Origin of the sequence: Pacificoceanicola onchidii, from assembly GCF_004804335.1 — a bacterium.
GTDB lineage: Bacteria > Pseudomonadota > Alphaproteobacteria > Rhodobacterales > Rhodobacteraceae > Pacificoceanicola > Pacificoceanicola onchidii.
On sequence record NZ_SRXY01000002.1, the window covers coordinates 584,272 to 626,665 of the forward strand.

46 protein-coding genes (1 of these 46 cut by a window edge) are annotated in these 42,394 nt (G+C 63.5%); 20 read left to right on the forward strand and 26 right to left on the reverse strand.

The features are described from left to right. On the reverse strand, window positions 1-176 hold the beginning of the coding sequence (locus E4662_RS07945) for a hypothetical protein (protein ID WP_136440991.1). The gene continues 760 nt to the left of window position 1, outside the view; the window shows 176 of its 936 coding nt (coding positions 1-176); the start codon lies at window positions 174-176; the stop codon falls past the left edge of the window. 34 nt (window positions 177-210) lie between these two features. On the opposite strand from E4662_RS07945, the gene E4662_RS07950 reads away from it, so the two are divergent. After that, window positions 211-819 (forward strand): DUF4174 domain-containing protein, encoded by a 609-nt coding sequence (locus E4662_RS07950; RefSeq protein ID WP_420819259.1) that lies wholly within the window; start codon window positions 211-213, stop codon window positions 817-819. A 1-nt stretch (window position 820) separates the two neighbouring features. On the opposite strand, the gene E4662_RS07955 is transcribed toward E4662_RS07950, so the two are convergent. From E4662_RS07955 to E4662_RS07985, 8 genes are all read right to left on the reverse strand, one after another. Next, on the reverse strand, window positions 821-1,342 hold the full coding sequence (locus E4662_RS07955; protein ID WP_136440992.1) for a hypothetical protein: 522 nt from the start codon (window positions 1,340-1,342) through the stop codon (window positions 821-823). 147 nt (window positions 1,343-1,489) lie between these two features. Continuing rightward, entirely contained in the window at window positions 1,490-3,490 is a 2,001-nt protein-coding gene (locus E4662_RS07960; RefSeq protein WP_136440993.1) for an acetyl-CoA carboxylase biotin carboxylase subunit, read from the reverse strand. Window positions 3,491-3,830: 340 nt separating this feature from the next. Further along, window positions 3,831-4,196 (reverse strand): hypothetical protein, encoded by a 366-nt coding sequence (locus E4662_RS07965; protein ID WP_136440994.1) that lies wholly within the window; start codon window positions 4,194-4,196, stop codon window positions 3,831-3,833. A 93-nt stretch (window positions 4,197-4,289) separates the two neighbouring features. After that, window positions 4,290-4,430, reverse strand: coding sequence for a hypothetical protein (locus E4662_RS24035; protein WP_168797928.1), 141 nt, complete (start codon window positions 4,428-4,430; stop codon window positions 4,290-4,292). A gap of 214 nt (window positions 4,431-4,644) precedes the next feature. Beyond that, window positions 4,645-5,121, reverse strand: coding sequence for a DUF6497 family protein (locus E4662_RS24415; RefSeq protein ID WP_276606302.1), 477 nt, complete (start codon window positions 5,119-5,121; stop codon window positions 4,645-4,647). Then, window positions 5,118-5,483 (reverse strand): hypothetical protein, encoded by a 366-nt coding sequence (locus E4662_RS07975; protein WP_136440995.1) that lies wholly within the window; start codon window positions 5,481-5,483, stop codon window positions 5,118-5,120. The genes E4662_RS24415 and E4662_RS07975 overlap by 4 nt, the downstream gene beginning before the upstream one ends. Beyond that, window positions 5,483-5,956 (reverse strand): methyltransferase family protein, encoded by a 474-nt coding sequence (locus E4662_RS07980; protein ID WP_136440996.1) that lies wholly within the window; start codon window positions 5,954-5,956, stop codon window positions 5,483-5,485. The genes E4662_RS07975 and E4662_RS07980 overlap by 1 nt, the downstream gene beginning before the upstream one ends. Window positions 5,957-5,971: 15 nt before the next feature. Further along, window positions 5,972-7,504 (reverse strand): acyl-CoA carboxylase subunit beta, encoded by a 1,533-nt coding sequence (locus tag E4662_RS07985; RefSeq protein WP_136440997.1) that lies wholly within the window; start codon window positions 7,502-7,504, stop codon window positions 5,972-5,974. 175 nt (window positions 7,505-7,679) lie between these two features. Between E4662_RS07985 and E4662_RS07990 the strand changes: the two genes are divergently transcribed. Beyond that, window positions 7,680-8,906, forward strand: a complete 1,227-nt coding sequence (locus E4662_RS07990; RefSeq protein WP_136440998.1) for a multidrug effflux MFS transporter — start codon at window positions 7,680-7,682, stop codon at window positions 8,904-8,906. Between the two features lie 52 nt (window positions 8,907-8,958). Continuing rightward, window positions 8,959-10,359, forward strand: a complete 1,401-nt coding sequence (locus tag E4662_RS07995; protein WP_136440999.1) for a helix-turn-helix domain-containing protein — start codon at window positions 8,959-8,961, stop codon at window positions 10,357-10,359. Between the two features lie 99 nt (window positions 10,360-10,458). Here the strand turns inward: E4662_RS07995 and E4662_RS08000 are convergent, their stop codons facing one another. The 4 genes from E4662_RS08000 to gatC are packed head-to-tail and all read right to left on the reverse strand — an operon-like array spanning window position 10,459 to window position 13,610. Continuing rightward, complete coding sequence (locus E4662_RS08000) at window positions 10,459-11,133, reverse strand: N-acetylmuramoyl-L-alanine amidase (protein ID WP_240705148.1); 675 nt, start codon at window positions 11,131-11,133, stop codon at window positions 10,459-10,461. Window position 11,134: 1 nt separating this feature from the next. After that, window positions 11,135-11,803 (reverse strand): hypothetical protein, encoded by a 669-nt coding sequence (locus tag E4662_RS08005; RefSeq protein WP_136441001.1) that lies wholly within the window; start codon window positions 11,801-11,803, stop codon window positions 11,135-11,137. Window positions 11,804-11,835: 32 nt separating this feature from the next. Continuing rightward, a complete protein-coding gene (gatA, locus tag E4662_RS08010) occupies window positions 11,836-13,323 on the reverse strand; it encodes an Asp-tRNA(Asn)/Glu-tRNA(Gln) amidotransferase subunit GatA (RefSeq protein WP_136441002.1) in 1,488 nt (495 codons plus the stop codon). Further along, a complete protein-coding gene (gene gatC / locus E4662_RS08015; protein ID WP_136441003.1) occupies window positions 13,323-13,610 on the reverse strand; it encodes an Asp-tRNA(Asn)/Glu-tRNA(Gln) amidotransferase subunit GatC in 288 nt (95 codons plus the stop codon). Before gatC ends, gatA begins: the two co-directional genes overlap by 1 nt. Window positions 13,611-13,804: 194 nt before the next feature. Between gatC and E4662_RS08020 the strand changes: the two genes are divergently transcribed. Further along, window positions 13,805-15,217 (forward strand): pyridoxal phosphate-dependent decarboxylase family protein, encoded by a 1,413-nt coding sequence (locus E4662_RS08020; RefSeq protein ID WP_136441061.1) that lies wholly within the window; start codon window positions 13,805-13,807, stop codon window positions 15,215-15,217. Between the two features lie 62 nt (window positions 15,218-15,279). Then, window positions 15,280-15,972, forward strand: a complete 693-nt coding sequence (locus E4662_RS08025) for a metal-dependent hydrolase (protein WP_136441004.1) — start codon at window positions 15,280-15,282, stop codon at window positions 15,970-15,972. Between the two features lie 170 nt (window positions 15,973-16,142). On the opposite strand, the gene E4662_RS08030 is transcribed toward E4662_RS08025, so the two are convergent. Continuing rightward, window positions 16,143-17,435 carry an O-acetylhomoserine aminocarboxypropyltransferase/cysteine synthase family protein gene (locus tag E4662_RS08030; protein WP_136441005.1) on the reverse strand — a complete coding sequence of 431 codons (1,293 nt, stop codon included), beginning with the start codon at window positions 17,433-17,435 and terminating at the stop codon, window positions 16,143-16,145. Between the two features lie 179 nt (window positions 17,436-17,614). On the opposite strand from E4662_RS08030, the gene E4662_RS08035 reads away from it, so the two are divergent. Together E4662_RS08035 and dddP are read left to right on the forward strand one after the other, a co-directional pair. After that, window positions 17,615-18,472 (forward strand): hypothetical protein, encoded by an 858-nt coding sequence (locus tag E4662_RS08035; RefSeq protein WP_136441006.1) that lies wholly within the window; start codon window positions 17,615-17,617, stop codon window positions 18,470-18,472. A gap of 200 nt (window positions 18,473-18,672) precedes the next feature. Further along, entirely contained in the window at window positions 18,673-20,013 is a 1,341-nt protein-coding gene (gene dddP / locus E4662_RS08040) for a dimethylsulfonioproprionate lyase DddP (protein WP_136441007.1), read from the forward strand. A 10-nt stretch (window positions 20,014-20,023) separates the two neighbouring features. On the opposite strand, the gene E4662_RS08045 is transcribed toward dddP, so the two are convergent. The 3 genes from E4662_RS08045 to E4662_RS08055 form a co-directional block, all read right to left on the reverse strand. Further along, window positions 20,024-20,926 carry a hypothetical protein gene (locus E4662_RS08045; protein WP_136441008.1) on the reverse strand — a complete coding sequence of 301 codons (903 nt, stop codon included), beginning with the start codon at window positions 20,924-20,926 and terminating at the stop codon, window positions 20,024-20,026. Between the two features lie 99 nt (window positions 20,927-21,025). Beyond that, window positions 21,026-22,186: a WD40/YVTN/BNR-like repeat-containing protein gene (locus E4662_RS08050; protein WP_136441009.1), complete on the reverse strand. Its 1,161-nt coding sequence runs from the start codon at window positions 22,184-22,186 to the stop codon at window positions 21,026-21,028. A 69-nt stretch (window positions 22,187-22,255) separates the two neighbouring features. Continuing rightward, window positions 22,256-23,260, reverse strand: coding sequence for a hypothetical protein (locus E4662_RS08055; RefSeq protein WP_136441010.1), 1,005 nt, complete (start codon window positions 23,258-23,260; stop codon window positions 22,256-22,258). Window positions 23,261-23,358: 98 nt separating this feature from the next. Here E4662_RS08055 and E4662_RS08060 point away from each other — a divergent pair, with 98 nt between their 5' ends. Both E4662_RS08060 and E4662_RS08065 read left to right on the forward strand, forming a co-directional pair. Beyond that, on the forward strand, window positions 23,359-23,892 hold the full coding sequence (locus E4662_RS08060; RefSeq protein ID WP_136441011.1) for a hypothetical protein: 534 nt from the start codon (window positions 23,359-23,361) through the stop codon (window positions 23,890-23,892). 27 nt (window positions 23,893-23,919) lie between these two features. Beyond that, complete coding sequence (locus tag E4662_RS08065; RefSeq protein ID WP_136441012.1) at window positions 23,920-24,120, forward strand: hypothetical protein; 201 nt, start codon at window positions 23,920-23,922, stop codon at window positions 24,118-24,120. Between the two features lie 421 nt (window positions 24,121-24,541). On the opposite strand, the gene E4662_RS08070 is transcribed toward E4662_RS08065, so the two are convergent. Beyond that, window positions 24,542-24,805: a DUF2312 domain-containing protein gene (locus E4662_RS08070; protein WP_136441013.1), complete on the reverse strand. Its 264-nt coding sequence runs from the start codon at window positions 24,803-24,805 to the stop codon at window positions 24,542-24,544. A gap of 125 nt (window positions 24,806-24,930) precedes the next feature. Between E4662_RS08070 and E4662_RS08075 the strand changes: the two genes are divergently transcribed. Next, window positions 24,931-25,146, forward strand: coding sequence for a hypothetical protein (locus E4662_RS08075; protein ID WP_136441014.1), 216 nt, complete (start codon window positions 24,931-24,933; stop codon window positions 25,144-25,146). Here E4662_RS08075 and E4662_RS08080 read toward each other — a convergent pair. The 3 genes from E4662_RS08080 to E4662_RS08090 all read right to left on the reverse strand — a co-directional run bounded on the left by E4662_RS08080 (window position 25,143) and on the right by E4662_RS08090 (window position 27,836). After that, a complete protein-coding gene (locus E4662_RS08080; protein ID WP_136441015.1) occupies window positions 25,143-27,074 on the reverse strand; it encodes an enoyl-CoA hydratase-related protein in 1,932 nt (643 codons plus the stop codon). The genes E4662_RS08075 and E4662_RS08080 overlap by 4 nt on opposite strands. 193 nt (window positions 27,075-27,267) lie before the next feature. Next, complete coding sequence (locus tag E4662_RS08085; protein WP_136441016.1) at window positions 27,268-27,480, reverse strand: hypothetical protein; 213 nt, start codon at window positions 27,478-27,480, stop codon at window positions 27,268-27,270. A 26-nt stretch (window positions 27,481-27,506) separates the two neighbouring features. Next, a complete protein-coding gene (locus tag E4662_RS08090; RefSeq protein WP_136441017.1) occupies window positions 27,507-27,836 on the reverse strand; it encodes a TraR/DksA family transcriptional regulator in 330 nt (109 codons plus the stop codon). A gap of 241 nt (window positions 27,837-28,077) precedes the next feature. Here E4662_RS08090 and E4662_RS08095 point away from each other — a divergent pair, with 241 nt between their 5' ends. The 4 genes from E4662_RS08095 (at window position 28,078) to E4662_RS08110 (ending at window position 30,346) form a co-directional block, all read left to right on the forward strand. Continuing rightward, window positions 28,078-28,941, forward strand: a complete 864-nt coding sequence (locus E4662_RS08095; RefSeq protein ID WP_136441018.1) for an MBL fold metallo-hydrolase — start codon at window positions 28,078-28,080, stop codon at window positions 28,939-28,941. A 100-nt stretch (window positions 28,942-29,041) separates the two neighbouring features. After that, window positions 29,042-29,467 carry a YeeE/YedE family protein gene (locus E4662_RS08100; protein ID WP_136441019.1) on the forward strand — a complete coding sequence of 142 codons (426 nt, stop codon included), beginning with the start codon at window positions 29,042-29,044 and terminating at the stop codon, window positions 29,465-29,467. Next, window positions 29,467-29,904, forward strand: coding sequence for a DUF6691 family protein (locus E4662_RS08105; protein ID WP_206080270.1), 438 nt, complete (start codon window positions 29,467-29,469; stop codon window positions 29,902-29,904). Before E4662_RS08100 ends, E4662_RS08105 begins: the two co-directional genes overlap by 1 nt. Window positions 29,905-29,914: 10 nt before the next feature. Further along, window positions 29,915-30,346 carry a protein tyrosine phosphatase family protein gene (locus E4662_RS08110; RefSeq protein ID WP_136441020.1) on the forward strand — a complete coding sequence of 144 codons (432 nt, stop codon included), beginning with the start codon at window positions 29,915-29,917 and terminating at the stop codon, window positions 30,344-30,346. Window positions 30,347-30,504: 158 nt separating this feature from the next. On the opposite strand, the gene E4662_RS08115 is transcribed toward E4662_RS08110, so the two are convergent. The 5 genes from E4662_RS08115 to E4662_RS08135 all read right to left on the reverse strand — a co-directional run bounded on the left by E4662_RS08115 (window position 30,505) and on the right by E4662_RS08135 (window position 36,633). Continuing rightward, window positions 30,505-31,713: a FliM/FliN family flagellar motor switch protein gene (locus E4662_RS08115; RefSeq protein WP_136441021.1), complete on the reverse strand. Its 1,209-nt coding sequence runs from the start codon at window positions 31,711-31,713 to the stop codon at window positions 30,505-30,507. A gap of 83 nt (window positions 31,714-31,796) precedes the next feature. Next, window positions 31,797-34,427: an ATP-binding protein gene (locus E4662_RS08120; RefSeq protein ID WP_420819260.1), complete on the reverse strand. Its 2,631-nt coding sequence runs from the start codon at window positions 34,425-34,427 to the stop codon at window positions 31,797-31,799. A gap of 44 nt (window positions 34,428-34,471) precedes the next feature. Beyond that, window positions 34,472-34,771 carry a hypothetical protein gene (locus E4662_RS08125; protein WP_136441023.1) on the reverse strand — a complete coding sequence of 100 codons (300 nt, stop codon included), beginning with the start codon at window positions 34,769-34,771 and terminating at the stop codon, window positions 34,472-34,474. Continuing rightward, window positions 34,768-35,148, reverse strand: a complete 381-nt coding sequence (locus tag E4662_RS08130) for a response regulator transcription factor (RefSeq protein ID WP_136441024.1) — start codon at window positions 35,146-35,148, stop codon at window positions 34,768-34,770. Before E4662_RS08130 ends, E4662_RS08125 begins: the two co-directional genes overlap by 4 nt. Window positions 35,149-35,337: 189 nt before the next feature. Then, on the reverse strand, window positions 35,338-36,633 hold the full coding sequence (locus E4662_RS08135) for a short-chain fatty acyl-CoA regulator family protein (protein ID WP_136441025.1): 1,296 nt from the start codon (window positions 36,631-36,633) through the stop codon (window positions 35,338-35,340). A gap of 219 nt (window positions 36,634-36,852) precedes the next feature. Between E4662_RS08135 and E4662_RS08140 the strand changes: the two genes are divergently transcribed. The 6 genes from E4662_RS08140 to E4662_RS08165 form a co-directional block, all read left to right on the forward strand. Beyond that, entirely contained in the window at window positions 36,853-38,199 is a 1,347-nt protein-coding gene (locus tag E4662_RS08140) for a substrate-binding protein (RefSeq protein WP_136441026.1), read from the forward strand. A 112-nt stretch (window positions 38,200-38,311) separates the two neighbouring features. Further along, entirely contained in the window at window positions 38,312-39,343 is a 1,032-nt protein-coding gene (locus E4662_RS08145) for a branched-chain amino acid ABC transporter permease (protein ID WP_136441027.1), read from the forward strand. Window positions 39,344-39,347: 4 nt separating this feature from the next. Continuing rightward, a complete protein-coding gene (locus E4662_RS08150) occupies window positions 39,348-40,553 on the forward strand; it encodes a branched-chain amino acid ABC transporter permease (RefSeq protein ID WP_136441028.1) in 1,206 nt (401 codons plus the stop codon). A 12-nt stretch (window positions 40,554-40,565) separates the two neighbouring features. After that, complete coding sequence (locus E4662_RS08155) at window positions 40,566-41,321, forward strand: ABC transporter ATP-binding protein (RefSeq protein WP_136441029.1); 756 nt, start codon at window positions 40,566-40,568, stop codon at window positions 41,319-41,321. A gap of 91 nt (window positions 41,322-41,412) precedes the next feature. Continuing rightward, a complete protein-coding gene (locus E4662_RS08160; RefSeq protein WP_136441030.1) occupies window positions 41,413-42,168 on the forward strand; it encodes an ABC transporter ATP-binding protein in 756 nt (251 codons plus the stop codon). Window positions 42,169-42,262: 94 nt separating this feature from the next. Next, the coding region (locus E4662_RS08165) for an acetyl-coenzyme A synthetase N-terminal domain-containing protein (protein ID WP_136441031.1) at window positions 42,263-42,394 on the forward strand (132 nt) is incomplete at its 3' end.

Below are 42,394 nucleotides of genomic sequence, written 5' to 3' on the forward strand. Positions count from 1 at the left end.
GCCTGCGCCGCGCTCAGCGGCTCATCGGGGATGCCATGCAGCAGCCCTTTGCGCGTGCGCCCCGGACCCCAGTACCCGATCCCATGCCGCGCCAATGCCCCGGCGTGGTCGCGCAGGAAATGCTGAAAACTGGTGGAGCCGGTCCGATGGGCTCCGATATGCAAAATGACGTCCATGGGCAAACCGCCGCGCCGCGCGTGCCGAACCCCCATGATCCGGCCTCTGCGCCAGCGCGGGCTACAAAGCCACGGGCGCGTCACGATCCGGTTAACGTTAAAATTTTCGTGGTCAGCGGTGGGCTGGGGCTGTGCAGAGACCCTGCGCCACCCTATATCTGACAGTATGAAAGCCTTGCTGCAAATCGCCTTTTCGGCGCTGACACTGGCGCTGGCGACCTCCGGAGCGCTGCGCGCCGCCGAAGATGCCCTGCCCGACCCGCCTGTTTTGAGCGCGGAAGAGACCGCGCTGGACGATTGGATCTGGCAGAAACGTCCGGTTCTGGTGTTCGCGGACAACCCCGCCGATCCGCGGTTCATAGAACAGATGGAGCTGATCGAAGAGCGCATGGATGCGCTTGTGCTGCGCGATGTTGTGGTGATCACCGATACAGATCCGGCAGCCCGCACGGACATCCGCCGCAAGCTGCGCCCGCGTGGCTTCATGCTGGTGGTGCTGGCCAAGGATGGCACAATCGTCATCCGCAAACCCGCCCCGTGGGACGTGCGCGAGATCAGCCGCTCCATCGACAAGCTGCCGCTGCGCCAGCAGGAAATCCGCGATCGCCGGGACGTTTTGCGGCGCGAAGCGGCCGCGCAATAACTCAGCTTTTGGTGCGCACCAGAAACGCCTTGTTCAAAGGCCGGTAGAGCAGCACCAGCGCGTAATTCACCGGATCGTAGATCAGCGTCGTGTCCGGCGACATTAGCACCTGGAATGCGTCCGAGGCAAAGGTCTCGTCCATGCAGTTCTTGCCCGGGCTGACGAAGCTGGACAAAAGACCCAGGCCCTTGAACAGGTTGATCGACATCAGCTGTTCGGAAATCTGGTTCGGCGACAGGCCCGGCAAGGCGTAGGCCACAACCTGCTTTTCCTCCAGAAATGGGATCGATTCCCGCACCCCTTCGACGAGCACCGGCCCTTTCGAGCGCCGCACGTCCGGGGAGATCGTGGCAAACCGCGCCACGGTGCAATTCGCCTCGGAGTGAAACACCTCTGTCTCCGCAAGGAAGACCCACGGCGCCACCAGACGCCGCGCCTCTTCCTCCGTGTCGAGCTGACATGCCGTCAGCATCGTGAGCGCCGCCACACACAACAAGGCTCGGCGCAGGGCCAGACTTACCATCACTCATCCCTTCGGGCGTATCGCTCAAAGGTCTAGCGGCAAAACCTTGCGGAAAGGTTTGCACGCCTGCAATACGGGCGCGCGGCAGCAGAGCCGTCCGGACATTCGCCGAACCGCCCCCCTGCCCTTTATGCGCCCGCGCTGGCATCATTCGAATTCCATGATCACGTCATCAACCGCGAGGCTGTCGCCCGCTGCCGCGTTGATCTTGGAAACCTTGCCGGACTTCTCGGCGCGCAGGATGTTCTCCATCTTCATCGCCTCGACGGTGCAGAGCGCCTGACCTTCCTGAACCTCGTCGCCCACTTCGACGTCGACCTTCACGATCAGACCCGGCATCGGGCAGAGCAGCATCTTGGAGGTATCGGGCGGCAGTTTCTCCGGCATCAGCGCGGCCAGTTCCGCCTGACGCGGGCTGCGCACGGTCACTTTCATGTCCGCGCCACGGCTGCGGATGCGGAACCCGTGGGTGATCTTGTCCACCTTCAGCACCAGAGGCCCGCCGTCCACGGTCATCCGGGCCAGGCTGTCACCCGGCGTCCAGTCCCCTTCGACACGCAAGCTGGCGCCGTCCTCGAAGGTCACGTCAGAGCCATCCTTGTCCGCAGCAATGCTCAGCGGCCAGCTTTGCCCCGCCGCCGACACAACCCAGTCTTCGCCGACGCGGCGCTCGTGATTGTTGATCGTCCCGGAAATCCGCGCGCGGCGAATTTCGGCAACGCGGTTCATCGCCGCCGCAGCAGCCGCAATCCGGCGCAGAGCGTCTTCACCCAGGTCAACACCTTCAAACCCTTCAGGATATTCCTCTTCGATGAACGCCGTGGTCATGTCGCCCGAGATGAACTTGGGGTGATCCATAACCGCCGCCACGAAGGGCAGGTTGTGGCCGATGCCTTCGACCTCGAAACTGTCGAGCGCGTTGCGCATCACTTCGATCGCCGCCTCGCGGGTTTCACCCCAAGTGCAGAGCTTGGCGATCATCGGGTCGTAATACATGCTGATCTCGCCGCCTTCATAGACGCCGGTGTCGTTGCGCACGATGCCTTCGCCCAGCTCACCTTCGGCAGGCGGACGGTAGCGCGTCAGACGGCCGATCGACGGCAGGAAGCCGCGATACGGGTCTTCCGCGTAAAGGCGGTTTTCAATCGCCCAGCCGTTGATCTTCACATCGTCCTGCGTGATCGAGAGCGGCTCGCCGTTGGCGACGCGGATCATCTGCTCCACAAGGTCAACACCGGTGATCAGCTCGGTCACAGGGTGTTCCACCTGCAGGCGGGTGTTCATTTCGAGGAAGTAGAAGTTCTTGTCACCGTCGACGATGAATTCCACGGTGCCGGCAGAGGCATAGCCCACGGCCTTGGCCAGCGCCACGGACTGATCGCCCATCGCCTTGCGGGTGGCTTCGTCAAGGAAAGGGCTCGGCGCCTCTTCGACAACCTTCTGGTTCCGGCGCTGAATGGAGCACTCGCGCTCGTTCAGCCAGATGCCGTTGCCATGGGCGTCACAGAGTACCTGAATTTCGATGTGTCGCGGCTGCGTCACGAACTTCTCGATGAAGATACGGTCATCGCCAAAGCTGTTCGCCGCTTCGTTCTTCGAGCTCTGGAACCCCTCACGCGCTTCCTGATCGTTCCAGGCAATCCGCATGCCCTTGCCGCCGCCGCCAGCGGAGGCCTTGATCATCACCGGATAGCCGATCTCGTTGGAGATCTTCACCGCCTCATCCGCGTCCTCGATCAGGCCCATGTAGCCCGGCACGGTCGAAACCTCGGCATCCTGCGCGATCTTCTTGGAGGTGATCTTGTCCCCCATGGCTTCAATCGCCCCTTTCGGCGGCCCGATGAACGCCACGCCAGCGGCTTCCAGAGCCTCGGCAAACTTGGGGTTTTCCGACAGGAAGCCATAACCCGGATGCACCGCCTGCGCACCGGTCTGCTTGATCGCGTCCATGATCTTGTCGATCACGATATACGACTGGTTCGCCGGGGGCGGGCCGATGTACACGGCCTCGTCAGCCATCTCGACATGCAGCGCGTTCTTGTCCGCGTCGGAATACACCGCAACGGTTTTGATGCCCATCTTGCGTGCGGTCTTGATGACCCGGCACGCGATCTCGCCGCGGTTGGCGATCAGGATCTTGTCGAACATGTCTGTCCTCTCTTCTTCTGTTGGCCCCGCAGGGGCGTGTTGCTGCAGCCGGTGATCAGGCGGGCCTGACAGGCTGAATGCGTGTGATTGGATGTGCAAAGACCCGGCGCGCAAAGCGGCCTTTGTGTGCGGGGTCTGGGAAAGAAGGTGCCGGGCGGGCCGTTTGGGGACAGGGGGCGCCGCCCGGCGAGGGATGGGTCACGGGTGATTGCGCAAAACACGCTCGGGGACACCCGTGATACGATCACTCTGCCTGCGAATTTCGCCTCCGCAAGCCCCGGCAAAAAAGCGCCGAAATTCTGAGCCTGATTTCGCTCAAATGCTTGTCCCTTCGGCAAATTCACGCCCAATCCTCGCTTCCGTCAAAGGCCTCGGGGAACGACGCCCGCGCCAAGGTTTCGTCGATGATCAGAACAGCTTCATAGTCCTCGGGATCGAAGGTATCGGGGTCCAGTGCCTTGACCTCGCGGCCAAACAGCCACGACAGCCGCCCGGCGTCGAGGTTGCCCCGTTCGAACGGCTCGGTGCCGAACTGCTCCCACAGCGCCTTCATGAATCCCATGTCGGCGCGCTTGTCCGCCGGACGACGGTCGCGGAACCGTTCACGCGTGGTGATCGGGGTGGCGCCCTTGGGGTTGGCGCGGCGCAGGGTGAATTGGAAATCGGTGCCCGGCAAACGGCCCGGGAAACCACGGTGCTTCAGCATATCTTGCCCTCCTGTTGTGCACAGGCGGATACAGGCGAAGCGGCGCGGCGGGAAGGCGGGACGGACGGGAAAACCGCCCGTCCCGAAGTGTGTTTACTTGTACTTGCCGGTGTAGACGGGCTCAACCGAGATGGGCTCGGGATCAACCACGACGTACTCTTCTTCTTGCTGGCCGCAGGCGGCAACGCCTGCAACGAAACCCAGCATGGCAAGAAGCTTGATGCTCTTGGACATCTCTTACTCCTGTCATTTTCAACGCGGCCCGCCTGGCGCAATTGCCGGGCGACACCCCGTCTCGAGGTATCGATTGCTTGGGTGCAATCGCGGGCCACGATACAGGGGCGCGCGTTCAAAAGATACGGGGTAACGTGCGATCGGCGGGTCTGTGTCTGGAAAGCCTCAAAAGCTTGTCCACATGAACAATGCGCCGCAAGATGTTGTGTATTCATCAGAAAGCCTCCCAGATGCAGAGCGTGTCTTCGACACTGTAGCTCTCGAAAAACTGGGTGACCTCGGGGGTCATGACACCAAATTCCACCGGTTCGGACATCAGCGTGATGACAATCCGGCTCGGCTGCGGCCCGGTTTGGGCCAGCCTCGGGATGGCGTAGTCGTTGCACAGCTTGTCCATATCGGCGGCGACAGATTGGTAATCCGTCTCCTCCGCCGCGATGTCTGGCGCGAGGAAGCGGAAGCGATAGGTCAACCCCGATCCCGGCTCATCCCAGAGCATGTCATGGAAAGACACCTTGAGCCCCGACGGCACGTCGAGCATAGGCTGGGTTTCGGCAGCAACGCCGCCGCCCCAAATCATCAAAGCTGCGATGATTGACGCGCAGCCCCGACCCCACCACGTGGGTCCTCCCGTCGGGGCCGCGCCAGTCCCGGGCGCACCCGGGAGAGTATTCCGTACAAGGGCGCTCATGCTGCGCCCTCCCCTGCCCAGGCGATCCACCGCGCACGCCGCGCGGGATCATCCAGCAGGGTTTCGATCCGGGAAACGGCTCCTTGAGGCACCCGCCCCTTGGCCATGAACTGGCCTCCGGCGGTCACACAGAATCCATCTTCCGTAGCGGCAATGTGTATCACCGGAGAGAATCCACGCAAGTGCTTAAATTCGCGCCACAGATCTTGCCGGATTTGCCGCGCGAGCCTGCCCCGGCGCAGGGCCGGAAAACGGGCGCTGGCCGAGACGTCAAACCGCGCCGGCCAATGCCGGGAAAGCGTGTAGTCAGACCCGTCCCGCACTTCATGCCACGCGTTTTTGCGCCGTGTTCCGCCAGCCATCAGAGCCACCTCCGCGACTGCGCAAGATAGCCTCGGTAAGCCTCACCAAATCGTTCGGTCAGGTACGCCTCTTCGCGCACAACCACGGCCCGATCCAGAATGGTCCAGACCATGATTGCCCCGAGCAGCGCCCAATCGAGCGAGAACGTCAGGGCGAGCCCGACCTGCAAAACAACCATCCCCAGATACATCGGGTTGCGGGTGAACCGGTACGGCCCGTCCTGCACAAGCACCAGGGCCGCCTGGCGCGGGTCCACATTGGTCCCCGCCCTGCGAAAAGCCTTCTCGCCACTGACCGCGAGCCAGCCCGCGAGGCCGAGAAGGCCAAGACCGGGAATGACAATCACGAGAGAGCCCGCTGCAGGCAGCACGCCGAGCGGCACAAGCCACTCGAGCGCAACAGCCGCCACCGGCGCTGCCACGGAAAGCAGCGGTGGGTGAACACCCACGGCAGGTCCCTCTTGATCACGCATCCCCCCGATCTCTCCTTACAGCGGGATATTGTCGTGCTTTTTCCACGGGTTCTTCAGCTGCTTGCCGCGCAGCATGGCGAAGGCCCGGGAGACGCGCTTGCGGGTCGATTTCGGCTGGATCACCTCATCGATGAAGCCACGCTCTGCCGCCACGAACGGGTTGGCAAACCGGTCTTCGTATTCCTGCGTGTGCGCCGCGATCTTCTCCGCATCGCCAAGGTCGGCGCGGTGGATGATCTCGGTTGCGCCTTTCGCGCCCATCACGGCAATCTCCGCCGTCGGCCATGCGTAGTTCAGATCGCCGCGCAGGTGCTTGGACGCCATCACGTCGTATGCACCGCCATAGGCTTTGCGGGTGATCACGGTGACTTTCGGCACGGTGGCCTCACCATAGGCAAACAGCAGCTTCGCGCCGTGCTTGATGACGCCGCCGTATTCCTGGGAGGTCCCCGGCAGGAAACCCGGCACGTCCACGAAGGTCAGGATCGGAATTTCAAACGCATCACAGAAGCGCACGAACCGCGCGGCCTTGCGGCTGCTGTCGATGTCAAGGCACCCGGCCAGAACCATCGGCTGGTTCGCCACAACACCCACGGTCTGCCCTTCGAGGCGGATGAACCCGGTGATGATGTTCTTGGCGTAGTCTTCCTGGATCTCGTAGAAATCGCCTTCGTCCGCGACCTTCAGGATCAGTTCCTTCATGTCGTAAGGCTGGTTCGCGTTGTCCGGGATGATGGTGTCGAGGCTGCTCTCGATCCGGTCCACATCGTCAAAGAACGGACGCACGGGCGGCTTTTCGCGGTTGTTGAGCGGCAGGAAGTCCACCAGCCGGCGCACTTCGGCCAGCGCTTCGACGTCGTTCTCGAACGCGCCATCGGCCACGGAAGATTTCTTGGTGTGGGTCGAGGCCCCGCCAAGCTCTTCGGCTGTCACATGCTCGTTGGTCACGGTCTTCACAACGTCCGGGCCGGTCACGAACATGTAAGACGAATCCTTCACCATGAAGATGAAGTCGGTCATCGCGGGCGAGTACACCGCGCCGCCTGCACAGGGCCCCATGATGACGGAGATCTGCGGGATCACGCCGGAGGCCATGATGTTGCGCTGGAAAATCTCGGCATAGCCTGCGAGCGCGTCAACGCCTTCCTGAATCCGTGCACCACCCGAATCGTTCAGACCGATGACAGGCGCGCCATTCTGAACCGCCATATCCATGATCTTGCAGATCTTCTGGGCGTGGGTCGCCGACACGGAGCCGCCAAGCACGGTGAAATCCTGAGAGAACACATAGACCATGCGGCCATTGATCGTGCCCCAACCGGTCACAACGCCATCACCGGCTGGCTTGTTGTTTTCCATGCCAAAATCGGCGCAGCGGTGCGATACGAACATGTCGTATTCTTCAAAGCTGTCCTCGTCGAGCAGCAGATCAATCCGCTCGCGCGCTGTCAGTTTGCCCTTGGCGTGCTGCGCATCAATACGCTTCTGTCCGCCACCCAAACGGGCGCCCTCGCGCCGCTCATGCAGTTCTGCAAGAATGTCTTTCATCGTCCATCCCTTCTGTTTGGCCTGAAAATACTGGGCAAAGCCATTCACTCAAGCCTTTCTTGGCAAATTTGCAAATTCTGCATAAGCATCCAATCGCAAATTGCAAATTCGCAAATTTCAGTGTTTTTTCAAACTGGAATGGACATGTCCCGTGCAGGGGCGTACCGATCTACAGATGCAAACCCAAACCGCCGTGCGGTTTCTAGACCGCACCACTCCGCCGCATATTGTCACACTGGTACTTCTGGCCGGCATGTCAGCGCTGGTGATGAACATTTTCATCCCCAGTCTGCACGCCATGGCAGACTGGTACGGGACCGATTACGGCGTGATGCAACTGGCCGTCGCCGGATACCTTGCGATGAACGCTGTGCTGCAGCTTTTCATCGGGCCATTCTCCGACCGGTACGGGCGCAGACCGGTGATCCTCTGGGGTACGGCGATCTTCATCCTCGCCACCGTGGGCTGCCTTCTGGCGCAGGACATCACCACTTTCCTCGTGTTCCGCATGATCCAGTCGACCATCGTCGTCGCCATGGTCCTGAGCCGCGCCGTGGTGCGCGACCTCTTCCCGCCGGATCAGGCCGCCTCGATGATCGGCTATGTGACCATGGGCATGTCCATCGTGCCGATGATTGCCCCTGCGGTGGGCGGGGCCCTGTCCGAAATGATGGGCTGGCACGCCACCTTCTGGCTGATGCTGGTTCTCGGTGTTCTGACCTTCTGGCTCACTTGGCGCGATCTGGGAGAGACCGCCGCACGCAGCGAGCTGTCCATCGGCCGCCAGTTCGCCGAATACCCGGAACTCTTCCGCTCGCCGCGCTTCTGGGGTTACGCGCTCGCCTGCGCCTTCTCGTCCGGCGCGTTCTTCTCCTACGTCGGCGGCGCGTCCTTTGTTGGCACCGAAGTCTTCGGCATGAGCCAGTCCGAGCTTGGCCTCTACTTCGGCGCGCCCGCCATCGGCTACGCGCTTGGCAACTTTGCCTCCGGGCGCTACTCCGCCCGCGTCGGACTGAACCCGATGATGCTCTACGGCGCACTCATCGTGGCAGGCGGCATGCTGGCCTCCATCCTGTTCTTCCTCGCCGGGCTGGGCAGCGCGATGGTCTTCTTCGGCTTCATGACGCTGGTCGGCCTCGGCAACGGGCTCACCATCCCCAACGCCACCGCGGGCATGCTCTCGGTGCGCCCGCACCTTGCGGGCACCGCTTCCGGCCTTGGCGGCGCGATCATGATCGGCGGCGGCGCGGCGCTTTCTGCGCTGGCCGGGGCGATGCTGCAACCGGGCAGCGGAGCGATGCCGCTTTTACTGCTCATGTTCCTCTCCGCCGCGCTTTCGGTGGTGGCGGCAGCGCTTGTCATCGTCCGGGCAAAACGGCTGGGAGGGCTGGACGCGGAGTGAGCCTTCTGCAAAATTGCGATAAGCCAATAGCAAAGTTGCAAAGGTGTCCCGGATGGCCCCCCAGAAACTCTACGCCGGTGCCAAGCTCCGCGACGTGCGCAGCCGCCTTGGCGTCACGCAAAAGGAATTTGCGGCCAAGCTGGGCGTCTCCCTGCCCTACCTGAACCAGATGGAAAACAACAACCGCCCGGTCTCGACCACGGTGGTGCTGGCGCTGGCGCAGGAGTTCGGCTTTGACGTCACCGAACTGGGACAGGGCGACAGCGAACGGCTGGTCTCGGACATGCGTGAAGCGCTGGCCGATCCGATCTTTGCCGAAGCCGCGCCGCAACTGGCGGACCTGCGCCTGACCGCCTCCAACGCGCCTGCGCTGGCTCGTGCGTTCCTCTCGCTGCACCGCGCTTACAGGCAAACCCATGAACGGCTCGCCTCTCTGGACGAGGCTCTGGGGCGCGAGGGCGCGCAGCTTCAGCCCTCGCCCTGGGAAGAGGTGCGCGACTTCTTCCACTATTGCGACAACTACATCGACGCGGTGGACCGCGCCGCCGAACATTTCGCCCAACTCCGCGACGGCGAGACAAGCATCGCCCAGGCGGCCACCAACCGGCTCGCCCGCTCCGGCATCACCGTGCGCAAGGCCCGCGAAGCGCCGCTGCGCAGCTTTGACAGCGAACGGCAGGAACTGACGCTCTCCTCGCTCACCCCGCCGGAAACCCAGACCTTCCAGTTGCTCGTACAGGTCGCGCTGCTGCGCCAGAACCAACTGCTCGACGCCACGCTCGACCTGGCCCGCTTCCAATCGGACGAAGCGCGCGGCATCGCCAAACTGGGGCTAGCGAATTATTTTGCCGGGGCGGCCATGATGCCCTACTCCGCCTTCCATGCCGCCGCGCAGGAAACCCGGCACGATCTCGAACTGCTGGCTGCGCGCTTCGGCTCCTCCATCGAACAGGTCGCACACCGGCTCTCCACCCTGCAAAGACCCGGCGAAAAAGGCGTGCCTTTCTTCTTTGTCCGCGTCGATCAGGCCGGTACAATCACCAAACGCCACAGCGCCACGCGGCTGCAATTCGCCCGCTTCGGCGGGGCCTGCCCTCTGTGGAACGTGCACCGTGCGTTTGAAACGCCCGGACGCTTCCTGCGGCAACTGGCGGAAACACCGGACGGCGTGCGATACATCTCTCTCGCCATCGACGTGAGCAAAACCGGCGGCCACTTCGGCGCGCCCCGCCGCCGCTATGCCATCGCCCTGGGCTGCGAAGTGCGCCACGGCGCGGGGCTGGTCTACGCCGATGACCTCGACTTCACCCGCGCTTCCGCCTTCGAGCCCATCGGCATCTCCTGCCGCATCTGCGAGCGCGAAAACTGCCACCAGCGCTCGGTTCCACCGCTGGAAAAACGCCTTTCCATCGACCCCGCCCGGCGCGACACGCTGCCCTATCGCCTAGACTAGGGAAAATTTTGCCGGAACAAAATTTTTGATTTGGGGCCAGCCCCGGCCTGCGGCCTCCCCGGGATATTGGTGGCACAAAGAAGCACAGCCGCGCCCCAATCACGCTGGCGCAGGCCAGCGCCGTGCCAGATCGGCCATGACCGCGCGGTCGGCTTCATTCAGCGGCCCGGATGCGCCGGGGCAGAAGCGCATGCGGAAGGCCGACAGCAGAGCATCCTCCTGCCCCGGCTTCCAGCCGTAGCCAAAGCGGCGTGCGTCCGCCTCGAAATCCCCGGGCGCGGAGCGGCCCGGCCAGATCGACAGCTCTTGCCGTGCGAGCCGGTTCCAGTCAAAGCGCGGGCCGGGGTCGATCTTGCGGCCGATCGCCATGTCGGAATGCCCCAGAACCGCCTCCGGCGTGAGGTTCCAGCGCGTGAAGATGCCGCGCAGAAGCGTCTCGACCCGTGCCATCTGCGGCTCCGGGAACGGGTGAAACCCCGTGTTGGCAATCTCGATGCCGATGGAGCGGGAGTTGACGTCTGCGCGTCCTTGCCAGGATCCGGCGCCCGCATGCCAGGCGCGCCTGCCTTCGCAGACCAGTTGCCAGAGCCGTCCGTCCTCGGCGACCACGTAATGGGCCGACACCTGTGCTTCGGGATTGCACAGCCAGTCGCGCGCCGCTTCGGCGCTTTTCATCGCCGTGTAATGCAAAACGACCAGCGAGGGGGTCTGCCCCCCGCGCCGGTCGCCGCAATTCTCCGAAGGCCATGCTACGGCCCCCGCATCCCCGATCATCTCAGCCGTTCCGTGCCGCGCGGAAAGGGGCCGGATCCCATGTGCAGGCAAAGCCGTCGCCATCCGGATCCATGCCCTTGCGGTCCTTTTCCGGACCGCCCAGCGCGAGGAAGTCTTCCTGCGCCAGATCGGCGGAGGTGTAATCACCGCAGGCCCGGTTGTACTTGGCCTCGGCGCGGAACTTGCTGCGTTTGTAGAGCGCCGCGCCTTTCGGGTTGGTCGTGCGCAGCGCGTATTCGACGATGTTCGGGCGGTTGGTGCCCGGGCGGGTCGGCAGTTCGGTCGGCTCGATCACCTGGAACTGTGCGCGGTTCTGCGCAATCAGCGCCGCGTCCGCGTCGATGTCCCGCTCGGCAGAGACCGCGTCGAAGTCGTTCTCGTCCGAGATCCCCACCGCGTTGCTCACCGATTGCGGCGCGGGGCCGATCTCGCCGGTCACCGCCGCGTCGTTGTTCAAAGGCTGAGCGCGCACATCCACAGGCCCCGGCACGGTTGTCGGTCGCGTGCCATCGCTCAGCGCCGAGTCCCGTTCCGCTTCGTATTCCGAGTAGTCGCTGAACCCGACGCCGCGCCCGCTGTCCACAACGCCCGCGCCGCTGTCCGGGACACGCGGCGCGCAGCCTGCAACGACAACAGCCACCGCCAGCCCGATGATAACCTTCCGCTTCATTACTCTGCCTCTAAGTTTGGTTAACGCGCGGCTTACCACCATTTCCCGGGTTTGGCCACAAAACCGGCCGCCTGCTCAAGCGCATAGGCGGTATTCAGCAGATCACCCTCTTCCCACGGGCGGCCAATCAGTTGCAGACCCAAAGGCAGCCCCTGCTTGTCTACACCCGCCGGAATGGCGATGCCGGGAAGGCCCGCAAGGTTCACGGTGACGGTAAAGACGTCGTTGAGGTACATCTTGACCGGATCGGCGTCTTCCATCTCGCCAAGACCAAAGGCGGCAGAGGGCGTGGCCGGGGTCAGGATCGCGTCAACACCTGCGGCGAAGACATCCTCGAAGTCTTTCTTGATCAGCGTCCGCACCTTGCGCGCGCGGTTATAGTAGGCGTCATAGAAACCCGCCGAGAGCACATAGGTGCCGACCATCACGCGGCGCTGCACCTCGTGGCCAAAACCTTCGGCGCGGGTCTTTTCGTACATCTCGGTGATGCCGTCGCCGGCGCTCAGCGTCGCGCGGTGACCATAACGCACCCCGTCATAACGCGCGAGGTTCGAAGACGCCTCGGCAGGCGCAATCACGTAGTAGGCGGGCAAAGCGTATTTCGTGTGCGGCAGGGAAATGTCGACGATATTCGCGCCTGCGTCCTGCAACATCTTGCGGCCTTCGGCCCAGAGCGCCTCGATTTCTTCGGGCATGCCATCCATATGATATTCCTTGGGAATACCGATGGTCTTGCCCTTGATGTCGCCGGTCAGCATGGCTTCGAAGTTCGGCACGGCCAGATCGGCGGAGGTGCTGTCCTTCGGGTCATGGCCGCACATGGCTTCGAGCATGATCGCCGCGTCGCGCACGTCCTTGGTCATCGGACCAGCCTGATCGAGCGAGGAGGCAAAGGCCACGATACCCCAGCGCGAGCAGCGCCCGTAGGTCGGCTTGATGCCGGTAATGCCGGTGAAGGCGGCGGGCTGGCGGATCGAGCCGCCGGTGTCGGTGCCCGTAGCCGCAAGGCACAGGTCCGCAGATACCGCAGAAGCCGAGCCACCCGAGGAGCCGCCGGGCGTAAGCGCCGCATCGTCATTGCCGCGACGCCACGGGTTCACCGCATTGCCGTAGCAGGAGGTCTCGTTCGACGAGCCCATGGCGAACTCGTCCATGTTCAGCTTGCCGAGCATGACTGCGCCCGCATCAAAGAGCTGCGTCGTGACGGTGCTCTCATACTCGGGCTTGAAGCCGCCAAGGATGTTCGACGCCGCCTGCGACGGCACGCCCTTGGTGCAGAACAGATCCTTGATGCCCAGCGGGATGCCGCACATGGCGGGCGCATCGCCTGCCTTGATCCGCGCGTCCGCCGCGGCGGCCTGTTCGCGGGCAATCTCCGGCGTGTTGTGCACAAAAGCGTTCAGAGCGCCTGCGCCCTCGATGGCCGTCAGGCAAGCCTCGGTCAACTCTGCTGAGGTCACGTTACCCTTGCGCAGCGCGTCGCGGGCTTCGGCGATTTTCATGCTTGTAAGATCTGTCATCACTCAACCACCTTCGGAACCGCAAAGAAGCCTTCACGCGCATCGGGCGCGTTTTTCAGGATCTTGTCCTGCTGATCGCCATCGGTGACGCCATCAACCCGGCGCTTGAGGCGCATCGGGGTGACAGAGGTCATCGGCTCGACACCCTCCACGTCCACCTCGTTGAGCTGTTCAATGAACCCGAGGATGGTGTTGAATTCCTCGGCCAGCGCGGGCAGCGCGTCGTCTTCCACCTTGATCCGCGCCAGCTTGGCAACACGCGCGGCGGTATCCTTGTCGATCGACATGGGGCAAGCCTCTTTCGATTGGGTTTGACAGGCGCTTTACCGCTCCGCGCGGGGCGCTGCAAGCGCCGGGTCAGGTTTGGCTTGCGCAAAGGGGCATTTGGTGAAATACTAAACATGTTAAGTAAATTTGTGTACAAACCGGGTGCGCACCGGATCCGCAGATGATCCGGGGCAAAAATATCGAGGGATTCGCCATGAACTGGGATGAATTTGCCGATTGGGGCGGGAAGATCGCGGCGCGTGGGGCCGCGTATCACAAGACATTGCGCGAGCGCCCGGTGCGCTCCCCTGTCAAACCCGGCGAGATCATCGCGCAACTGCCCGAAACGCCCCCCGAAGGCGGCTGCGACATGGCCGAGATCCTTGAGGATTTCGAGCGCATCGTCATGCCCGGCCTGACCCATTGGCAGCACCCGCGCTTCTTTGCCTATTTCCCGGCCAATGCCGCTCCGCCTTCGATGCTGGCGGAGTTCATGGTGACCACCCTCGCCCCGCAATGCATGCTCTGGCAGACTTCCCCCGCCGCCGCCGAAATGGAAGAGCGGATGCTCGATTGGCTGCGCCTATCCATCGGACTGCCGGAGGGGTTTCAGGGCGTCATTCAGGACAGCGCCAGCAGCGCCACGCTCGCCGCCGTGCTGGTCATGCGCGAACGCGCGCTGAAATGGGAAGGCAATGTCCGTGGCCTCAGCGGCGGGCCAACCCCGCGTATCTATTGCTCCTCTGGAGTCCACACCTCGATTGACCGCGCCATCTGGGTTGCAGGGATCGGGCAGGACAACCTGATCAAGATCCCCGCCAAACCGGGCGATCCGAACCGCGCTCTGGATACGGACGCGCTGGCGGCGCAAATCCGCGAAGACCGCGCAAACGGCCTGCTCCCTGCCGGGATCATCGGCGCGACGGGAGGCACCTCCGTGGGGGCTTCCGACGACATCGCGGCGCTGGCGCGGATTGCAGGGGACGAGGACCTCTATTTGCATGTGGACGCAGCATGGGCGGGCGCGGCGATGATCTGCCCGGAGTTCCGTGACCTTTGGGACGGTGTTGAACAAGCGGATTCCGTTGTCTTCAACCCGCACAAATGGCTTGGCGCGCAGTTCGACTGCTCCGCCCATTTCATCCGCGATCCGGACGCCCTGCGCCAGACACTCGCCATCCGGCCCGAGTATCTCAAGACCCAGACCGATGGCGCATTCAACGACTACTCCGAATGGTCCGTGCCCCTTGGCCGTCGCTTCCGCGCGCTCAAGCTCTGGTTCCTGATCCGCAGCTATGGCCTTTCCGGCCTGCGCGAGATGATCCGCAACCACGTCACCTGGTCCCTCGCCTTGTGCAACAAACTGCGCGGTCATTCGGAGATCGAGATCACCTCCGAGCCGATCCTGTCGCTGTTTTCCTTCAGGCCCAAGGGCTGGAGCGATGACGCGGTGCTGAGCCTCGTGGAGGCGATCAACACGGACGGACGCATCTACCTGACGCAGACCAATCTCGATGGCCAGATCGTGATCCGCTTCCAGGCGGGCAGCTTTGGTATGGAAGAGGCGGACGCCGAAATGGCCTACCTGACCATCCTTGAGATGATCCGCAAAACGGACGCCGGCTGAGGCCTTTTCAGTCCGGAAAACTTGGCTACTCTGGGCAGATCACAGCGCTCAGGGAGGCACCTATGAACATCATCTGGCTCGGCCACGGCTCATTCCGCATCGAAACCGGCGATCAGGTCCTGCTGATCGACCCATGGATCAACGGCAACCCGATGATGGAAGGCCAGGACACCGCGGCCGCCATCGCCGGGGCGACGCAAATCCTAGTCACCCATGGGCATTTCGACCACACGCAGGACATCGTCGAGGTCTCCGACCGCACCGGCGCGCCGGTCTCGTCCATTTACGAACTTGCGCAATACCTCTTTTCGAAGGGCGCAAAGGAAGGCCATGCCTTCAACAAGGGCGGGCAAGTCCGCTTTGGCGATGTGACGGTGGACATGGTCCCGGCCTCGCACTCTTCGTCGATCGTCGAAGACGGGCGCGGCGTCTACATGGGCGCCGAGATCGGCTACGTGATCCGCGGAAACGGCAAGACGCTCTACTTCTCAGGCGACACCACGGTGATGGCGGACATGGGCTGGATCGGGGACTACTACAAGCCGGACATCGGCATCCTGTCGGCAGGCGGGTATTACACGATGGACATGAAACTGGCGGCCTATGCGGCGAAAACCTATTTCAATTTCAAAACCGTGATCCCCTGCCACTACCGCACCTTCCCGGCGCTTGAACAATCGGCAGAGAAACTCGCCTCGGGCCTGCCCGGTCTCGACGTGATCGAGCCTCAGGTTATGGAGCCGATCCGCCTTTGACCGCAGAAAAATTTCACGGAGAAATATTGGTTGGGGCTCCGCCCCGCCGCCGTTGGCGGCTCCCCGAGGTATTTGAAGCCCAAAGAAACACGAGACGCGCCCTGGTTTCTTTGGGCCCCAAAATACCTCGGGGGAGTCCAAAGGACGGGGGCAGCGCCCCCATCCCTGCGCTACGCTGAAGCTTTGCCCAGCGCCTGATCGAGGTCGGCGATCAGGTCGTTTGCGTCTTCGATCCCGATCGAGATGCGCACCACGTTCGGAGCCGCGCCCGCCGCGATCTGCTGCTCTTCGGTCAGCTGACGGTGGGTGGTCGAGGCCGAGTGGATCACAAGGCTGCGGGTGTCGCCGAGGTTGGCCACGTGGCTGAAGATCTCCAGCGAGTCCACGAATTTGACGCAGGCGTCATAGCCGCCTTTCAAACCCACAGTGAACAGCCCGCCTGCGCCGTTCGGGCAGATGCGCGCAACGCGGTCGTTGTAAGGCGAAGAGGCCAGGCCCGCATAGGTGACCTGCTCCACCGCCGGGTGGTTTTCCAGCCAGCTTGCGACGCGCTTGGCGTTTTCCACGTGGCGCTGCATACGCAAGGACAAGGTTTCGATTCCCATCAGCGTATAATGTGCCGCCTGCGGGTTCAGCGTCATGCCAAGGTCACGCAGGCCGATGGCGATGCCGTGGAAGGTGAAGGCCAGCGGGCCGAAGGTCTCGTGGAACTTGAGCCCGTGGTAGGCCGGTTCCGGTGCGGAGAGCGAAGGGAACTTGTCCGAGGCGGACCAGTCGAAGTTGCCCGAGTCCACCACAACGCCGCCTGTCACGGTGCCGTTGCCCGTCAGGTATTTCGTCATCGAGTGCACCACCAGCGTCGCGCCGTGTTCGATCGGGCGGCACAGGTAAGGCGTCGCCGAGGTGTTGTCGACGATCAGCGGCAGCCCCGCCGCATCCGCGACCTTGGCCGCTGCGTCGAGGTCTGTGATATAGCCGCCCGGGTTGGCGATGCTTTCGCAGAAGACCGCGCGGGTGTCCTCGTCAATCGCGGCCGCCACCGCGTCCATATCGTCGAAGTCGACAAATTTGGCGGACCAGCCGAAGCGTTTGATGGTCTGGCTGAACTGGGTGATCGAGCCGCCGTAGAGGCGCGTCGAGACCACCACGTTGCGCCCCGGTTCCATGATCGGGAACAGTGCCATGATCTGAGCCGCGTGGCCCGAGGAGCAGCAAACCGCGCCCGCGCCGCCTTCCAGTGTCGCCACGCGTTCCTGCAAAGCCGCAACCGTCGGGTTGGTCAGGCGGGAGTAGATGTAGCCCACTTCCTGCAGGTTGAAGAGCGCCGCCGCATGTTCGGCGTCCCGGAACACATAGGCCGTGGTCTGGTAGATCGGCACTTGTCGCGCCCCGGTCGCCGGGTCCGGGCGTGCGCCCGCGTGAATCTGAAGCGTGTCAAAGCCGAAGCTGGGGCCGTCGGTCATGGAATCCTCCCGTTTTGTCCTTGCCCTAGGGGTATGCCAATGCGCACCGGGGGGCAATCGCCCTTTGCGTGTCAGGATTTGCTGCCAAAGTGTTAACCATTCGCCCAGAAGATAAGCGATTGCCGTCACGCCGCCGCCCGATTTGCCCCGGAGAAGGAAGGAAACCGAGCGGAGCCAAGATGTCATCCCTGTATCTCACTCACCCGGGCGCACGTCCCGGCTTTACATCCGTAGAATCCCTGCGCCGTCACGTGATCGCCGCCCTGCAGGATGCCCTGAGCGAGGCCGAGATCACCCCCGCGCAGGAAGACCCGAACCAGCTGTTGATCGAAAGCGCGGCGGCCGGGGCAAACGTGGTGCACCTCGGCAATCTCGCCACGGAGCTTGTGGGACAGGTGCCGCGCCTGGAGGCGGAGCAGCGCATTCGGGCCTTTATCGACATGGTTCAGAGCCTTGCGGATGGCGGGACGCGGCTTTCGCTGGAGCGGCTCTACCCGGCCCTGCGGCATCGGGATTTCCCGCTCAGGAGCGGCGCGGCGCCGCTGACCCGCCCCGGTCCCGGCGATTGCCTCGCGGTGCTCATGTCGGACGAAGGCGCGCATACGGCGATGATCCCGGAGGCCACGCTCGAAGCGGCGGGTCTGCCAGTGGAGGCGGCCTGGGACGCGGCAGAGGAAAACTTCGCGGCGGCGCTGACCGGGCTCGCGCTGTACGAGGAAGGCAGCGGGCTTGTGAACCTGGAGATCGAAGGGTTTGAATGGCTTGGGAGCAGCCTGCTGCTGGCTCCTGCGGTCATCGCCCATGTTCTGGTGGCGCGCGGGAGCGGGCCGGTCTATCTCGCCGCGCCGTGCCGGCAATCGGTTGACCTAATCGCGGAGGACGCGCAGGGCGCGCTCGAGGTGATGACAGGCTGGATGACTAAACGCCTGTCGGAGCCGCATCCGCAGTCGGACATGGTGTTCCGGTTTGCCCCCGGCGATGCTGCCCCGCGCCCGGCGTTTGTGTTTGACAGCGGCACGCTGCACGCCCTGTCCTGAGGGGCGGCGGGGCGCAGCCCCGCCCTACCGGATGACTGTTCAAGACGGCAAACCATACAAGCGAAGCCTGCCGTAGGGCGGGGCTGTGCCCCGCCGCCCTTGCCGGAAAACGTCATGATTGCCCCCGTGGGATGTCGATTCCAGACCGGACGACGCCGAGAATCTGCCGCACCGTGGATGCACCACGGGAGGCAGACCAGATGAACACCCATTACCGGGACACCCGAAAAATCGACCCAACGCGCGGCGAGACCATCGCCGATGGCACCCCCAACGATCAGAACCGTGTCGAGATCGGCCCGACGCAGCTGGCCTTCCGGGAATGGGCCGAGGCCGGTTTGACCCTGCCCAACCTGCCGGCTATGCGCGCCTACCGCTTGGATCGGCTGACGAAGGCGGTTCAGGAACGCGGCTACGGCGGCATCCTGATGTTCGACCCGCTCAACATCCGGTACGCCACCGACAGCACCAACATGCAGCTGTGGAACGCGCACAATCCCTTCCGCGCCTGTCTGGTCTGCGCCGATGGCTACATGGTGGTCTGGGACTACAAGAACGCGATGTTCCTGACCAAAATCAATCCCTTGGTGGCAGAGCAGCGCACCGGGGCGGATCTGTTCTACTTTGACCGCGGCGACCGCGTTGGCGCGGCGGCGGAGCGCTTTGCCGGGGAGGTTCTGGACCTGATCCGGGAACACGGCGGCGGAGACATGCGTCTTGGTGTGGACAAGCCCATGCTGCACGGGTTGCGTGCGCTGGAGGGCCTCGGCTTCGAGGTGATCCCCGGCGAGGAGCTGACCGAAAAGGCCCGCAGCATCAAAGGCCCCGACGAGATCCTCGCCATGCGCTGTGCCAGCCATGCCTGCGAGGCAGCCTGCTACGCCATGGAAGACGCCGCGCGCGCTGGCATTCCCGGCGGGCACATGTCCGAGGATGACGTCTGGGCCGTGCTGCATGCAGAGAACATCCGGCGCGGCGGCGAATGGATCGAGACCCGCCTGCTCAGCTCAGGCCCGCGCACCAACCCGTGGTTTCAGGAATGCAGTGGGCGGATCGTTCAAAACAATGAAATCCTCGCCTTCGACACCGATCTGGTCGGCGCCTATGGCATCTGCGTCGACATCTCGCGCACCTGGTGGATCGGCGATCAAAAGCCGCGTCCGGATATGATCGAGGCGATGAAGATCGGGGTCGAACATATTCAGACCAATATGGAGATGCTGCGCCCCGGCGTGTCCTTCACCGATCTGACGCACAAGTCCCATGTGCTGCCCGAGCACTACCAGAAGCTCAAGTATGGTTGTCTGATGCACGGGGTGGGTCTGTGCGATGAATGGCCGTTGATTGCCTATCCGGACAACTGGGTGGAAGGGGCGTTTGACTACGAGTTGCAGCCGGGGATGGTGCTCTGTGTCGAGGCCTTGATCAGCCCCGAAGGTGGGGATTTTTCGATCAAGCTGGAGGATCAGGTTCTTGTCACCGAAGATGGCTATGAGAACCTGACCAAATACCCGTTTGATCCCGCTTTGATGGGGGAATGAGGGGCACAGTTTAGCCGCCTTTCAGCCCCGCCGCGCTCATCACCACAGCGTCCAGCATGGCCTGCGCCGGTCCCGCCACGTTGCCAAAGGCATCCAGCTCCAGCCTCCGGCGGAGCCCGCTCTGCCCCCAGGCGGCCAGCCGCACCGCTTCGGGCCCGTCTCTGATGGCGTCGAGAAAGCCGTTCGCCTCGCCCGTCACCGTGTTCGCCGCGCCGCGCAAGCGGTGTGCCTCCGCGCCTTCGCCTTGTGCGTGCAGCCCGTCCGAGAGCGCGTGCAAGGCGGTGGCCAGACCGGCCACGGCGCGCGCGTGCGCCTCCGCCGGGTTCTCCGGGTTCAGATCGTTCAGCGCAACCGCAGGCGCGCAATCCACCACCCCCGAGGGCACGCTTTGCCCGGCCCATGGCGTTGGCCCGAGGTCTTCCACGTCGAGATGCGTGGCCGAGAAATTGGGCTGGAAGGTCGGCAAAAGGAACTGCGTGCCGCCGCCCACAAGGAACCAGTGTTTCACGATTTTCACGGTGCCGGCCGCGTCCTTGATTTTCGCCGGTTGCGATTCAATGCCGCCGGTCCAGCACGGTACGGTGAGCCCCTGTTTGACCGTCACCTTGACCATCTTGGTGCCGTCGTTCCAGATCGGCTCCACCGCGCTTTCGCTGCGCCAGTCGCCCTCGGTTGATCCCGGCGCGGGCGGCTCCGGGGACCAGTAGCCGCCCAGCTGCCCAGCGCTGCCGCCATAAACCCGGTAGAGCGTGGTGCCTGCGGGCAGGGTCTTTGCCGAAGCGGCGGTGAAATTAGCCGCGTCGCTGCCGCGCAGGTCGAAATATCCCTGCGCTTTTAAAGGCTTGGGCAACAGGCCCAAGAGCAGCATCGGGTCTTCTCTGGCACCGTCAAACGGCTTGTTCGGTATCTGCATGGGTGTCTCCCCTCCCTGATTTCCCGCAGTCTACACAAGCGCTTGCGCCGCTGTCTGTGCGCTGCCTCACCCGGCGCGCGGCGCGTCTGTAGGGCGAGGCTATGCCCCGCCACCCGGCGCGGTCATGGTCTCGACGCAAAGCACCGTTGGCAGGTGCTCGGCGATCTCGAACCAGCTGTCGCCCTCGTCGAAGGAGGCAAAAACCGACCCTGAATTGGTGCCGAAATAGACCCCCGGTGCGGGCATCGCATCGACCGCCATGGCCTGTCGCAGCACCGTGAAGAAACAGCTGCCCTGTGGCAGCCCCTCCCGGCAGGCCTCCCAGCTCTCGCCACCGGTGCGGGAGCGCCAGACCGCCGCCGAGGCCTCCGGCGGGAAGCGCCCCTCCATGTCGCCGTTCAACGGGAAGGTCCAGATCGTATCCGGCTTGTCCGGATGCACGGCAATGGGGAAGCCGAAGGTGGAGGGCAGCCCTTCGGTGATGTCCTCCCAGGAGCGCCCGCCGTCCTGCGAGCGGTACACGCCATGGTGGTTCTGCTGATAGAGCAGGTCCGCGCCCGCGCGCTGGATGTTGTGCACGCAGTGCCCTGTATCGCCATCACGCGGCGCGGCAGGGTGCGCGTGATCCGCGCAGCTTTGTGCATTGGACAAACGGTTGCGCCGCTCCCAGGTGCCGCCGCCGTCTTCGCTGGCAAAGACCCCCGCCGCCGAGATGCCGAGCCAGAGCTTTTCGGGAGCCTCCGGCGCGGTGACAATCGTGTGCAGCGTCAGCCCAGCCGCGCCCGGTTGCCACGTGTCCGCCGAAGGATGGTTGTTCAGGCTCTCCAGTTTCTCCCAGGTCGCGCCATCGTTCTGCGAGGCCAGCAGCGTCGCCGGTTTCGCGCCGGTGTAGAGGGTGCCGCCCTGCCGGGCGAGCGACCAGAGCGCATCAATCTGGCCGCTGAAGGGCGCGGGATCGGCGGGCTCCATGCCGAACTGCCGCGCTTCCTCGGGATCGCTCCGCGCCCAGTTGTCGATCTGGCCGTCGGCCAGTTTCGACAGGGTCCATGTCGCGCCGTCATCGTCCGAGCGCCACACGCCCGCGCCGTGAAAAGCCCCCCCGCCCGCAGCCCAGAGCTGGCCTTCGGCGCCGATCGCGTGATTGATGCTCCAGCCGCCGCAGAGCGGGCCTGTCACGGACCAATCCGCCCGCGCCGCATCCGCACGCAGCAGGAAAAGCCCCTTTGTCGTGCCCACAAGAACCGTGACCCGATCCGACATGTCCCACCCTCCTGTTTTCGCGTAACGAGGGTAACACGGGTGGTTCTGATCGCCTAACGGTCGGCGGGATTACCGCAGCCAGAACCCTTCGCGTTTGATGCGGTTGCGGATCGCCTTTTCCCGGCGCGGCAGGTCATTTTGGTCAAACAGAGCCCGCACCTTCTGCCCGCGCCCCTGATAGATCAGCCGTTTGAACGGGTCATATTGTTTGAGGATCTTTTTCACCCGGTTCGGCGCGGCGATCTCTTCGAGAAGGTCGACAACCGCCTGCTCTTCGCGCGCATAGAGCAGCGGCAGGGTGCGGTAATGGCAGGAGACGGAGCCGTCGAGCAGCCCATCCGGCAGGGTACCCCGCCCGCCGCCCAAGCTGTGAATGACCAGGGGCAACGCCACCTGATCGAGCCACGGGTCAAGCGATTGCAGCAGCAGTTCCTCGGGCGGGTTGTCCCGGATGTCCAGAGCGTAGTCGAGATAACGCTGACCAAAGACGCGCGGGCAGCGGTAGAAGAAAAACCCGGCATTGAAATAGAGATAGCGTTGCCAGTACTCATCCGGCTGGTCGAGATCGAGGGAGCTTTCGAAATCGAGTCCGAAGCGGTCGTAAAGCGACTTCCAGATCGCCGTGTAGCCCGGCCCGTACAGTTCCAGTTCCGGCCAGGTGCCCGTCCGGCGCATGGAGGCGGTGGGGCGGTCAAAATCGAACGGGACTCTCGAGAGGTCATCGCGGATCAAAGTGTCCGCGTCAAAAAAGACAAAAGGCGCGCCTTCGGGCAAGGCCAGAAGCGCCTCGATCTTGTTGCCGTGGGGGTAGGACTGCCCGAAGTGGCGGCTCTCGAAAGGCAGGATCGTCGCGCCCAGTCTTTCGAGCAGCGCGCGCAGGTCCGGATCACGGATGCGCGGGTCACGCTCCCACAGCGGCCCCGGCTGCGGTTCGGCCACAAAAAGGCGAAACCGCTCCGGCGTGCCGCTCGCCGCGAGCGAGGCGGCAAACAGCACGGCCTCGTAGGACAGCCGCCCGGACTGGCCATTGATGACCACATTCACCCGTTGAGACGCGCCGTCTTTTTGTGCCATGCTGCCCCTGCTCTTTATTCCGTTTTCGGCACTATAGGCGCGATCCCTGCGGGTCAAAAGCGTGATGTGCCGCCGCCTATTTCAAGGATTGCAGAACCATGATCGACATCCTTTTCATTCTGTCCGGCATCGCATTTGGCGGTGGCTCGGGCGAGACCTCCGCCGAAACGGCGGCTGCCGGTGCTGCCATGGCCACAAGCAGCAGCGCCAGCGCCACGGCCGTAGCAGCCCCCGCCGCAGAGGCTCCGAAGTATCAAGCCGAAAGCCAGGTCCCGACAGGCAAGTTCACCACGGCGACCGAGGTGAAACCGATCCTCGAGATGACCCGCGCCAATTGGGTCGCGGTGCGTGAATACAACGGGCAGGATCTTGTTTACCTGACGCATCTGCTGTCGTGGCGCTGCGGGTTGGTGGCGATCCATGTGGGTCTGAACGGCGGGCCGCTGGAAGAATGGCCGATGGAGGCCTGCCACATGGACAGCAACTCCCCCAACGCCATGACGGCGCCGGACGGGGTAATCTACAAGGGCTATCCGCTCGGGTCGGTGGAGACGATTTCTGTAGAGATCACCTATGACGATCTGACGGCGGATGCGGCGACGTTTGATCGCAATGGGGCGATGATCCCCTAAAACCCAGCCCTGGAAAGATGCCGGACCATGAAACTGCTTGATGTGCAGCACCCGTTTTTCCGCCCTCTCTGGCGGCGGATTGTGATTGTCGTTGTGGCGCTTGGCTGGGCGCTGATTGAGCTGGCCCTGGGCAACGGGCTTTGGGCGCTCGTGTTCGGCGCAATCGGGGTTTACTGCGCCCATCAGTTCTTTGTCGCATTCGACCCGCAAGAGCCGGATGGCAGTTAAGTCCTGGGATCAACACTCTGGCCCGCCTCGGCGGGGTCTGCCGGACGGGTTTGAGCATTTACAAGATGTGAAGCCTGAAAAGAGGCGGCCGCCAAGATACGGATTTTCAGGGCCGGGGCGTTTATCTCCCGGCTCAGGCGTTTTTCAGTTAACAAAGCATCGCCAATGCTCTGCCGCGCTTCGCGCTCTCAAGCCATTGGCGATACATTATTCTTTGAACAGAAAAACGCCGAATTCGCCTGATCAGATCGAACATCCCCCGATGGCGCAGCCCGCGTGGCTGGTGAAGCCTTCGCGGATCAATCCGAGTTTTCAGTTTGGATCCGGGGGTGATCCTGCGCGCAGGCAGTGAACAAGTGCTTACACCACCGCGCGGAGGTCCCGGGTCAGGCCCGGGACTGCGGTTCGCGGGCAAAGCCCCTCAGGACATGCCCAGCGCGGCTTTGTACATGTCCAGCACCGCTTCTTCTTCCGCTATATCGTCGGCGGTGCGCTTGCGCAGCGCGATGACCTTGCGCATGACCTTGGTGTCGTAGCCGCGCGCCTTGGCCTCGGCCATGACCTCTTTTTGCTGCTCCGCAACCTCTTTCTTTTCTTCTTCGAGCCGCTCGAAGCGCTCTATGAACTGGCGCAGCTCGCCTGCCGCGATGCCGTAGCTGTTGCTCTCGCTCGATTCGTCCTGCATGACGTGCCTTCCTCTCATCGGGTTTTTGTCCGCAAGGGAGATACAGGGGTGCGATGGGGCCATCAAGGCTTGATCGCCGTGATGAGCGGGGTTAGGCCCTGCCAAACGACTGTGAGGGCAACGTGATGCAACTTTTGATCTGGATTGGCGCGGTGATCACCGTGGCCGGGCTTGGCGGGCTGATCTGGTGCATCCTGCGCGTGGCCAAGGCCCGCAAGGCGGGTCTGGACGACGAGGCGCTGCGCGAGGTGGTGCGCACGACCGTGACGCTGAACATGGCCGCGCTGTTCCTGTCGGTCATCGGGCTGATGATGGTGATCTTGGGCGTGTTCCTCGCCTAAAGCGCACTGAACCCTTTGCCGTTCTTGACCAGATCCGCCCAGACAGGCTGAGGCGTCCAGAAGGCGGTATCGGCATGGCCGAGCCGTTCCATCTGCTTCATCACGCGGAAAAGGCCCATCAGATCAACCGCATGCATCACACCGCCGCTGCTGCGTGGCAGGCCCAGTGCGTGCAGGCTGACCACGTCGATGTCGCTGGCGCGGCTGACTAGGCCGGTTGAGAGACAGCGCAGACCTTCGTTCGCCACAGCGCCGAGCAGCAGCGCGCGGAGCGTGTCCGGCGCAAAATCCGTGGCCGGATGATGCGCGGCCAGCAGGCTCAGAACGGCGTCCGAGGGGACCGGCTTGCCTTCCTGCCAATCGTAGAAACCGCCGCCATCGGACGCGCCATGGCGCCCGGCGTCACTGAGCACGGCGGACCAGTTCGAACCCGCATCAAAGCGCAGTTTCGCCAGTCCGCGCAGATCGTGCCGGTCCCGCGCTCGGAAGAGACCACGGCCAAGCCCCCAATCCATCAGCGCCGCGTCCACGACATAGGGATTTGCGCCCTGATCGAGCAAGGCGTCGGCGGCGCGGTGCAGCGCGAGGCCAAGCCGTCCGGCCAGCGTTTCGCGGGTGCTTTTCACAACCACGGGCAGTTTCCCCAAGGCTTGTACAAGTCCTGCCGCACGGTTGATCTGGGCCGGGCTGGCCTCTGGCGCGGCGAGCACCTCCGCCAGCCGCCCGGTGTGGGCAGGGGCGGAAAAACGCAGGCCGATGTTGGTGCCAGTGCCGGGATACGCCTCCAGCCGCAGCGCCGCGCGGCTCACCGGCAGATCGTGAAACCCCGGCTCGCAGAGCAGGGTCGGCGTGTCCTGCGCCGCGGCCTCTTCGGCGGGCACAAGCATAAGCCCCTGCATACGCGCGGCGATGTGTTCCGGTTTGCCCGGTGCGCGTGCCATGATGTCCTGCAGCCTTGCCTGGGCCGCGTCCAGCGCGGCGGTGTCTTTGGCCGCCCAGCGCAGGCGCAGGCCCTGCATCAGCGCCCGCGCTACCAGTTGCACCGCAAGCGCGCCGCTCCCAAGGATGCTCAGGGCAGTCTCGTCCCCGCGCACGCCCTGCAAAACGGCTTCCTCGGCGCGATGGGCGTGGCGCAAACCACGTGCGACGTCGGAGGCCAGACAGTCATCAAAAATCTCATGTTCGAGATCACGCCCGGCCTCAAACGGCAAAAGCGCCGCCGCTTCGACAAGGGTGACAAGCTGCGCTGCAAGGCTGTCTTCGTCCTTCAGGGCGGCACGAGCTGCGGCAATATCCTTTTGATATTGCATGGGATTTGCGACCCCGGCGATTTGGTCGGAGAGCCTGCGCGCGCCTTTGCCTTCGGCCAGAAGACGCTGACAAAAGGCCAGAGCGGTTTGGCGCAGGTCGCCATCGCTGCGCAAATCAATCAGGCGCCCACCCCGCGCGCTGCGCGCCCGCACGGGCCTGCCGGTCTGCAAAAGCTCCAAAGCGAGGCCCGCGCCGACCAGACGGGGCAGACGCTGCGTGCCGCCGCCGCCGGGGGGCAGGCCAAGCTGCACCTCGGGAAAGCCGAGCCGCGTTTCACCCTGCGCCACGCGGTAATGCGCGGCCAGCGCCAGTTCCAGACCACCGCCGAGCACGGTCCCGCAAAGCGCCGCGACCACGGGCTTTTCGGAGTATTCCACGCGGTCACACAGGTCGCGCAGGTACGGCTCCTGCAACCCCTTGTCATACTCGGACAGGTCCGCGCCCGCCGGGAAGGTCGCGCCGCCGCCGATCAATACGATGGCTTCGGCGGCGTCGTCTTCCTCGGCCCGGTCAATGGCCTCCATCAGCGCCGCGCGCACCGCGCGGGTCAGCCCGTTCAAAGGCGGCTTGGCCACCTCGAGCACCGCGCAGCGCTCTTCGATCTTGTATCCCACCATGACCGTCTGCCCCTCCGGCCCATGCCTCTGGATGCATCATTCGGGCCCGTTTTGCGCGATTAGAGGCGGATTGCCCCGCCAAGACAAGCACATGCACCCCGCCTGGGGAAAACCCGGGCGGGGGCGTGACATGATAGACTCGCCTTTGATGGTTTTTGACGGGTGCCGGGCTTTGAGCCTCGGGGCGCGGGCCTTAGAACGGCATGTTGTCGAACTGGTCCTCGACCCGTTCGTCGATGCGGGCCGCCAGTCGCTCCTTGGCCCAGGCGGGCACCGCGTCGCCCTTGTTCTCGAGCAGCAACACCACCTCTTCGAGATGATCAAGCTGCGTCTCATGCGCCGCGCCATAGCTGTGATCAAGCTCCTGACGCAGGTCTGCCAGACGGGCTTCAAGTTCCGGGGTCATTCAAAATCCTCCTCTTGCGGCCCCTCTCAGGCCGCGGTTTTTCCCGATGCGCAGGCATGGCACAGCACCGCGTAAGGCACTGCTTCGAGACGCGCCGGGGCGATCTCTTCTCCGCATTTGTCGCAATAGCCGTAGCTGCCCTCATTCAGCCGTTCGAGCGCACGCCGGATGTGGCCGATCTCGGCCTGGCTGGCCGTGCCGAGCGACTCGAGCATTTCCTCGTCCTCGCGCTCCACGGCCATTTCTTCCCAATCGCGGGAGTGCTCCTTGAGCAGCGTTTGTTCAATTTCCGTCAGCCGCGCGCCGAGTTCCCGCAACCGGGTCAGCAGCATCAGTTTATTCTTGTGGTGCGACATTGGAACCCTCCCTTTTCCGAGACTTTTCCTTAGTTCCTGAAAGTTAACCCACCTGCGACGCACCATCGTTGATGCAGGTCAACATCCCGCGCCTGTTCCCTCCCCCGCCCGGTCCCTCCCCCGCGACAAAGCGGTCGGTTTTCCGGTGGGGAAGGCACGGCCCCTTGAAACACATTCACAATAGTGTATATGTTTATGCGAAACCAAGGACCTCACCCCACAAACAAAGGGAATCGACGCCATGACACCTGAAGTGACATCCTTCTTCGACGACGCCACCAATACGATTTCCTATGTGGTGCGCGATCCGAACGGCACGGCCTGTGCCATTGTCGATTCCGTTCTGGATTTTGACTATTCCTCGGGCCGCACCGACACCAAATCCGCCGATGAAATAATCGCCTTCGTCAAGGAAAAAGGTTATGATTGCCAGTGGCTTCTGGAAACCCACGTCCATGCGGACCACCTTTCTGCCGCGCCCTACCTGCAAGAGGCGCTGGGCGGCAAGATCGGCATCGGCGACCGGATCAAGATCGTGCAGGACACCTTTGGCAAGGTCTTCAACGAAGGCACGGAGTTCCAGCGCGACGGCTCTCAGTTCGACCAGTTGTTCGTGGATGGCGACAGCGTGCACATCGGGCAGTTGCGTGTGGACGTGCTGCATACCCCCGGCCACACCCCGGCCTGCCTGACCTATGTCATTGGTGATGCAGCCTTTGTCGGCGATACGCTGTTTATGCCGGACTTCGGCACCGCGCGCTGCGACTTCCCCGGCGGGTCTTCAGAGACACTTTTCGATTCGGTGCAGAAGATCCTCACCCTGCCGGACGAAACCCGGATTTTTGTCGGCCACGACTATAAGGCCCCGGGCCGCGACGAGTTCGCCTGGGAGACCACCGTGGGCGCGCAGAAAGAGGCAAACGTGCACGTCGGCGCGGGCAAGACCAAGGAAGAGTTCGTGGAAATGCGCGACTCGCGGGATGCGACGCTGGCCATGCCCAAGCTGATCATCCCCTCGCTGCAGGTGAACATGCGCGCCGGGAACATGCCGGAGCCCGACGAGAAGGGCGACGTCTTCCTCAAGGTTCCGGTCAACAAGATCTGAGCAACGAGATACCCGCCCGACCGGATGTGGGGCGGGCGATGACCCATCCATACGGCCCCGAAGCGAACCGGGGCAAAGACAGGACAAAAGGAAACGCAACATGCCAATTGATTGGATCTGGGGCCTGATCGGCGGTCTGCTGATCGGCACCGGCGGCGCGGTTTATCTGCTTGGGAACGGGCGGATCATGGGCGCCTCCGGCATCATCGGCGGGCTGGTGGACGGCTCGGGGCTCAGCACGAAGTGGGAGCGGATCGTCTTTTTGATCGGCGTCGCGCTGCTGCCGGTGCTGCTCATGCCGTACTACCGCGAGGTCGACACGCATATCACCGACAATTACATCGTGCTGGCTGCCGCCGGTCTGCTGGTCGGCGTGGGCACGCGGATTGCCAATGGCTGCACCTCCGGGCACGGGGTCTGCGGCATGTCGCGGCTGTCGTTGCGCGGCTTTGCGGCCACCTTCGCCTATATTTTCGCGGGCGGCGTGGGCGTTGTGATCTTCCGCCATCTTCTGGGGGTGATCTGATGCTGAATCTTGTGATTGCATTCTTCGCGGGCGGCCTGTTTGGAGCGGGCCTGTTTGTCTCCGGCATGACCGACACCACCAAGGTGCAGGGCTGGCTGGACGTGTTCGGCAACTGGGATCCGACGCTGGCCTTCGTCATGGGCGGCGCGATGATCCCGATGGCCATCGCCTGGCTGGTGGCCCGCCGCCGCGCCATATCGCTGTCCGGCAACCCGATGCCGCCAGCGCCCTCGACCACCATCGACAGCAAGCTGATCCTCGGATCGCTGATGTTTGGCGTCGGCTGGGGGCTGGCCGGGCTGTGCCCGGGGCCGTCGATTGCCTCGCTGAGCTATGGCGGGCCGGGGCTCTATGTGTTCCTCGCGGCGATGCTGACCGGCATGCTGCTTGCGCCGATGGTGCGCGCACGGCTGGACAGACCGGTGCCTGCGGAATAAGCCTGTCGCCATGAACCCGCGTCAGATCACACCCCGCTATCACGTCAGCCCGCAAATCGCGCCTGAGGATCTGCCTGCCGCAAAGGCGGCGGGCTACACCCGCATCATCTGCAACCGCCCGGACGCGGAAAACCCTCCGGAGTGGCAGGCCGAGGCCATGGCGGCGGCGGCAGAGGCGGCCGGGCTGGAGTTTCATGTCCTGCCCCTGACCCATCAGACCATGACGCCGCAGAATGTGGCGGCGCAGCGGGCGCTCTATGAAGAGGCGAGCGGGCCGGTTCTGGCCTATTGCGCCTCCGGCACGCGCTGCACGGTAGTCTGGGCGCTTGGCATGGCTGGGGATGCGCCGACCGATGACATACTGCGTGCGGCGGCAGAAGGCGGCTACGATCTGGCCGGTCTGCGCCCGACGCTGGAAGCGGTGGCCGCGCAGAAAGGCTGACCCTTTGCGCCAGTGGAATTCAGAGCGCCGTCCGAGACATCGGGCGGCGTTTATTGTGTTTCGGGTTTCCTTTGAGACGCGACTAGGCTGCCGCGCCCTTGGCGCTCAGGGGCTGGTCGTGTCACAGGCTGTGTCAGGGTAATCCCAAAACGCTGCCGTTATTCTTCGAAGTCGAACTCCACCGGGGCAGAGGCAAAATCACCGATATCCGGCAGGTCCTCGTCGCCTTCCGCCGGGGCCGGGTCAAAGTCGAAATCCCCCCCCTCTGCCAGATCGCCGCCAAGGTCGAAATCCGATGCCTCTGCCGCGAAATCAAGCGCGGGCAGGTCTGGCAACTCCTCTGGCTCTGACGGGTCAAAGGCCGGCTCTTCGACCATGCCGGCGAAGTCGGCGGGTTCCGGAGCAGCCGGCAGATCCGGCAGAGCGGGTGCGGCTTCGGCAGGCGGCTGGTTGTCCGCAGCTTCAACCGCAGGTTTGGCGGCACCAACCTGAGCGGGCAGGCTGAGCCGGACCGCGCGCATGCCGTTGAGCTGACCGAGACGGCCCACCACAACTGCCCCGCCCTTCCCGGCGGTCAGCTTGACCTTGTCCAGCGCGTTCTGCGGGAGCGGGATCAACTCGCCGGGTTTGAGCTGCTGCGCGCGGTTGAGCGGCAAGGTGATCTGCGCCAGAACCGCCTCTAGCCGGGCCTCGACGCGGGCAAACACGTCTTCATGCGGTCCGGGGCTGTTGTCCTCGGCCGATTTCGGCGCGCCTTTGCCACGTTTGGGTTTCGCCCGTTCCGGCAGGATAAAGGAGATCGTGCCGCGCCGTCGCCCGAGCGCGAGGTCCACCTCTGCCCGGAAGGCACGGTAAACGGAGGCATCAAGCAAAAGACCGGCGCTGCGCGCATCTTCCAGCATAGCGCCAAAGCGAAACCCCTCGATCTGGCGCAGGATCGGATGCTCGCCGAGGTTTTCGACAAACCGTTCCATCGTGCCGTCGATGATCGGCGCCATGAGCGCCGCTTCGGTTGGTGTATAGGCGCGTTCAGGATCCACCGGAATGTTGCTAACCTGTTGGATTGTCTGAACTTCCACAAGCCCCGCAACCACCTCCCGGCCAAACACCGCAAGGCCCAGCGCCCCGTCTGGCCCATCCATCAGAATCAGAAGGTCCTCGGCGGTCAGGGACTCGATCACGCCGTCCTGATCGAGGTTTTCGACCGTGACCGCCTGGGTAACCAGCGCAAGGTCCCAGTTCACGTCCGCCGTGCGGGACAACGCGCGGCGCAAGGCCTTGGACGGCGACATGCCGCGCGCCTCGAAAGCCCGCTGTGCCGCCTGCGCCTTTTGGCCAAGCACGTCCTGTTGTGCGCCGTCAGCCATGTAGAAATTCGCCCATCACGTCCTCTGCTTTGGGCTTAGGTTATGGCGGGATTTGGTTACCAAGCGCTTTAAGCGCGACAAAATTATTGTGCGGCAAGCGCCTGATCGCTGGGCAGAACAACCCGGAAGGCCCCGCCCCCCTGCCCCGGCAGGTAAGAGATGTCGCCCCCCAGACGGGTCATGATCTGGCGGCAAATCGCAAGGCCAAGCCCGGCGCCACCGGCCTCACCCTCAGACACGCGGGCAAATTTCTCGAAGATCACGTCCTGCTGTTCCGCCGCCACGCCGGAACCGTTGTCGATGAAATCCACCACGGTGCGCCCTTCGCTCTGCCCCACCCGAATTTCCAGCACAGGCCGTGCTGCATCGCAGTATTTGTCGGCGTTGGCGATGAGGTTGATGCAGACCTGCGCGAGCCGGTCGATGTCCGTGTGAAGCCAGAAGGCCTCCGACGCCTGATCGCGCCGGACCCGCAGCCTGTCTTCGCCCTGAAGCGCCGAAGCCACTGCCCGATCAAGCAGTTCGGAGAGCTGCGCGCGGCGCAGGTTCAGGCTGACCTGACCGTTCTCAAGCACCGACAGGTCAAGCAGATCGTCCAGAAGCCGGGTCAGGCGGACCGCCTCGTCATGGATGATGGAGGCGTAGCGAATGCGGTCTTCAGCCTCGATTCCCTCTGCATCGCCCAAAATCTCGGAAAACGCCCGAATAGAGGTCATCGGCGTGCGCAACTCGTGGCTGATCTGGCTGAGGAAGGCGTCTTTCTGGACCGAGAGCCGCGTCAGCTTCTCGTTCGCCTCGCGCAATTGCCGTGCGGTGCGGGTGAGTTCCTCCGATTGCGCTTCGAGCCGGGCGGAGGTTTCCATAATCTGCGCCGTCTCGTCGGCCACGGCCATAAGATCCTGCACCGAAACACTCAAACCGCCGACGATCTGGCCGATCATTGCATGCGCCGTTGCCGCGCCGACGGAGCCGGACAGCTCGCGCTCCAGCACTTCGAGAAATTCGGGCGTCGGATCGGGCAGAATGCCGGTCAGGCCCTGTTTGCGGGTCTCGCGCAGGAACAGCGCCTGCGCCTCGGGCGCGCCGAGGATGCGCTGCGCCATGACCATGAGGTCTTCAGACTGGGCTGCGCCGCCGGACCAGCTGCGGGTGCGGCTCGCGGCGCGGCCAATGTTGACGAACTGCGCGCCCTGCAACCGTTCGAGCGGCGAGGGAAAGCTCATCAGAGACGCGCCGAAGAAGGTCACGGTGTTGAGCGACAGGGACCAGAAGACGGCGTGCATCAGCGGGTCCATGCCTTCGATGCCAAAGAGCGCCTCGGGCCGCAGCCAGCCGATGCCAAGCGGGCCATTGTCGAAGAAGGTCGCGGGCAGCACGGTGTCCGGGCCAAAGCTGGGCAGGTAAAGCGTGTAGATCCAGACCGCAAAGCCCACGGTCAGCCCGGTCAACGCGCCATTGCGGGTCGCACCGCGCCAGAAGATGCCGCCAAGCAGGGCGGGCAGCACCTGCGCCACGCCGGTAAAGGAGACAAGGCCGATGACGGAGAGCGCCTCGCCGCCGCCGGAAAACTTGTAATAAAGATAGCCAAGCGCCAGCACCCCGGCGATGGAAAGGCGGCGGGACAAGAGGACCACGTTGCGCACATCCCCCGACACGCTGGCGCCATCGGTGCGAAAGCGCAGCCAGAGCGGCATGACGATGTGGTTCGACACCATGGTCGACAGCGCAATGGCTGCGACGATCACCATCGAGGTGGCCGAGGAAAAACCGCCAAGGAAGGAGAGCACCGCGAGCCCGTCCTGCCCGAAGGCCAGCGGCACGGTCAGCACGAAGAGATCCGGGTTCGATCCCGGCGGCATCATGTCGAGGCCGACCACGGCAATCGGGATGATGAACAGGCTCATCAGCAGCATATAGAGCGGGAAGGCCCAGGCGGCGGTGCGCAGCTGGGCGTCGTTGTCGTTCTCGACAACCATGACCTGAAACATGCGCGGCAGGCAGAGGAAGGCGGCGGCGGAGAGCAGCATCAAACCGGCCCAGCGTCCTTCGTTGATCTGCCACTCGCCCAAGGCAGAGGCGTCGATGCGCTCCAGCATCGGGCCGACACCGCCGGAAATCCCCCAGACGACAAAAGCCCCGACGGCCAGCAGCGCCGCCAGCTTGACGATGGCTTCGACCGCGATGGCCATGACAACGCCGTGGTGACGTTCATTGGCGTCGAGATTGCGGGTGCCGAAGATGACGGTGAAGATCGCCAGACCAACCGCCACCCAGAAGGCCGTGGGCGGCGCTTCGGGGTTTAGGCTTGGCTGCGTGTCGGAAAAGACCTCGACCGAAAGGGTCACCGATTGCAGCTGCAGGGCGATATAAGGTGTGGTGCCGATCACCGCGAGCAAGGTCACGCCCACGCCAAGCAGGTTGGATTTGCCATAGCGCGAGGAAATCAGATCGGCGATGGAGGTGATGCGCTGGCTGCGCCCGATGCGCACCAGCTTGCGCAGCACCCACCACCAGCCGATCAGCACGAGGCTGGGGCCGAGGTAGATCGTCAGGTACTCAAAGCCGCTGCGCGCAGCAGAACCGACGGCGCCATAAAAGGTCCAGGCCGTGCAATAGATCGAGAGCGACAGCGTGTAGATGATCGGGGCCGAAAGCCAAGCCGTCTTGCCGCGCCGGGCGGCGCGTTCGGCGATGAAGGCCACGACAAAGAGCATGAGAACATAGGCGATCGAGATCGCCGCCAGCGCATTCAGGCCAATCACGGCTGGCCTCCATTGCTGGTTTGCGCCTCCGCATCACGGCGGCGGAGCGCAAGGATCAGAAGAGCCGCCCCGAGAATGAGCCCGACCCAGACGCAGAAGATGTAGATCAGCGCGCCGGAGGCCGATGTCGGCTCCTTGGGCAAGGCCCAGAGCAGCGGCACCCACCACAAGAGCAGGCCCAGCACCGGCAGCGCGCGCGCCGCGTCGATGATGCGGCGGCGGCGGTAAGTTTGCCGTTCGACAAAGAGGGGCAGCTTTTGCGCGGCAGGCCCGTCCGGGGTGTCGTCTTCGCTCATTCCGGCTGATGCGCCGGGCCAAGGGCGCGGACGGCCTCCAGAACTTCGGCGTTGGAAAACGGCTTGGTCATGAACCGGTTGACCCCGGCCCGTTCCGCCAGCTCTCGGTCCTTGCTTTGCCCGCGCGCCGTCAGCATCAGCACCGGCAGGGCCGCGGTTTCCGGGTTGTCGCGCAGTTCGCGCAGAATATCAAAACCGGAGCGCCCCGGCAGCATGACATCGAGGATCAGGACATCGGGCGTTTTGCGTTGCACCGCCTCTACCGCATCGCTGCCATTGGAGTGCGTATCCACCTGCCAGCCGTCCCGGGAGAGGATGAATCGGATCGCTTCGATGATGTTTGGTTCATCCTCGATCAGCAGCACATGTCCTGCCATTCCTGACCTCCCCGTCTCTTGCCCCGTATCGCGCCCCCGCTCTTCGGCTAGGCCGAGCGTCCCCCAAAGGGCTGTGGGACAGTATTACCATCCCCAAAGACTGTCAAAACCATGTTAGCGTTATTGTACCGTCTTGAAACAGAAATTTCCGCTGCGCTGCGGCATTCCGAGGTCGGAAAACCCCGGTTTTCACCCCGCCAGAACCGACGGCTCGCGGCGTCCGTGGCATTCCATGCGCGGACAGATTCGGCAGGCCGCGCCCACCGCCGTCGCCGGGGTGCCATCGTCCCGGGCGGGCAAGGGGCGGACGAGCATATGCGCCTCGAACAGAGGATCGGTGTTGACCGCGATGCCGCCCAAGGGCGTTGCCAGCGCATCGGCCTGAAACCGGGTTTCGTTGCGCACCGGCTGCTGCACCGGCATCGACAGCATAGCCCAGGGGCGATTGAGCGCGCGATAAAGCGGCCAGAGCGGGCAGGCCGCCCCAAAGCGCGGCATGGGGAAATCCGGGAGAGGCTTGCGATAGCTCAGAACGCCCGACGCGTCACAGATCGCCAGACCCACCGGATCGGGCAGCACCTCGGGCGGCATGGCGGCGAGGCGGCGCATGATACGCGCCGGTTCCGAGCCAAGCCGTGCGGACAAACGCATCGGATCGAGGCCGTCTTCCTCCAGCGGGAGGCGCAGCGCCTCGATCGGCACGGCGCGCGCATCTTCGGCATAGCGTTGGAGCCAGGCGTCCAGCAGCTGGCGCGCGGTGTTGGACAGGCCCGCCCCAAGCCGCGCGGCGGCGTCTTCTACTGCGCCGCCCTCTTCAAGCTCCGGTACATGATGGCCTGCCGCTTCCAGCACGCTGTCCAGCTCTTCCTGCGGCACGCCCAGCTCGGTGGCCGCCTCGCTGTCCGCCTCAAGATAGGTCACAAGACCGCGCGACGTCTCCGCGAGGCGTTCGCTGTCTTCGTGGATGTTGCGGTGAAAGCGGGCCTGCCATTCCGGGTCCACATCGCCCGGTTCCGCCAGGATCGACGCGGCAGAGTGAATGGCCGTCACGGTCGAAAGCATCTCGTGCAGGGAGGCGGCAAGGTGCGGATCGTGGGTCATGCGGTCTGTCAGGGTTTCGACCGAGCGTTCGAGCCCGGCCACCCGCGCCCGCGCATCGGACAGAACCTGCGCCCAGCCGGGAAAACGCCCGGCGAACTCCTCGACGCGGTCCAGCTCGGCCCCGGCTCTCGGCGCATCGAGCGCCGCCTCGCGCAGGGTGGCAATCAACGTGGCCTCCGCCCCTTCGGCCAGCATGACCGCTTCCACATCAAGAATGGCGGCGATGTCATTCAGGAGCTTTCCGCCGATTCTGCGTCGGTTGTGCTCGATAAGATTGAGATATGACGCCGAAATACCCGCTTGACGTGCAAGCTCCGACTGCTTCAACCCGCGCATGATCCGCCGTTCGCGGATCCGCGAGCCTGTCAGCGTGTCACGGGGCATGTGTGTTCCTCTAACGGTTTCAAGGGTTTTCTGCGGTGCGACGTAAAGTCATTTACAGAATACAATGACATACAGTTCACTCTTTGACAAAAAAATTATTACGCAAAAACGACTTGTTGCGAAACTTTACGAACCTCCCCGATACTATATTTGCACTAGATGTGCGCGTTTGCCGGGAAGAGGAGCCCGGCTTCGCTTTTCACACATTGGGAGGATTACATGTCCAAACTCAACCTGACACGTCGCGGCGTGCTCAAGTCCGGCGCTGTTGCCGGCGCAGGTGTTGCTCTGCCGACGATCTTCACCGCGCAATCGGTGGCAGCCCACACCAACGAGCCGACCGGCTCCACGGTTACCCTGGGTTTCAACGTACCCCAGACCGGCCCCTACGCTGACGAGGGCGCGGACGAGCTGCGCGCTTACGAGCTTGCAGTCGAGCACCTGAACGGTGGCGGCGACGGCGGCATGATGAACACCTTCTCGTCGAAGGCTCTGCAGGGCAACGGTATCCTGGGCAAGAAGGTCGAATATGTGACCGGCGACACCCAGACCAAGTCTGACGCCGCCCGCGCATCGGCCAAGTCGATGATCGAAAAAGACGGCGCGGTGATGATCACCGGTGGTTCGTCCTCCGGCGTGGCCGTGGCCGTGCAGGCGCTCTGCCAGGAAGCAGGCGTGATCTTCATGGCGGGTCTGACCCACTCCAACGACACGACCGGTAAAGACCGCCGTGCCAATGGCTTCCGCCACTTCTTCAACTCCTACATGTCCGGTGCCGCGCTCGCGCCCGTGCTTGAGAAGATGTACGGCAGCGACCGTAAGGCTTACCACCTGACCGCTGACTACAACTGGGGTTACACCACCGAAGAAGCGGTGAAGTCCTCGACCGAAGCGATGGGCTGGGAAACCGTGAACACGGTGAAAACCCCGCTGACGCAGACCGACTTCTCGTCCTACATCGCCCCGGTTCTGCAGTCCGGCGCCGACGTTCTGGTTCTGAACCACTACGGCGGCAACATGGTGAACTCGCTGACCAACGCGGTTCAGTTCGGCCTGCGCGAAAAGCAGGTGAACGGCAAGAACTTCGAAATCGTTGTTCCGCTCTACTCCCGCCTGATGGCGAAGGGTGCGGGTGCCAACGTTAAAGGCATCTTCGGTTCCACCAACTGGCACTGGTCGCTGCAGGACGAAGGCTCCAAGGCATTCGTCAAGTCCTTCGGCACCAAGTACGGCTTCCCGCCGAGCCAGGCCGCGCACACCACCTACGTGCAGACCCTGCTTTATGCGGACGCGGTCGAGCGTGCCGGCTCCTTCGCGCCTTGCGCGGTTGCCGCAGCGCTGGAAGACTACGAGTTCGACGGTCTGGGCAACGGCAAGACGCTGTATCGCGGCGACGACCACCAGTGCTTCAAGGACGTGCTGGTTGTGAAGGGTAAAGAGAACCCGACTTCCGAGTTCGACCTTCTCGAGATCGTCGAAGTCACGCCGGCGGCTCAGGTCACCTACGCACCGGACCACCCGCAGTTCTCGGGCGGCGCGCTCGGCACCTGCAACAACGGCGCCTGATTTCAGGACATCGCAACGGGGTGGGCATCTTCATGCCCACCCTTCCCCCATATGCTACGGCGCCCCCGCCGGTGGCATCTCCACCATATAGTCTCCGCAAAGGGTGGGATTCATGGAAGCAATCATCCTTCAAATTCTCAACGGGCTGGACAAGGGCTCGGCTTATGCGCTGATCGCGCTTGGCCTGACGCTCATCTTCGGCACCCTCGGCGTCGTCAACTTCGCTCACGGCGCGCTTTTCATGATCGGTGCCTTCTGCGCCGTCACACTGAGCCGCATCCTGACCTGGAGCCACACGGTCATCGACGAAACCCGCACCGACTTCCTCGGCAATCCGCTCAAGGTCGAGGTGCCTTACGTGCACGACATCTTTGGCGTGGCCACCGGTGATGCGATCATCGACTGGGCCGTGCCGCTGGCGATCCTGTTCTCCATTCCGGTCATGCTCTTTGTGGGCTGGGCCATGGAGCGCGGTCTGATCAAGCACTTCTACAAGCGTCCGCACGCCGACCAGATCCTCGTGACCTTCGGTCTGGCCATCGTGATGCAGGAAATCATCAAGTACTACTACGGCGCGAACCCGATCCCGACGCCTGCGCCGTCGGCGTTCACCGGCTCGTTCGATTTCGGTGCGATGCTCGGCATGGCCGAAAACCAGATCATCTATCCTTACTGGCGCCTTGTCTACTTTGCCTTTGCCACTGTCATCATCGGCGCCGTCTTCGCCTTCCTGCAGTTCACCACCTTCGGGATGGTTGTGCGCGCGGGCATGGCGGATCGCGAAACCGTCGGCCTTCTGGGCATCAACATCGACAAGCGGTTCACCATCATGTTCGGCCTCGCGGCCGCCGTGGCGGGCCTTGCGGGCGTGATGTACGCGCCGATCAACTCGCCGAACTACCACATGGGGATGGACTTCCTTGTCCTGAGCTTCGTGGTTGTGGTTGTGGGCGGCATGGGCAGCTTGCCGGGCGCGGTTCTGGCCGGGTTCCTTCTGGGCATCCTGGAGAGCTTTGCATCCATGTCGATCGTGATCGACCTCATCCCCGGCATCAACCAGATCATCATCTATCTGGTCGCCATCATCATTCTTTTGACGCGTCCGCGTGGCCTGATGGGTCGCAAAGGCGTGATGGAGGACTAAGCCCATGTTTGGACTTGACAAAAAAGACGCCAAGCTCCTGCTGATCGTTGCGGCGCTGGTGCTCTTCGCCCCCTTCCTGCTCAATCCCTTCCCGACGGACAGCGCCATGGCGCAGTTCAACGCGGGCTACCCGGACCTGATGCAGCGTTTTGTGATCTTTGGTATCTTTGCGATCGGCTTCAACATCCTCTTCGGCCTCACCGGCTACCTCTCCTTTGGCCATGCGGCCTTCCTCGGAGTGGGCTCCTACTCGGCGGTCTGGATGTTCAAGCTGCTGAGCATGAACGTGGTTCCGGCCATCATCCTGTCGGTGATCGTCTCTGGTCTCTTCGCGGTTGTCATCGGTTACGTCAGCCTGCGCCGCTCGGGGATCTACTTCTCGATCCTGACGCTGGCCTTCGCGCAGATGTCCTTTGCCCTCGCCTACTCGGTTCTGACCCCGATCACCGGCGGTGAGACCGGGCTGCAACTGGCGCTCGACGATCCGCGGATCCTCGGCGTGGCCCAGACCGAAGGCGGCAACATCCCGGTGCCCGGCATCTTCGGACTGGAAATGCGCTCCACCGCGGAGCTGGCCATTGGCCCGTGGGAGTTTGTCTTCAACGTCGGTTACTACTTCTCCGGCATCCTGATGCTGGCGGCCTTCTACCTCGCCATCCGCATCTTCCGCTCGCCCTTTGGCATGATGCTGCGCGCGGTGAAGTCGAACCAGCAGCGTATGAGCTACACCGGTCTGAACCCGAAGCCCTACACGCTGGCCGCCTTCGTCATCTCGGGCATGTATGCCGGCCTTGCCGGTGGCCTGATGGCCGCGATGGACCCGCTGGCCGGTGCGGAGCGCATGTTCTGGACGGCGTCGGGTGAGGTTGTTCTGATGACCATCCTGGGCGGTGTCGGCACGCTGATTGGCCCGGTTCTGGGTGCGGGTGCGATCAAGTACATGGAAAACATCATTTCCAAGATCAACTCCGAGATCCTGCACGGCTGGTTCGCCTTCATGCCCGATGGGCTTGAAGACCTGATCGTCGCGCTGATCTACCCGTTCATCGGCAAAGGCTGGCACCTGACTTTGGGTATCATCTTCATGCTGGTCGTGATCTTCCTGCCCGGCGGTCTCGTCGAAGGTGGCCAGAAAATCGCACGTCTCTTCGGCCGCAAGAAAGCGGCGGACGATGAGACCCCCGGCAAATCCACCGAACCTGCGGAATAAGGAGCCAGACTGATGGGTATTCTTGAAGTCAAGGACGTCAACAAGCGCTTCGGCGGTCTGCAGGCGCTCGGCGATGTGAACCTCTCGGTGCGCGAAAACACCGTGCACGCGATCATCGGGCCGAACGGCGCGGGCAAGTCGACGCTGCTCAACTGCCTCGTCGGCAAGCTGATCCCCGACACCGGTTCGGTCATGTTCGACGGCAAATCCGTGCTGGGCCGTTCGCCCCACGAGATCAACCAGATGGGCATCTCCCGCGTGTTCCAGACCCCGGAAATCTTCGGTGATCTGACGGTCATGGAAAACATGATGATCCCGCTGTTTGCGCGGCGGGACGGGGCCTACCGGCTCCACGCGATTGAATCGGTGCAATCGGAGAAGTCGCTGATCGAACAGGCCGAGACGATGCTGGAAGACGTGAACATGTTGGACAAGCGTCACATGCACTCGGCCTCCATGTCTCGCGGCGACAAGCGGCGGCTGGAGATGGCTATGTGCCTCGTGCAAAATCCGAAGCTGCTGCTTCTGGACGAGCCGACGGCGGGCATGGCGCGCGCGGACACCAACAACACGATCGACCTGCTGAAGGAGATCAAGGAGAAGCGCGACATCACCATCGCCATCATCGAGCATGACATGCACGTGGTGTTCTCCCTCGCCGACCGGATCACGGTTCTGGCGCAGGGCACACCGCTTGTCGAAGATGAGCCGCAGAACATCAAAGGCCATCCGAAGGTGCAGGAAGCCTATCTCGGCGAGGCCCACTGAGCGTGGGGCCGGGGCAGAGCCCCGGCCTACAAGACCGACACTCCGTAGGGCGGGGCTTTGCCCCGCACCCCCTCAAAGGTGAGGAACAGACATGAACGTACGTCCGGATTTTTCCAAAAACGCCAATATGGCCGAAACGGCACCCGCCTTTCTTTCGGTCTGGGACATGCACAGCTATTACGGCGAGAGCTACATCGTGCAGGGCATTTCCTTCAACGTCCACGAAGGCGAGATCCTCGCGCTTCTGGGCCGCAACGGCGCGGGCAAGACCACCACGTTGCGCTCCATCGCGCGGCTCGACGATCCGCAGGTGAACAAGGGCGAGATCTGGCTGGATCACCAGCCGCTGCACAACATGAAGAGTTATGAGGCCGCGACCGTGGGTCTCGGTCTTGTGCCTGAAGACCGCTGCATCATCCCCGGCCTGACGGTTGAGGAGAACCTCAAGCTGGCGCAGATCGCCCCGCCGATCGGCTGGTCCATCGAGCGCCTGTATGAGCTCTTCCCCCGCCTCGGCGAGCGCCGCAACCAGGAAGGCGTGACCCTGTCCGGCGGCGAGCAGCAGATGCTCGCCATCGCGCGGGCACTGGCGCGGGACATCAAGGTGCTTTTGCTCGACGAGCCTTATGAAGGCCTTGCCCCGGTGATCGTCGACGAAATCGAGAAGACCCTGCGCCACATCAAGGAGCAAGGCATGACCACGATCATCGTGGAGCAGAACGCGGTGCGCGCCCTGCAGCTTGCGGACCGCGCCGTCATTCTCGACACCGGCTCCATTGTCTTTGACGGCAGCGCCGCCGAAGTTCTGGAGAACGAAGAACTGCGCGCGGAATATCTCGCAATTTAATACGTTTCCCGGCCTTCCACGACCAAAGTGGTCTTGATCTTGGGGGCCGGGACCTATTCCCTGCCCCCAATTGATTTGTGGAGGAGCCCCCAAAATGAGCAACACCTACCCCCCCAGCGCGGAACTTTCTGCGTCTGCGAATGTTGATGCGGCGCAGTATGATGCGATGTATGCGCAGTCTGTGGCCGATCCGGAAGGGTTCTGGGCCGAGCAGGCCAAGCGGCTG

Excerpts from the sequence above, each read along its gene's own strand:
- E4662_RS07950 (WP_420819259.1), top strand. The coding sequence starts at position 211 with ATGATCCGGCCTCTGCGCCAGCGCGGGCTACAAAGCCACGGGCGCGTC.
- E4662_RS07955 (WP_136440992.1), bottom strand. The coding sequence starts at position 1,342 with ATGGTAAGTCTGGCCCTGCGCCGAGCCTTGTTGTGTGTGGCGGCGCTC.
- E4662_RS07960 (WP_136440993.1), bottom strand. The coding sequence starts at position 3,490 with ATGTTCGACAAGATCCTGATCGCCAACCGCGGCGAGATCGCGTGCCGG.
- E4662_RS07965 (WP_136440994.1), bottom strand. The coding sequence starts at position 4,196 with ATGCTGAAGCACCGTGGTTTCCCGGGCCGTTTGCCGGGCACCGATTTC.
- E4662_RS24035 (WP_168797928.1), bottom strand. The coding sequence starts at position 4,430 with ATGTCCAAGAGCATCAAGCTTCTTGCCATGCTGGGTTTCGTTGCAGGC.
- E4662_RS24415 (WP_276606302.1), bottom strand. The coding sequence starts at position 5,121 with ATGAGCGCCCTTGTACGGAATACTCTCCCGGGTGCGCCCGGGACTGGC.
- E4662_RS07975 (WP_136440995.1), bottom strand. The coding sequence starts at position 5,483 with ATGGCTGGCGGAACACGGCGCAAAAACGCGTGGCATGAAGTGCGGGAC.
- E4662_RS07980 (WP_136440996.1), bottom strand. The coding sequence starts at position 5,956 with ATGCGTGATCAAGAGGGACCTGCCGTGGGTGTTCACCCACCGCTGCTT.
- E4662_RS07985 (WP_136440997.1), bottom strand. The coding sequence starts at position 7,504 with ATGAAAGACATTCTTGCAGAACTGCATGAGCGGCGCGAGGGCGCCCGT.
- E4662_RS07990 (WP_136440998.1), top strand. The coding sequence starts at position 7,680 with ATGCAAACCCAAACCGCCGTGCGGTTTCTAGACCGCACCACTCCGCCG.
- E4662_RS07995 (WP_136440999.1), top strand. The coding sequence starts at position 8,959 with ATGGCCCCCCAGAAACTCTACGCCGGTGCCAAGCTCCGCGACGTGCGC.
- E4662_RS08000 (WP_240705148.1), bottom strand. The coding sequence starts at position 11,133 with ATGATCGGGGATGCGGGGGCCGTAGCATGGCCTTCGGAGAATTGCGGC.
- E4662_RS08005 (WP_136441001.1), bottom strand. The coding sequence starts at position 11,803 with ATGAAGCGGAAGGTTATCATCGGGCTGGCGGTGGCTGTTGTCGTTGCA.
- gatA (WP_136441002.1), bottom strand. The coding sequence starts at position 13,323 with ATGACAGATCTTACAAGCATGAAAATCGCCGAAGCCCGCGACGCGCTG.
- gatC (WP_136441003.1), bottom strand. The coding sequence starts at position 13,610 with ATGTCGATCGACAAGGATACCGCCGCGCGTGTTGCCAAGCTGGCGCGG.
- E4662_RS08020 (WP_136441061.1), top strand. The coding sequence starts at position 13,805 with ATGAACTGGGATGAATTTGCCGATTGGGGCGGGAAGATCGCGGCGCGT.
- E4662_RS08025 (WP_136441004.1), top strand. The coding sequence starts at position 15,280 with ATGAACATCATCTGGCTCGGCCACGGCTCATTCCGCATCGAAACCGGC.
- E4662_RS08030 (WP_136441005.1), bottom strand. The coding sequence starts at position 17,435 with ATGACCGACGGCCCCAGCTTCGGCTTTGACACGCTTCAGATTCACGCG.
- E4662_RS08035 (WP_136441006.1), top strand. The coding sequence starts at position 17,615 with ATGTCATCCCTGTATCTCACTCACCCGGGCGCACGTCCCGGCTTTACA.
- dddP (WP_136441007.1), top strand. The coding sequence starts at position 18,673 with ATGAACACCCATTACCGGGACACCCGAAAAATCGACCCAACGCGCGGC.
- E4662_RS08045 (WP_136441008.1), bottom strand. The coding sequence starts at position 20,926 with ATGCAGATACCGAACAAGCCGTTTGACGGTGCCAGAGAAGACCCGATG.
- E4662_RS08050 (WP_136441009.1), bottom strand. The coding sequence starts at position 22,186 with ATGTCGGATCGGGTCACGGTTCTTGTGGGCACGACAAAGGGGCTTTTC.
- E4662_RS08055 (WP_136441010.1), bottom strand. The coding sequence starts at position 23,260 with ATGGCACAAAAAGACGGCGCGTCTCAACGGGTGAATGTGGTCATCAAT.
- E4662_RS08060 (WP_136441011.1), top strand. The coding sequence starts at position 23,359 with ATGATCGACATCCTTTTCATTCTGTCCGGCATCGCATTTGGCGGTGGC.
- E4662_RS08065 (WP_136441012.1), top strand. The coding sequence starts at position 23,920 with ATGAAACTGCTTGATGTGCAGCACCCGTTTTTCCGCCCTCTCTGGCGG.
- E4662_RS08070 (WP_136441013.1), bottom strand. The coding sequence starts at position 24,805 with ATGCAGGACGAATCGAGCGAGAGCAACAGCTACGGCATCGCGGCAGGC.
- E4662_RS08075 (WP_136441014.1), top strand. The coding sequence starts at position 24,931 with ATGCAACTTTTGATCTGGATTGGCGCGGTGATCACCGTGGCCGGGCTT.
- E4662_RS08080 (WP_136441015.1), bottom strand. The coding sequence starts at position 27,074 with ATGGTGGGATACAAGATCGAAGAGCGCTGCGCGGTGCTCGAGGTGGCC.
- E4662_RS08085 (WP_136441016.1), bottom strand. The coding sequence starts at position 27,480 with ATGACCCCGGAACTTGAAGCCCGTCTGGCAGACCTGCGTCAGGAGCTT.
- E4662_RS08090 (WP_136441017.1), bottom strand. The coding sequence starts at position 27,836 with ATGTCGCACCACAAGAATAAACTGATGCTGCTGACCCGGTTGCGGGAA.
- E4662_RS08095 (WP_136441018.1), top strand. The coding sequence starts at position 28,078 with ATGACACCTGAAGTGACATCCTTCTTCGACGACGCCACCAATACGATT.
- E4662_RS08100 (WP_136441019.1), top strand. The coding sequence starts at position 29,042 with ATGCCAATTGATTGGATCTGGGGCCTGATCGGCGGTCTGCTGATCGGC.
- E4662_RS08105 (WP_206080270.1), top strand. The coding sequence starts at position 29,467 with ATGCTGAATCTTGTGATTGCATTCTTCGCGGGCGGCCTGTTTGGAGCG.
- E4662_RS08110 (WP_136441020.1), top strand. The coding sequence starts at position 29,915 with ATGAACCCGCGTCAGATCACACCCCGCTATCACGTCAGCCCGCAAATC.
- E4662_RS08115 (WP_136441021.1), bottom strand. The coding sequence starts at position 31,713 with ATGGCTGACGGCGCACAACAGGACGTGCTTGGCCAAAAGGCGCAGGCG.
- E4662_RS08120 (WP_420819260.1), bottom strand. The coding sequence starts at position 34,427 with ATGCTCTTTGTCGTGGCCTTCATCGCCGAACGCGCCGCCCGGCGCGGC.
- E4662_RS08125 (WP_136441023.1), bottom strand. The coding sequence starts at position 34,771 with ATGAGCGAAGACGACACCCCGGACGGGCCTGCCGCGCAAAAGCTGCCC.
- E4662_RS08130 (WP_136441024.1), bottom strand. The coding sequence starts at position 35,148 with ATGGCAGGACATGTGCTGCTGATCGAGGATGAACCAAACATCATCGAA.
- E4662_RS08135 (WP_136441025.1), bottom strand. The coding sequence starts at position 36,633 with ATGCCCCGTGACACGCTGACAGGCTCGCGGATCCGCGAACGGCGGATC.
- E4662_RS08140 (WP_136441026.1), top strand. The coding sequence starts at position 36,853 with ATGTCCAAACTCAACCTGACACGTCGCGGCGTGCTCAAGTCCGGCGCT.
- E4662_RS08145 (WP_136441027.1), top strand. The coding sequence starts at position 38,312 with ATGGAAGCAATCATCCTTCAAATTCTCAACGGGCTGGACAAGGGCTCG.
- E4662_RS08150 (WP_136441028.1), top strand. The coding sequence starts at position 39,348 with ATGTTTGGACTTGACAAAAAAGACGCCAAGCTCCTGCTGATCGTTGCG.
- E4662_RS08155 (WP_136441029.1), top strand. The coding sequence starts at position 40,566 with ATGGGTATTCTTGAAGTCAAGGACGTCAACAAGCGCTTCGGCGGTCTG.
- E4662_RS08160 (WP_136441030.1), top strand. The coding sequence starts at position 41,413 with ATGAACGTACGTCCGGATTTTTCCAAAAACGCCAATATGGCCGAAACG.